Source organism: Streptomyces sp. NPDC028368 (genome assembly GCF_055565615.1).
The window spans coordinates 56,619-112,181 of the sequence record NZ_JBVHTY010000017.1; the positions used below are offsets into that span (position 1 = coordinate 56,619).

Here is a 55,563-nt window from a genome sequence, read left to right on the forward strand (position 1 = left end):
TGATGAACACAGCCGCCCTGATGAACACAGCCGCCCTGATCGCGCGGATCGATCGACATCGAACACCGGGTGGTGGGGGCGCCTCCCCGAGGCACTGAACGAGTGCTGTCGAATCTGGGTCGTTCGTTCATACCTGTCCGTTGGCCGTCTGCCGCTCCCCGCCACTCAGCTCAGCCCACGAGCGCCCGCACTACCTGATGTGCAGGCGCTCGTTCTTGTTCGCTGTCACTCAATGTGACATGCACCAGAACCGCTCACAGGGAAGTGACCTTGCTGGAGGCCGCCCGGAAAGGCCGCTTGCCCCTATCTGCGCGATCGCCGATGGCAACGTCATACCCGAGGACGGCGAACCCGAAGTCGTCTTCTGTCTGTCGGCGTTCGAAGGCACATGGCTCGACATCCGGCGCGGCGCGCTGCGCGGCTGTGGGATCACCACCGTCGTCGTCATCGGTGTCGCCCTCGAGATCGGTATCGAACCCACCGTTCGTCATGCGGTGGTGACCGCACTTCGCTTCGCGGGAGACGCCCTGCTGACCGCCGCGGAGGAATTCCGCTCCGTGCTCACCCCTGGCTGAGGCGGGCCCGCGACCCCGCCGTCATGGAGATGACGTCCGCCCGGCCGCGCGAAAATGGTCGACGTCCACGACGGCCTGTGCGAAGGCGCGGGGCGCTTCCTGCGGCACATTGTGACCGATACCCTTCAGGGTTCGGTGCGCATAGTGGCCGGTGAATTTATCGCGATAGGACGAGCCGTCGCCCGCAGGCGTGAAGGGATCGGCCTCGCCGTCAAGGGTGATCGTGGGCACGGTGATGACGGGACTTGCGGCGAGGCGTTTTTCGAGGCCGTCGTAACGGGGGTCGCCCTTGGCCAGGCTCAACCGCCAGCGATAATTGTGGATCACGATGCTGACGTAATCCGGATTGCGGAACGCTGCCGCGGTGCGGTCGAACGTGGCGTCATCAAAAGCCCATGTCGGGGAATTGAACTTCCAGATCTGCTTCGCCAGATCATGCCGGTTCTGTTCGAGGCCGAGCCGGCCTCTCTCCGTGGCGAAGTAGAACTGATACCACCACACCCACTCGAGCTTCGGCGGCAACGGCTTCTTGTTGGCTTCCAGGTTCGTGATCAGATAGCCGGTCACGGAGACCAAGCCCTTGACCCGCTCCGGCCAGAGCGCCGCGATGATGTCCGCCGTCCGCGATCCCCAGTCGTAACCTGCGAGGATCGCCTTGTCGATCCGCAGCGCATCCATCAAAGCGATGATGTCGAGAGCAAATACCGACTGCTGCGCGTTCCGGAACGTCCCGCCCGAAAGGAAGCGCGTCGTGCCATGGCCCCGCAGATACGGAACGATGACCCGGTATCCCTTACCCGCCAGCAAAGGCGCGACAGCGACGTAACTGTGAATGTCGTAAGGCCAGCCGTGCAGAAGAACGACTGCTGGGCCATGGACCGGGCCCAATTCGGCATATCCCACATTCAGGACGCCGGCCCTGACCTGCTTCAATGATCCGAAGGACGACGCCGTCCCTGGTTTTTCCTTTCCCTGCTCGGCGGTCGGCGGCACATGATTGTTTTCGCCGGACCTGGCAGTCGAGCATGCCAGGGAAAGGCCGGACGCCGAGGCCGCGGCCGCTCCCGTACCGACGACCTTTCCGAAGGTTCGCCTGCTGATCATCTCCATGCTTCCCGTGAAACCGCGGCCGCCCGGCAGTCGGGTTGCGTCGACGGTGAACGCACGAATTCCCCTACCCGGTCCCGCAGCCGTCACCTCGCCGGTCACGGGAACGTCAGGCCATCGGCCGAAGGCTGCGCGACTGCACAAGGGGCCGGCGGCGGTGGAGCCGGGTGCCGCGCCCTGTTGCCCCGGGCAGTCAGCGGGAGAGGAGCTGCTGGCCGCCGTCGATGTCGTATGTGCCGCCGGTGAGCGCGTCGTTGCACATGAGGTGGACGGCCAGAGCGGCGACGTCGGCCGGGCCGACGACCCGTCGGATGGGAAGCGTGGCGCGCAGCTCCTCACGCCGCGCATCGAGCCGATCGCCCAGGAGCGAGGCGGACAGCGGTGTGTCGACGAACCCGGCAGCGATGAGGTTCACCCGGATCGGCGCCAGTTCGAGCGCCAGGTTGGCGGTGAGGGCGGGCAGCGCGGCCGTGAGGGCGGACATGACGGTCATGCCGACACCGGGGCGACGGCCGCCGGTGCCTCCCATGAACAGCAGCGTGCCCCCGGTTCGGACCTTGTCGCGGCTGTAGAGGGCGACACCGAGCGTCAGCGCGAGCCGCTGGCCGAACTCATCGCGTGCGGCGGCGAGATCCATGCCGGACAGGGGACGGTAGGAAGGACTGCCGGCCGTCACCATCACGTGGTCGACCGGCCCAGGCAGGTCCTGGAAGAACTGCTGCAGACGGTCGGTGTCGGTCGCATCGAACGCCGCCGTGCCGAGCGGGTGCAGTTCGTCCGCAGCGTGTTGCAGCCGTTCGGGATTGCGGCCGACCAGGACCAGTTTGCCGCCATCGCCCCGTACCTGGCGGGCGGTTTCGAGTCCGATGCCTGCACTGGCGCCGATCACCACGACGGTCTGGTCGGCGAGATCGGGCCGACGAGGGCTGCCGGGATCGCTGGGTGCGGCAGTCATGGCGATGCGTCCCCGCTCGGGGCCGTGTCACGGTCAGGTTCCGGTTCGCTGCCCGTCATCCGTACCTCCGGATATCGGATCTGCTCCTATCGTCGCGCTTCAGGCCACTGATCACCTGTCGGCCGGTTCTCCGGTGTCGAGGCCGAGGAGGTGAGATGCAGGTCCAGGGCCGATCCACTCGGCGCCGACGGCTGCATGAACGGCGTCGCCCACGGCGAGTTCACCCACCGCCGCTGCGGCCTGATGGACCACCAGTCCCGGCAACGGGCCTTGGACGCCGAGGACTTCGGCCTTCACGGACGCACGGGGTGCGGCAGCGGCGAGCGGGCGATCCGGCCGGCTCCGTCCCGGCCGGGCGTGTGGGGCCTCGGCATCGACGCCGCCATGGGAAGCGGTTGGATGACCGCACCGTGCTCAACGGGTTCGTGGGGAAGCTTTCCGTACCGGCACGGCCTGGCGGGACGTCTCCGAGCGGTACTGCCCGTGGGCCGCCCGCTCGCCTTCTCCGTCACCGTCACCGTCACCGTCACCGTCACCGTCACCGTCACCGTCACCGGTGGGAACGGCAACGACTGCACTTAGTACACCGCGGGGATGGAGGCGATAGGGGCGCCCGCCGTGGCCGGCGCTCCGGAACCGGTGGCCCAGCGATGTGGCGGCAGCCACACGACGATCACCGTCACGCCGCCGCGTGGCGGGAGCGTCCCCAGCAGCTATCGGCAGGGAGCGGCACTCCTGATCTTGCACAGCAAGGCGAAGCATGAAAATTACCCATAAAATGGGCATTACTGGCGCACTGGCGTGCCAGGCAGGCACGTGAAGTCGGTGCGGAAGGGCGATCGACTCGGGGACGGGATGCCTATGGATCAGGCCGCCGGTCCGGCGCGGACCGTCATCCTGACTGTGGATGACGACCCGGGTGTGTCGCGCGCTGTCGCCCGTGATCTGCGGCGACGCTACGGCGAGTCGTACCGCATTGTGCGCGCGGAGTCCGGCGAGTCCGCGCTTGCCGCCCTGCGCGAGCTGAAGCTGCGCGGCGGCCCCGTCGCGGTGATCGTGGCCGACTACCGGATGCCGAAGATGAACGGCATCGAGTTCCTCGAGCAGGCTCTCGACATCTATCCCGGCGCCCGGCGGGTGCTGCTGACCGCGTACGCGGACACCGACGCGGCCATCGACGCGATCAACGTCGTCGACCTCGACCACTACCTCCTCAAGCCCTGGGAGCCGCCCGAGGAGAAGCTCTACCCGGTCCTCGACGACCTACTGCAGGCCTGGCGGGTCACCGACAACCGGCCGGTGGCCGTCACCAAGGTCGTCGGGCACCGCTGGTCGGCGCGTTCATCGGCCGTACGGGAGTTCTTGGCCCGCAACCAGGTGCCGTACCGCTGGTACTCGTCCGACGATCCGGAAGGCCGGCGGCTGCTGTGCGCCGCGGGCCACGAGGGCCTGCGGCTCCCGCTTGTGATCACTCCGGACGGCACGGCCCTCATCGAGCCCGAGGACCAAGAGCTCGCCGCGCGGGTCGGCCTCGCGACGACCCCGACAACCGACTTCTACGACCTCGTCGTCATCGGCGGCGGACCGGCCGGTTTGGGTGCGGCGGTGTACGGGGCCTCCGAGGGCCTTCGGACCGTCCTCGTGGAACGCTCCGCGACCGGAGGCCAGGCGGGCCAGAGCTCGCGTATCGAGAACTATCTCGGCTTTCCGGACGGAGTGTCCGGGGCGCAGCTCACCGACCGGGCCCGGCGTCAGGCGGCGAAGTTCGGTGCCGAGATACTGACCGCGCGCGAGGTCACCGGGCTGGAGATCAATGGCTCGTCGCGCGTCGTCCGGTTCTCGGACGGCTCCGCTGTCGCCGCGCACTCCGTGATTCTCGCGACCGGTGTGTCGTACCGGCAGCTGGATGCGCCCCACGTGACCGAGTTGACCGGCTGCGGAGTGTTCTACGGCTCGGCCCTGACCGAAGCGGCCGCGTGCGAAGGCCATGACGTGTACATCGTCGGCGGCGCGAACTCCGCCGGCCAGGCCGCGATATACCTGGCCCGGAGCGCCAAGTCGGTCACCGTACTGGTGCGTAAGCCGTCCTTGTCCACGTCGATGTCGCACTACCTCGTCCAGCAGGTCGAGGAGACGGCCACGATCTCCGTGCGCACCAACACGGTCGTCGACGCCGCCCACGGCTCGCGTCAACTGGAACAGATCACCCTGCGCGACACAGCGACCGGCCACACCGAACTCGTCGACGCCCAGTGGATGTTCGTCTTCATCGGCGCCGCCCCGCTGACCGACTGGCTGGAGGGCACGGTGCTCCGGGACTCCCGCGGGTTCATCCTGACCGGCCCCGATCTGACCACGGACGGGCGCCCGCCGGCCGACTGGGAGTTGGACCGGCCGCCCTACCACTTGGAAACAAACGTCCCGGGCGTGTTCGTGGCCGGAGACGCCCGCGCCGAGTCCGCCAAGCGTGTCGCTTCCGCGGTAGGAGAGGGAGCCATGGCGGTCATGCTCGTCCACCGATATCTGGAGCAGTCATGAACAGCCGTCCGATGCCGTGCAGTCAGGAGGAACTCGGCTCGCTGTTCCTGTTCGAGAAGCTGGCCCCCGACCAGATCGCCCTGCTCTGCCGCGAAGGCCGTGTGGAGGAGTTCGAACCCGGGCCCGTGTACGGGGAGGGCGACGCCGCCACATGCTTCTACGTGCTGCTCGAAGGAACCCTCGTTCTCTCGCGCCGGATCGGGGACTACGACGTGGAGATCAACCGGAGCTCCAGCCGCGGGGTGTACGCGGGAGCCTTCCAGGCCTACCTGGGTGACCGCCTCCAGCAGGTGTACAACAGCTCCCTGCGGGTCGTCGAACCCTCACGCTTTTTCGTGCTGCCCGCGGAGACCTTCGCCGCGATCATGCGCGAGTGGTTTCCCATGGCCGTGCACCTGCTGGAAGGCCTTTTCTTCGGCGCCAAGAGCACCCAGGAGGCCGTCGGCCAGCGGGAACGGCTCCTGGCTCTCGGGTCGCTGTCCGCAGGGCTGACCCATGAGCTGAACAACCCCGCCACCGCGGCCGTGCGCGCCACGTCCGCGCTCCGCGAGCGTGTTGCCGGGATGCGCCACAAGCTCGGCATCATCGCGGCAGGCCCGTACCGGCGCGACAGCCTGGAGACACTCGTCGACGTCCAAGAACGCACGGCCGAGCGCGTCGCCAAGGCCACCACCTTGAGCCCGCTGGAAGCCTCGGACCGGGAGGACACCATCTCCGACTGGCTGGACGACCATGGCATCGGGGACGGATGGCAGCTCGCGCCGACCTTCGTACAGGCGGGCCTGGACACCGACTGGCTGGACCAGATCGCCGCAACCGTGGACAGGGACACCCTCGCAGGTGCCGTGCGGTGGCTCAACTACACCGTCGAATCCGAACTGTTGATGAACGAGATCGAGGAGTCGACCAACCGCGTCTCGGCCCTCGTCACCGCGGCCAAGCAGTACTCGCAACTCGATCGAGCGCCCCACCAGGTCGCCGACGTGCATGAACTGCTGGACAGCACCCTGCTGATGGTGTCCGCGAAGATCGGCCCCCACATCACGGTCGTCAAGGACTACGACCGCAGCCTGCCGAAGATCCCGGCCTACCCCAGCGAGCTCAACCAGGTATGGACGAATCTGATCGACAACGCCGTCTCGGCGATGAACAGCACGGGCGCCGAGGGCACGTTGACCGTACGCACCGCGCGCGATGGAGACCATCTACTCGTCGAGTTCTGCGACACCGGTCCCGGAGTCCCCGAGGAGATCCGCGACCGCGTCTTCGACCCGTTCTTCACCACCAAACCGGTGGGTGAGGGCACAGGTCTCGGCCTGGACATCTCATGGCGCATCGTCGTCAACAAACACCAGGGGGACCTGCGGTTCCACTCCGTCCCAGGCGACACCCGCTTCCAGGTACGCCTCCCGCTGGCCTCCGCCGACCCCCCTCCCTCACAGGAACCGTCATGAGCTCCCGGAACGGAATCGACCCCTCGGTCCCCCACGCGGGCCACCGGGCACCCGGGGAGCGCGGCTACCTTCTTTTCGACAACGAGAGCATCGGAAAGAGATCCGGCTACGCCCCCGTGGCAGCGCCTGGACCCGTGCGGCCCAGATCACCGCGGGGCGCTTCACCGGCGGCACCTCGCGCGCCGACGACCTCATCGTCCGCTGGTCCGACGGCCACGTCAGCCTCTACCCCAACGTCGACGGCACCGGCCTGCACGCCGAAAAGAAGCTCCTCGCAGCAAACAAGACCTGACTTCGGTAGCGGCGGTGGCGCCAGAGGACGGGCGGACGATGTCGTGGTGCGGTGGCCCGGCGGGAAACTCGCCCTCAATTCCGACTCCACAGCCAAGGCCCTGGGGAAGTGCGCCGAGGGTGGCGCGTGGGCACCCACGCGCGATGCGCTCCGTATAGGGCATGGTCACCCGCCAGACCGTCGCCGGCGCATCCGGACCCTGAACCGGCTGTCGACAAAATCGACCTTCTGCTGTCAACCGGCCCACAATCATGGGCCACACGACGCAGATCAACTGGCCGCCGGCGGCGGGGTATCCCCGTTCACAGCAGCCGCGCGACCTGCGAATTCACCCGTTCGTGGGCGAATCAGTCCGGGCGTGACGGCGGTAACCGGTCATCTCTATCGGCCGAAAATTTCGGTGATAGGCGAAATAAAGGACATTCCGCCGGAAGGGTGCCGGGTACGCACGGCCCCGCGGCCGTCCCGCCCCGGCCGCCCCCTGCCGGTGACGGTCTTGATAACCCCTCCCGGTCCAACCGGCCACGGCACCTTGCCTCATAGCAGACGGCGAGGAGCCCGTAGGGCGTATGACCACTTTCCGTGCCGGTGGGGTGTGCTGCGCCCGCGTGCTCCCCATACCGTTCGCGCACCCGCTGCGGCGCCATGGCGGGCCGGACAAACCACAAGGTGGAGTGGATGCATCTGACCCCCCATGAGCAGGAGAAACTGCTCATCTACGTAGCCGCCGACATCGCGGAGAAACGTTGGCCGAAGGATCCCGAAAGGTTCCACCACCCCGAGCGCGTAAAGCTCAACTACCCCGAGGTGGTCGCGCTGATCAGCCGCTACATCATGGAAGGGGCGCGCCGGGGAAAGCCGGTGTTGGACCTGGCCGAGGATGCCGGCCGGTTGTTCGAGCCCGAGGAACTGATGGAGGGCGTCTTCGAGATGGTCCGCGACCTCCAGGTGGAGGCGACCTTCCCTGACGGGAGCAAGCTGTGCTCCGTACGCGAGTTGGTGCCTCGCAGCTTGGTGGACCTGCCCGGCCCTGAACCCGAGCCCACCTCGATGGCCGCGGGAGCGCAATCGTGATTCCTGGAGAAATCGAGTGCGACGGCCCCGATATCGTCATCAATGAGGGCAAGCCGGTGACGGTGCTGAAAGTGAAGAATGAAGGGGACCGGCCCGTCCAGGTCGGCTCCCACTACCACTTCGCCGAGGTCAATCACAGCCTGAAGTTCTTCTCGGGGGACGACGAGCTGCCGCGCAGCGCGGCGCGCGGGCTGCGACTGCATATCGCGGCGGGAACGGCGAAGCGCTTCGAGACCAACGCGGACTGCGACATCGAACTTGTGCCGCTCGTGGGCAAGAGGGTGGTGCCGGGGCTGCGTGGCGAGACCGCGGGACCGGTGGGCGGCTACGCGGAAGCGGTGGACGGCGGCACGGAATCGGTGGACGGCGGCACGGAATCGGGGGCGGAGCGATGACAGAGAATTCCCGGCACAGGCTGAAGCCGATGCCCCGGCGCGAGTACGCCGAGCTGTTCGGCCCGACGACCGGTGACCGCATCCGGCTTGCCGACACCAATCTGTGGATCCGCATCGAGAAGGACCTCTCCGGAGGACCGGGACTGGCGGGGGACGAAGCGGTCTTCGGCGGCGGCAAGGTGCTGCGCGAGTCCATGGGGCAGTCCCTGCTCAGCCGTAAGGACGGGGCGCCCGACGCCGTCATCACCGGCGTGGTGATCGTCGATCACTGGGGCATCGTCAAGGCCGATGTGGGCATCCGCGAGGGCCGGATCGTCGCGCTGGGTAAGGCCGGCAACCCCGACATCATGGACGGAATCCATCCGGACCTCGTCATCGGGCCCGAGACGGAGATCATCGCAGGCAACGGCAAGATCCTCACCGCGGGTGCCGTGGACACGCATGTGCACTTCGTCGACCCGCAGGTCATCCCCGAGGCGCTGGGCTCCGGCGTCACCACCCTCATCGGCGGCGGCGCCGGACCCGGCGAGGGCAGTAAGGCCACCACCGTTACTCCAGGGGCCTGGTACCTGGCCCGGATGTTCGAGGCGCTGGATGCCTACCCGGTCAATATCGGCCTGACGGGCAAAGGCAGTACGGTCAACAAGGAGTCGATGCGCGACCAACTGCGCGCCGGAGCCTTCGGGTTCAAGATCCACGAGGACTGGGGGGCAACCCCCGCCGCCATCGACGCCGCGCTACAGGTGTGCCAGGAGAGCGGAGCCCAACTCGCCCTGCACGCCGACACCTTGAACGAGGCCGGTTATGTAGGCAGCACCCTCGACGCGATCGATGGCCGGGGCATCCACGTGTACCACGCCGAGGGTGCGGGCGGTGGGCACGCCCCGGACATCATCACCATGGCCCGCTGCTCCAATGTGCTGCCCTCCTCCACCAATCCGAGCGTTCCGTACACGTACAACACCGCGGAAGAGCATTTGGACATGCTCATGGTGGCCCACCACCTCAACCCGAAGGTCGACGAAGACCTGGCCTTCGCCTGTTCGCGGATCCGGCCGACCACCATGCTCGCCGAAGACATCCTGCACGACCTCGGCGCGATGTCGATGACGTCCTCGGACGCCCAGGCGATGGGGCGCGCGGGCGAAACCATCTTGCGTACTTGGCAGCTCGCACACGTCATGAAGGAGCGCATCGGCGCCGCGGCCCGCGACACCAGCTCCTCCGACAACCACCGGGTACGCCGCTATGTCGCCAAGTACACCATCAACCCGGCGATCACCCACGGCGTCGACAACGTGATCGGATCGGTGGAAGCGGGCAAGCTCGCCGACCTGGTGCTGTGGGAGCCGAAGTTCTTCGGCGTCAGGCCACACCTGGTCATCAAGGGCGGGCAAATCGCCTACGCGCAGCTGGGCGACGCCAACGCCTCCATCCCCACCCCGCAGCCCGTGCTGCCTCGTCCCGCCTACGGCGCGGTCGGTCGGGCGCCGGCGTCGCTCTCGCTGAACTTCGTCACGCCTTTCGCGCTGAGGAATGGCGGCCTGGTGCAGGACCTCGGCGTGGCCAAGCCGTTCCACGTGATCGAGGACACCCGGAAGATCACCAAGGCCGACATGAAGGAGAACGACGCGAGGCCGGACATCGTCGTCAACGCCGACAACTTCAAGGTCACCATTGACGGCGTGGATGTGGAGCAGATGTGCCCGGAGGACGAACTGAAGGAACTTCCTCTCGCCCAGCGGTACTTCATCGTCTGATGGCTGCTGTGAACACCGCCCCTGGGACTGCGGCGAACCTGCCGACGAGTCACCACCGACACCACCACTGCCACCACCGTCACCACTGCCACCACCGCACTCACCGTAGGGAATCGCGATGAGCCGCGCGGCACTGCTGGTGCTCGCTGATGGCCGGTTCCCCGCCGGAGGGCATGCGCACTCCGGTGGCGCCGAACCGGCCGTCACCGCGGGCCGTATCAAGGACACCCCCACCCTGGAGGCGTTCTGCCGGGGCCGGCTGCACACCGCGGGGCTGGTCGGCGCGGGCCTGGCCGCCGCCGCGGCATCCGGCTGCGATCCGCTCCTGCTGGACGAGGCCGCCGACGCTCGAACCCCCTCCCCCGCCCTGCGGCTTGTGGCCCGCAGGCTGGGGCGGCAGATGATGCGGGCCGCCCGCGCGACCTGGCCGTCGGCCGAGCTGGACGCGCTGGCCGCGGCCCGCCCGCGCGGCGCCCATCAGCCCGTCGTGATGGGGCTTGCGGCCCGCTCGGCCGGGTTGGCGCCGCTGGATGCCGCGTACGCGGTGGCGTACGAGAACGTCAGCGGCCCGGCCACCGCCGTCGTACGCCTGCTGAGCCTGGACCCCTTCGAGGCCACCGCCGTCCTCGCGCGCCTGGCCGACGACCTCGACCGGGTCGCCGCGCAGGCCGCGCAGGCCGCCGAACGCGTACCGCTGGAAGGAGTTGACGCGCTGCCCGCCGCCTCGGCGCCGCTGCTGGACCTCACCGCCGAGCAGCACGCCGCCTGGCCGGTACGCCTCTTCGCCTCCTGACTCCGCCCGCACCGACCACGAGACACCGGAGCGCCCATGCACCTCGACCACTCGCAGACCTTCCCCGAGCGGCACACCTACAGCGCCGCCGACCCCACGCGCCCCGACGGGAACCGCCGGGCGCTGCGCATCGGCCTGGGCGGGCCGGTGGGCACCGGCAAGACCGCCACCGTTGCGGCGCTGTGCCGGGCGCTGCGCGAGGAGCTGTCCATCGCGGTGGTCACCAATGACATCTACACCCGTGAGGACGCCGAGTTCCTGCTGCGGGAGGCGGTGCTGCCCCCTGAGAGGATCAGCGCGGTGGAGACCGGCGCCTGCCCGCACACCGCCATCCGCGATGACATCTCCGCCAACCTGGAGGCGGTGGAGGACCTGGAGGACGCCGTCGGGCCGCTGGACCTGGTGTTGGTGGAGTCCGGCGGTGACAACCTGACCGCCACCTTCTCCAAGGGCCTGGTCGACTTCCAGATCTTCGTGATCGATGTGGCGGGCGGGGACGACATTCCGCGCAAGGGCGGCCCCGGCGTCACCACCGCCGACCTCCTCGTCATCAACAAGACCGACCTGGCCCCCTACGTCGGCGCGGACCTGGAGGGCATGGCACGCGACGCGAAGGCACAGCGCGGCGAACTCCCCGTCGCCTTCACCACGCTCACCACCCAGGCCGGTATCCAGCCCGTCTCCGACTGGGTGCGCGCACGCCTGGCCGACTGGACGACGGACGCCGCATGACCCTCGCACCCCCCGAGCCCCCACCTCACACGGTGGCACCTGCCGCACCTGCTCCAGGGGTCTCCTCCGCCGCGCGCATCGTCGCCGTCCCCGACCCGCGCGGCGGCACCGCCCTGCCCGTGCTGCACGGACGACGGGCCCTCATCCCCCGCCGGCTCAACGCCCCCGGCCCCTACGCCCGGGTCGCCCTCACCGGCGCCGTGAGCGCACCGCTCGGCGGCGACCGGCTCAGCCTCCACATCGAAGTACGCACCGGCGCACGCCTGCACCTCGACACGATCAGCGCCACCCTCGCCCTGCCGGGCCCCAACGGCGGCACCGCCACCAACGACGTGCTGCTCCGCGTGGACGACGACGCCGAACTGCACTACCGGCCGGATCCGCTGATCTCCGTCGTGGACAGCGACCTGGTGACGACCACCCGCGCAGAACTGGCCCCCAGGGCCCGACTGGTGCTGCGAGAAGAGCAGGTACTCGGCCGCACCAACGAACCCCCAGGACGGTTGCGCACCCGCCTGACCGTCCGACTGGCCGAACACCCCCTGCTCGACCAGGAGCTCTCTCTCGGCCCCGGGGCCCCCGGGTGGTCGGGCCCGGCAGTCCTCGCGGACTACCGCATGACCGGCCAGCTCCTCATCGTCACCCCCGAATTCACCCACCACAAACCACCACCCCGAATCCTCTCCACCGACTCCGACCAGGGTGAGGCCGTCCTCACACCCCTCGCCGGCCCCGCCGTCCTCATCTCCGTGACGGCAGCCGACAACCGCACTCTCCAACGCCTACTGGAACGGGGCCACCAAGCAACGGGAGTGCCCGCTCGGCCTGATCCTCGGCCGTAGTGGCCTGACTTTTTGCGCCTCTTGTGTCGGCCGGACCCGATACCTCGATCTGCCGCCGGCCCTACGCCCGGGCCCCCTCGGCTGCCTCGTAGCAGGCTTCGATCAGGGCACGCAGCGCAGCCCGGGGCGGACCGTTCCGCACCGCGAGGTAGGTCTGCATGACGGGCGCCGGGTCGCTCAGGGGGCGGAACACCACGCCGGGAACGGGCAGCTGTTCGGCGTGCGGTGCGTAGAAGACCGTCCAGGACGGTTTGCCGTAGCCGATGGCGGCGAGGGTGTCCTGGTCGTTGGTGAACTCCGGGCCCAGGACGGGCGTGTAGCCGGCGGCCCGGCAGGAGTGCATCACCAGGTCGTGGAGTGCGGGGTTACGGGAGCGAGGGGAGAGCCGCAGCGGTAGTTCCGCGAGCCGGGCCAGTGGGAGGGTCTCCCGCGCGGCAAGCTCGTGGCCCGCGGGCAGCGCCGCCATCAGCGCGTCCTGCCACAGCGGCAGGAACTCCAGCCCAGGGTCGGTCCGTTCACCACGCAGCAGGGCGGCGTCCAGGTCACCGGCCCGCACCTGCGCCAGGCGTTCCTCGGTGCTGCTGGTGACGAGTTCCAACTGGGCGTGGCCGGTATGTCGGGTGAAAGCGGTGAGTACGGCGTCCAGCCAGGCACCGAGCCCGGAGCTGGTGCCGAGGCGCACCGTCGCGGCATGTTCGGCGCGCAGTTCGTCGATGGCCTCCCGCGCGCGTGCCTGGAGGGCGAGCATCTCCCTGGCGTACGGGAGGAGCCGGTTGCCGGCCTCGGTGAGCCGGACGACGCGGGTGGAGCGGGCGAACAGCTCCGTACCCAGTTCGCGTTCGAGCCGGCGGAGCTGCTGGCTGACCGCGGACTGCACGATGTGCAACCGCTCGGCGGCACGGCCGAAGTGCAGTTCCTCCGCCACGGTGAGGAAGTAGCGCAGCTGACGCAGCTCCATGGCCCCCGGTCTCCCTGTCCGCTGTGACCAGCATTGATCACCGTTCGCGATCAGTGTAGGCGCGGATCGCTCATTGGCCGGCGGAGGTGATCGCGGTTGGCTGGGAACATCACGAACCGCGCGGCCCGCAAGGGCCCACGAGGCGAGGGGAAACCGCCATGCCGAACCTGGACGTCAACGACACCACCCTCTACTACGAGGACGAGGGGACGGGCCCGGCGCTGCTGTTCCTGCACGGCTGGGGCACCAGCGGCCGGACCTGGGGCGCGCAGCTGCCCGACTTCACCCGGGACCACCGGGTGGTCACGGTCGACTGGCGGGGCTGCGGGCGGTCGGCCCGTCCGGTCCGGGGCAACACCACCGCCGGGGTGGTCAGCGACCTGGTGGCGCTGATCGGCGCGCTGCGGCTGGACCGGCCGGTGGTCATCGGCTCGTCGATCGGCGGGGCCTTCGCCACTGAACTGGGCGTGCGGCGACCTGAGTTGATCGCCGGGGTGGTCCCGGTGGGCGCGCCGGGGTACTGGCCGTCGACAATGGCTCAGGCACAGGCGGAGCTCGTGGCCGGTCTGCGCCACGACCGGGCCGGTACGGTCGCCGGCTGGGTGCCGGGATGGTACGCACCGGGCACCGCGCCCGCGCTCATCGACTGGACGGTCCGCCAGATCCTGGACTCCGGCGTCTACATCGACGAGCACCAGGCCACCGCCGACGGCTACGACCCGCGCCCGACGCTGCCCGGACTGCAGGTGCCGATCCACTACCTCCACGGTGAGCTGGACGCCGCGATCCCCCTGGAGGTGGCCCGGACCTGCGCCGCCCTTACGCCCGGAGCCGAGGTAAGCGTGATCGCCGGCGCCGCCCACATGCCACACCAGGAGCTCCCCGACCGGTTCAACACCGCACTGCGCGCCGCGCTCGCGCGGATGGCCCAGGCCGCCCGCGCCACCGCGTAACCAGAGTCCGCAACGGCATGACCACCCGGTCCCTGAGGCGCGCGACGTGGACGCCCTGTTCCAGGAGACCGCGGGCCCAGGGCCCAGAGCCCAGAGCCCAGCCTCCGCGGCCCGACTGCCCCTCTGTCAGAATCGCCACATGGCTGATCACGACCCGGATCGCGGCTACCTGCTCGACAACCAGCAATCGGAGGCAGGGATCCGATTCGACGCCCTCAGCGAGTTGAGGAGATCGACCGCCACCTGGCGAACGTCGCCACCGGAAGCCTCGACCTGGCCACCGCCCCGATGATCTCCGCGTGGGGACGCCGCGCATAGCCCTCCCTGCCTTGCTGCGGCTCTTCGAGGTGGACCGTCCCGTTGGCGGGCGTCGAGGGGCGGTGCATTGTCGGCCGGGCTCAGCTGCTGGGAGTGGGGCCCGGGTCAGGGAGGGCGCCGGCCGGCCAGAGGGTGTCGGGGAAGGCGGCGTCGTCGGAGTCGGTGTCGGGCATGAGGGTGGTAAGCATCTGCTGGGCGGTCTTGGCGTTGTCGAGGGCGCGGGGCAGCATGACGCTTTCGTAGGCGTCCAGGGCCCCGTCGATGGTGGGGTGGCCGATGACGGCTTGGGCGAGTTCGGCACCGTCGAGCAGGGCGAGGTTGGCGCCGACGCCGACGGGCGGCATCAGGTGGGCGGCGTCGCCGAGCAGGGTGATGCCGGGAACGCGCTGCCACATGTGGGGAACGGGAAGGACGAACAGGGGCCGGTTGATGAAACCGCCCTCGTTGTCGCGCAGGATGGCCAGCAAACTCTCCTCCCAGCCCTGGTACTTGGCGAGGAGGCGGGCGCGTACGGCTTCGGTGTCGGCGAGGTCGAGGCCGGCGTGCCAGTCCTGGGGGCCGCGGAAGGTGATGTAGGCGCGGACGTGTCCGTTGCTGTTGCGTTGCAGCACCAGGCTGTGGCGACCTGCCTTGGCCGACATGGTGCCGTCACCGACCAGGTGGGCGATGCCGGGGTGACGGTGGTCGACGTCATCGAAGTGGGCTTCCACCATCGTGACACCGGCGTAGGAAGGTTGGGCGTCGGAGAGCGCGGGGCGTACCCGGGACCAGGCGCCGTCGGCGCCGATGACCAGGTCGAAGTCCTCGGCGGTGCGGTCGTGGTGGTGCAGGCGGGCGTTGCCGTGGGGCAGCGGGATGACGGCCTGTACGGAGTGGCTCCAGCGGACCGTGCCGGGGGCGAGGGAGTCCAGCAGGAGGGTGCGCAGCTGGCCGCGGTCGATCTCGGGCCTGCTCAGATCGTCCTCGTCGGCCTGGTCGTGGCGTATCAGGGTCGCGTGACGGTCGTACAGGCGCCACTCCTGGCTTTCGGGCCGGGACAGGGCGAGGAACTGGTCGAACAGTCCGGCTGCGCGCAGAGCGATCTGGCCGGTGTCTTCGTGGATGTCGAGGGTGCCGCCCTGCGAGCGGGAGTTGGGGGTGGCCTCATGCTCGAAGACCGTGACCGGCACGCCGTGCTGCTGCAGGACGCGGGCACAGACGAGGCCGCCTGGGCCGGCACCGACGATCGCGATGCGAGGGGTGGTGGACATAAGAGTCACGCTCCGTTCTACGGATCAAGAGAGTGCTGGTGTCTTGTGGTGCTGCCCTGGTGCATGGGGCGGGGCGGCCGGTGTGCAGCGCAGATCCTTCTTCGGCGCCTTCCGACGGACCGATTCCGGGCATGGCAGATCAGTCGTTCCGGTGTGGGAACGCGGCCCCGGGTTCCGGCACTTGGGTGCCTGTCAGGCTCACCATCAACAGAAACACAGCCGCTCTAAAAGTGCAACGACTCCGACTTTCTATCCGATCGCCTTTGCGATCGAATTGCCTCAAGCGGGTAAGGTGGGGGCATGGCCGAGACGACAACGACAGGGCGCCGCGAGCGCAAGAAGGCCCAGACCAGGCAGGCACTGGCGGATGCCGCGGTGCGGCTGTTCACCGAACGCGGCTTCGACAACGTCGGTGTACGCGAGGTGGCGGAGGCGGCCGATGTCTCGCTGAGCACACTCTTCAAGCACTTCCCCAGTAAGGAAGCCCTCGTCTTCGACCTGGACGCGGACGTCGAGAGTGCCCTGGTCGCCGCCGTTCGGGACCGAGCCCCCGGTCAGCCCGTGCTGCATGCCCTTCGCGACCACATGGTGCACACCCGAACCGTGGTGCGGACCGACGACCCCACTTTCGTCCTCGTCGAATCCACCCCCGCACTGCGGGATTACGCCCGGCGCATGTGGTCGCGCCACGAGAAGGCACTGGCCGCCACCCTCGCCGATGCCACCGGGCTCGCCCCGGACGCCCCCGCCGTCACCGGCCTGGCACGCTTCGCCCTGGAAGCCCCCAGCATCGCCCGCGCCGGCGAAGACCCGGCCCGGACCATGCGCGACCTGTTCGCCCTGGTGGAACACGGCTGGGCCACCACGCCCCTGGCGCGACAGGAAGACCGTCCCGGTCAGGACGGGTAACCGCGACCAGAAGTGCTCCTCCGGCAGCCGCTCTTCGGCCGGCGGCCGAAGTCTCATCCGCGCTCGCGGAGGTACGCCTCCAGCTCGGCGGCCCCGGCCAGCATCGCGCGCCCGCGGGCGGACAGCCGGCCGCGCCAGTCGTGCAGGGCGGCCTCCAGCGGCTCCAGCCCGCCGGCCGCCCGCACTTGAGCGATCAACGGGGCGATCTGTTCCAGCAGGTAGCCGCCCCGCCTGAGCTGGTGGGCCAGCCGGGCGTCCCGCACGTCGACCTCGTCGTACACGCGGTACCCGGTCAGCGGGTCACGGCGCGGGCGCACCAAGCCGGCGCGCTCCCATTTGCGCAGCGTCGCGGGCCGTATTCCGAGCTTCCCTGCCAGCGGCCCGATGAACGTGCCGCCGGGCCCGGACACCGCCGCGTCGGGTTCGGATGCCGTGGTGGGGTCCAGGTCGCGGAGGGCGCTCTCCACGGCTTGGAGGGTCCGCCGGTCGTCGAGGAGCTGGGCGTGGCTCTCGTCGATGAGGCGGAATGCCTCATCGACCGCGCCGTGGTTCACGGCCCGCATGATCGCCGTCGCCGTCTGGTGGCTGTGGCCGGGCACCAGGGCGAGGAACGCGCGCAGGGCCCGCGCGTGCAGCGGGGTATAGGTGCGGTAGCCGTGGGGTGTGCGCCCGGCGGCCGGAAGGATGCCGGCCTCCTCGTAGTTCCTGATCGCCTGCGTGGACAGACCGTGCCCGCGCGCCAGATCAACCGGCCTGAGCCGCTCCCCACTTTGAAGGTTTCGTCCCATGAGACCACCAATATCGCAGCAAAGTTTCAACCGAAGGTTCAACGATACCGTTGAAGGCATGGCTACTGACATCAAGGACACCGCCCATGCCGTCGAGGCCGCAGCCGTCATGAGGCTGCTTCCGGCCCGGCCGCGGCTGCTCGCCCTGGGCGAGCCCACCCACGGCGAGGACGCTCTGCTCGACCTGCGCAACGAGCTCTTCCGGCAGCTCGTCGAGCAGGAGGGCTACCGGACGATCGCGATCGAGAGCGACTGCATGATGGGCCTGGTCGTGGACGACTACGTCACCTCGGGCACGGGCACTCTCGACGAGGTCATGAAGCAGGGAATCAGCCACGGCTGGGGCACCTCCGCGGCCAACCGCGAGCTCGTGCGCTGGATACGGGCGTACAACGTCCGCGCCGACAACGACGGTCGGCCCCCGTCCGAGCGGCTCCGCTTCGCCGGTTTCGACGGCCCGCTGGAGATCACCCACGCCGCGAGCCCCCGGCAGGCCCTGACCGCACTCCACGGCTACCTCGCGGCCCGGGTGGACGCGGACCTGCTCCCCTGCACCGCGGACACACTCGACCGCCTGCTCGGCACCGACGACCGGTGGACCAATCCCGCCGCGATGATGGACCCGTCCCAGTCCACGGGGCAGTCGGCCGAGGCCGGCCAACTGCGGCTGCTCGCCGACGATCTGGTAGCACTGCTCGACGCCCAGATGCCGCACCTGCTCGCGGCGACCTCGCGGGACGACTGGGACCGGGCATGCCTGTACGGGCGCACCGCGACCGGCTTGCTGCGCTACCACTACTGGATGGCCGACACCTCACCGGCCCGCATGACGCGGCTGTGCGCGCTGCGGGACTTGATGATGGCCCACAACCTCCTTGCCGTCGCCGCTCGGGGCCCGGCACTCATCCACGCCCACAACTCCCATCTCCAGCGGGAGAAGAGCACGATGCAGATGTGGGAGGGGGCGGTGGAGTGGTGGAGCGCCGGTGCGCTCGTGAGCGCCCGGCTCGGTGAGGGGTACGCCTTCGTGTCCACGGCCCTCGGCACGATCCGGCACCAGGGAGTGGACACGCCGCCGCCGGACACCGTCGAAGGACTCCTGTACGCGCTCCCGGAGGACCGCTACGTCATCGACGCCCCGCGGCTGGCCACCGCCCTCGACGACACGCGGCCCGCGCCTCGCGTATCCCCCTGGTTCGGCTACGCCCCGTTTGACCCGGCCCACCTGGCGGACTGCGACGGCATCGTGTTCGTCAAGGACGTCCCGCAGAGCTAGTGCCACCATCAGCCGCGGCATAGCCCGCTGATCGCCCAGGTGCGGGCGCCGGCGGGCTGCAGCCGCTGGAGGCCGCCCTGCACGACCGGCGCGACCGGCTACCCGGCGCCTCCCGAACTCAGTCTGGCTCACTTTTCGTGAAGTGCGCTCGGTGGGTGACGGCTGGAACTCTGCCGGACCGTCGGGAAGTTGCCTGACGGTGCAAGCCGCCCCGCGCGCTACCCGACCCGGGCCCTTCGCCACTCCACTTCGTCGGCCGTCATCGGGGCATGGATGCGATACACGTCGCCGACTCGTAGATTGTCCGGTGTGCTGTACTCGCCGTAGATACCGATGACGGAGACAGCCACTTGGGAATCGGGCTGCCAAAACGTCCGGTAGTACGGTGCGTTCGCTGGGATTTCCGGGATCTCCAGCAGGGGGACGCCGCGCCGCTGCAGCAGGCGCCGCAGCTTCTCAAACCGAAGCCTGGGAGTGAACCGCCCGTAGCGGGCGCGGAGCGCCTCGTTGGCTAGCGTGCCGCCCAAGTAGGCGAGCCTGTGCACCTGCAAGGTGAAGTGGTGGCCCGACCAGAGGTGGTCGGCGCACGCGCGGTCCCAGGAGAACTCGGCCAGGCCGTAGTCACGGCACATGTTGCGGTCGCCGAAGTTGTTCTCACCGAAGTCCGACCCCAGGACCTCGTTACTGAGCTTGTGGGCGTGATGTCGTAGGGGGCTGACAGGAGTTGGCCGCCGCGGTAGGCCCAAACCATGAGGTATCCGCAAGGTGGCGGTCTGACCGCTGAGCGGCGGGCATTTCGTGAGCGCATCCGTCTGGAGGCGGCCGAGATGTTCGCCGCTGGGCAGGACAACGTGAAGGTGGCCAAGCAACTGCGGGTCAGTGTGCGCTCGGTGCAACGCTGGCGCCGGGCCTGGCAGGAGAGCGGGGACACTGCGCTGTGTTCCAAGGGCTCGGCGGCCCGGCCGAAGCTGAGTGAAAAGCTGTTCGCGGTCCTGGAAGAAGAGCTGGGCAAAGGGCCGGTCGCGCACGGTTGGAAAAACCAGACCTGGACCCTGGCCAGAATCAAGACGCTCATCGGACGCCGGTTCCACAAGACCATCACGCTCTCGACCATCGCGCAAATGCTGCGTCGCCACGGCTGGAGCCACCAAGTCCCGGCCCAGCGCGCCCTCGAGCACGACGAGGAAGCAATCGCCGGATGGGTGAAGGACACGTGGCCGCAGGCGGAAGCACCGCGGCGGCGCTCGGGGCCTACCTCGTCTTCGAAGACGAGGCCGGCTTCTCGATGACGCCGCCTACCTCCCGCACCTGGTCCAGGCGCGGACAGACCCCGATCGTCCGGGTCCGCGGACGGTCCCGGCGCAGAGTCTCCCTGGCCGCTCTGTGCTGCTACCGGCCCGGCGAACGCTCCCGTCTGATCTACCGGCCCATGCTCCACAAAGACCACAAGACCAATGAGCGCCGCAGCTTCGCCTGGACCGACTTCCGCGACCTCCTCATCACGGCTCACCAGCAGCTCGGCGCCCCGCTCGTCCTCGTCTGGGACAATCTCAACACCCACCGCGCCGCCGGGATGCGCGACTTCATCGCGGACCAGGGCTGGATCACCGCATTCCACCTACCGCCCTACGCGCCCGACCTCAACCCGGTCGAAGGCATCTGGTCCCTGCTACGGCGAAGCTCCCAGGCCAACACCGCCTTCACTGACCCTGATCAGTTCGTCCGTCACCTCCGCCACGGCCTCCGGGAGCTGCAATACCGCAGCGACCTGATCGACGGATGCCTCACCGCAACCGGACTGCCACAGACCCGATCACCTTGACGCCATCACGCCCACAAGCTCAGCAACGAGTACGCACGGCTGGACATGGCCGAGATCCAGGGCGACGGGAACGTGGTGGCCGCCGACGGCCCGCAGATCGAGACGTGGGAGAACAACCTGCGGCTCACCGCGGCACATGTGAGACGGCCATCTGGATGTCCGGCGCCCGTACCACGCCCCGACCCGCCGCCAGCGCGACGATCGTCTGACCGGCCGCAGCGAGGCACATCAGCGCAAGTGGCGCCCGCCAGCCCGAACTGACGGAGTGCAGCAGCCCGAAGACCACCGGTCCCACGGCCGCCAGCAGATAGCCGAGCGACTGCGCCATCGCGGACAGGCCGCCCGCCACGGTCGCGTCCTCGGCGCGCAGGCTGAGGAACGCCAGCGCGAGGACGAGGCAGGCTCCGCCGCCCAGCCCGAGGACGACACTCCACAGCAACGCCCATCCGGGTGCGGCGAACAGACCGAGGTAGCCGAGGAGCAGGACCGCCGAGCAGCCCGCCGCCAGCGCCCGCTGGTCACGTGCCCACCGCAACGCACCGGGTACCGCCAGGCTGGTCAGCACCGCAACCACCTGGTACAGGAACAGCATCCACCCCGCTCCGGCCGCACTGACGCCGTTGTCCTGGAACACCTGGGGCAACCACGTCACGACGACGTAGAAACCCAGCGACTGGAGTCCCATGAACGCCGTGACCGCCCACGCCAGTCCGGACCCCCATGGCAACCGGAGCCCGTGGACCGCCTGCGTGGCGGGCCGCGAAACCCGCGTCTGGGGAAGCCAGACAAGGACGGCCACCAGCGCGAACACGACCCAACAACCCAACGCCGTACGCCAGCCGCCGGGAGCGGCGTCGCCGATCGGCACCGCCACCCCGGACGCCACGGCGGCGACACCGCCCATCACCGTCGCGTAAGCGCTGGTCAGCAGCCCCACTCTGGTGGGGAAGTCACGTTTGATGAGGCTTGGAAGGAGCACGTTGCCCACCGCGACGCCCGCCCCGATCAGCACGGTCCCCGCGAACAGGCAGGCCGCCGACGGCAGCCACCGGACCGTGATCCCCAGCGCCAGCGCCACCAGCGCACCCCCGAGGAGCCGCTCGGCCCCCCACCGCGCGGCCAGCCGGGGAACCAGCGGCGACAGGGCCGCGAACGCCAGCAGGGGCAAGGTGTTCAGCAGGCCCGCCACGGCTGGGGACAGTCCCAGATCGTCCTGTAGGCGGTCCAGCAACGGCCCGACCCCGGTCAGCCCCGCCCGCAGGTTGGCCGCCACCACCAGCAGTCCCCACACCAGCAGCACCCGACCGGAACGCGGTGTCGAATTGTTCTTCATGCCGGCCATCATCAAGTCACGCCGCGGCGGACAACGAGGCCGTGTTCAGGCTGGCCCCGGCAGGGCCACGCTCAGCACCGCACAAACGAAAGAGACCTTCGTACCCTGTCCGCATGGGGACACCGTTGGGGAATTTCATCCGGGCCAAGCGGGACAGGCTCCAGCCTGAAACGCTCGGACTGCCGGGCCGTGACCGCCGGCGGTCACCCGGGCTGCGCCGGCTGGATCTCGCCACGTCGGCGGGCATCAGCGTCGAATACCTGACCCGTATCGAACAGGGCCGTGACCGCAATCCGTCCCCGGCGGTGGTCAACGTACTCGCCGACGCGCTCTGCCTCGATCCCGCGGAACGCAACCACCTGCGCTACCTCGCCAAAATCACCGGCGACGCATGCTCCGTCCGCATCCGGCCCGTGCCGCCGTCCCGGCACGTGCGACCGTCCGTCCTTCAGACGCTCCGCCTTCTCGAACCCGGCGTCGCCATCGTGACCAACCGGCTGGGTGATGTCCTCGCCCACTCCGGCGGCTTCGAGTTGATCACCAACGGCACCGGCCTGCTCGACGCCGCCCAGCCGAACCTCAACCGCTATTTGTTCACCGACCCCCGTGCGCGGGCGTTCTTCGTCGACTGGGATGACGTCGCGGACGAGCAGACCTTCGACCTGTGGCAGGCGCCGTCCCTGGAGAACCTCGAATGGCTCACCGCTGAACTCGCCCCCGTGGCCGGGCCCGACTTCACCCGCCGGCTGAACCGCCACGTCATGCCACGCCGCGGCGTGCTCCGGCTCAGCCACCCGGCCGGACACCAGCTCCGGCTGCTCCGGGAAACCCTCGAACTCACCGCGGACGCACAGCAGATCGTCGTCTTCCTCCCGGCCGGCGATCAGACGGCCGAAGCCCTGGACCAACTCCAGCGGCAGGCGCACGGGCGACTCCGGTCCCTTTCGTGAACCGGTTTCATGACGTCCAGAGGCCGGCCAGATGGGTATGGAGGATGTCGTGCGCTTCATCGGGGGTCAGGTGACCGATGAGAACGTGCGCGGTGAGGCCGTCCGCCAGTGCGAGCAGGGTACGGGCGCCAAGCCGTGGATCGAGGTCGGCGTCCGCGCCGGCTTCCGCCAGAAGCCTGGTGAACATCTTCTCCAACTCTGCGTAGTTCGCCTTAAGCGTCGTGGCCAGCGCCTTGTTGACCGCCGCCTGCGCGACGAAGGCGAGCCAGACCCTGGCCTCGGCCCGGAGTTCCTCCCCCAGCAGTAAAAGTTCGTCGGCCGCGTGACCGAGGGCGGAGCCGGCCGACTGGGCCGGGCTTCTGACCAGACGGGCCTGTACGCGTTCACTGATCCGGCCGCCGATGTGCCCGAGGGTGAACACGAGCATTTCCTCCTTGGTGTGGAAGCACCGCTGGACGGCGCCCATCGACACCTGCGCGCGGACGGCGACGTCCCGCAGAGTCACGCCCTCCAGCCCGTGCTCGTCGGCGAGGTGGCAGACGGCTTCGGCGATGAGACGGCGTCGGCCCGGGTGGTCCACCTGTCGGGGCATAGTCGGCTGCCTTCCTGTCGCTGATCTCTGCCGGCGAATTAATCGATGCGCTCGTATCGGTTTCAGGATACCTTTCCGATGCAACAGCATCGGTACGTGTTCGGAAGACGGGAAAGCCATGGAAGCCCTCTGGAAGATGACAGCCGCCGGGCAGGCGCGGGCCGTACGCACTGCGGAAGTCTCCGCCGTCGAACTGATCGACAGTCACCTCGATCGCATCGCCGCAGTTAACCCGCAGGTGAACGCCGTGACACAGCTCCTGGCGGAGCGCGCCCGGGAGGCCGCGGCGGACACGGACCGCCGCCGGACCGCCGGGGAGACGCTGGGACCGCTCGCGGGCGTGCCCTTCACGGTCAAGGAGAGCACCGCCGTCGAAGGCGTGCCGACCACGTTCGGCGTGAAGCGCTTCCGCAACCTCGTCGCAGCCGCCGACGCGCCGCCTGTGGCCCGGCTGCGCGCGGCCGGGGCCATCCCCATCGGGCACAGCAACATCCCCACCCTGATCCTGGCGGGGATGCACACCCGCAGCGAGCTGTTCGGCGACACGGTCAACCCGTGGGACAGCACCCGAACCCCTGGCGGCAGCAGCGGAGGTGACGCGGTGGCCGTCGCCACGGGCATGGCAGCCCTCGGGCTCGGCAACGACTCGGGCGGGTCGGTGCGCATCCCGGCCCAGTTCTGCGGTGTGGCCGGGCTGAAGCCGACCACCGGACGCTTCCCCGCCGACCACCGCATCCTCGGCCCGGAGGACCCCGGGCTGGCGTCGCAGCTGCTGGTCACCGACGGTCCGCTGGCCCGAAGCGTGGGCGACCTCAGGATCGCGTACGAAATCCTGGCCGGAACCGATCCCCGGGACCCGCGAGCCGTGCCGGTCCCCGTGTACGGCAAACCGCTCGCCGGGCCGCTGCGGATCGCGGTCGTCGCTGACCCCGGCGGACACGGCGTCCACCCCACGGTCCGCGTGGCCGTCGAGACTGCGGCCGACGCCTTGCGCGACGCCGGGTACGACGTACGCGAAGTGCCGGACGTACCCCGGCTGGACGAGGCCCTGGACACGTACAACCGGATCACCATGACCGAGTTCGCCCCGAACTGGCCCGCGGTGCGCACGCTCCTCGGCCAGGGCGGGGACCGCTACATCGCGATGATGATGGAGCAGACCCCGCCGGTGAGTGCGGACGAGCTCATGAAGTTGATGGGAACCTGGCTGAACATCCGCCGCTCCTGGGCCGAATTCCTCGACGAACACCCGTTGCTGCTCGCCCCGGTCTTCACCGAGCCGCCGGTCGAACCGGGGCTGGAGTCCCGTGACCGAGCGGGCAGGGAGCGGGTCACCTCGGGGATGCGTCTGTGCTCCGTGACCAGCCTTGTGGGCGTGCCCGGTGTCGCCGTACCGACCAGGGTGGTCGACGGGCTCCCCGCCGGAGTCCAGATCGTCGGGCGCTCGTTCCGGGAAGATCTCTGCCTGGATGCGGCCCAGGCGATCGAGGACCGGCTCGGCGTTTTCACCCCGGTCGATCCGTGCGCAGAGCGCGTCGGCCGCGGGTAAGGGCAGGCCGCCTCAACCGATCGGCCGGCCCCGCACCGTCCGGACCGCCGACGGGCTCCGGCCAGTCTCGGCCGCGGGATGGAGAGGCCGCCTCTCAGGGCCACCGACGCCGGGGCCTGCGCAAGGCGGCGAGGAACATTGGTGGACGCTGTCGATCAGCCTGATCCACGAATGCCGTACCGCGTCCCGCGACGAGGTGGCGACCATGTTCTGCAAGCGCCTGGCCGCGGTCCACAAGGAGGGCCGCGCCCAGGTAGAGGAACTGCGTGTTCCGGAGTGCAGGGCACAGTAGGTCATTCCAGGAGGTGAGACCGGTTCGGAACCCCTGGAAATCGGTAAATAAGCAGGTCAGATGGGGTTTCTGTTAGCTCACTCGGCACTCAGTGTAGGTTTCGCTCGTATTCCGGTCGTCCCCCCGTGCATCCGGCAGCCCAACGTGCGACCGCCGCTCAGCGGTCAGACCGCCACCTTGCGGATACCTCATGGTTTGGGCCTACCGCGGCGGCCAACTCCTGTCAGCCCCCTACGACATCACGCCCACAAGCTCAGTAACGCGGTCGGGAGAGTCTGTGGGACGCACCCCGAGCACGGTGCCGGTGGTGACGACGTCCATGTAGAACGCCAGGGAGTACGGGGTCAACTGCTGTTCCTCGATGCGGTGTGGTCGAATGCGGTGTGCGGGGGCGCCCCCACCGGGAGTGCGCACCACCTGGGAATCGCTGGGGCTTGCTGTGAGCCCGGGAAATCCCGGGGGCCCGGGTACCGGGCGGCCCACCGCGAACCCTACTCCGCCCCGGCCGCCTCACCACTCCCAGCACTTCCAAGATCCGCCCCCGTACCTCGCCAGCTTGTTCTCGCCCATACAGCGCACCGCATCCAGCGAGACGCGGCCGCTTCAGTGCGGTCCTGCGGCCTGCTGCAGGCATGCCCGGTCGGCAGCGCTGACCGGTCCGTCCGGCAGCGTGTCGTCGTCCCACAGCATGCGCAGCAGCTCTGCGTGTTCGGAGAACACGGCCCTGCACCGCTCGCGTTCCGGATGATGACTGTCGCTGCCGAGGAGCAGCACCGCACGCTCGTTATCCGCATCAACCGGTTGGGAGAACTCTGCGGCGACGAGCACGACCTCGAGCAAGTCAGACCGAACCGGGACCTCAGGCTGGGATCCCGCCGGGGCATCCAGGGATCTCGGACCAGGCGACCGTACGCCCACGGGGTCGCGGAGCAAGTCGTGTCCGGCGGTCTCGGCTTCGCCTCCGCTGGGCGGCAACAGCGTGGTGAGCATGCGCAGGGTCGTGGTCTTACCCGCTCCGTTGGGTCCGAGGAACTCGCAGACCTCTCGCAGCTGGTCGTCGTCTATGAGAGGCCTTCATCGGGGCTGTGGCGAGCTTCCGGGGCCTCGCACCTGTGCCGCAAGGGCGTAACAGGCGTGCCCCGGAGGCCCGTTCACACGTCGCGGTGTCTCACGACGACCACTGCGAGGGTGACTGCGATCAGCGGCCAGAGCGCGTACACGATCCATGAGCCGGGGACCGTGGCGGTGAACATGTGGGAGTCGGGCGACGGCCCCCAGTTCTGGACCAGGCGCTTCCAGGCGGCGACTACCATCGAGTGGTTGATGTCGGCGGACCAGCGGTCGCTCTGCGAGAAGAGTGTGGGCAGCATCAGCAGTGTGAAGACGCTGGTGACCATGGTCGCGGCGCTGTGCCGGATCCAGACGCCGAGGCCCAGGCCGACCAGTGCGCAGACCGGGGCCAGCAGCGCGGAAGCCACCAGCGCCCGGAGCACCCCGGGGTGGGTGAGGGGGACGCCGGCGTGCTGCCCGCTCAGGATGGCCTGGGAGACCAGGAAGGAACCGAGGGAGATGGCCGTGCCGACCGCGGTCCACAGCGCGGCGGTCACGACCGCCTTGGCCAGCACCACCGCACCGCGGGCAGGGACGGCCACTGTGGTGGTGCGGATCAGGCCGCTGCTGTACTCGCTCACGACGGTGATGGCGCCGATGCTGCAGGCGACGAGCATCAGCGTCATGTAGCCGGCCGGCGGATAGGCGTCGAAGGGCAGAAAGTCGTGGGGCCGCCGCGGGGCCGGGCCGGCTTCGGCCATGTTCTTGTAGTCCGCAAGCGCCGCCACGGCGGAGGTCCCGATGACGAACAGGGTGGTGAGTGCGATCGTCCACGGCGTGGAGCGCAGGGACCGCACCTTGATCCACTCGGCGGCGAGCAGGTCGCGGAAGCGGACCGGCGGCTCGGCGACGGGCGCGGCTGAGGCGGTCGGGGCAATGGAGGTGAGTGTGGTCATCGGGGCTGTCCTGCCAGGTATTCGACGCTGTCGGCGGTGAGTTCCATGAAGGCCTCCTCCAGTGAGGCGGCTCGGGTGGTCAGTTCGTGCAGCGTGATGCGGTTCTCGGAGGCGAGCGCTCCGATCCGGTCCGCGGGCAGCCCGGTCACGGCGAGCTTCTCGCCGCCCGCCGAGCCCTCCACCTCGACCGACGCGCCGGCGGCGGTCAGCACCGCTGCCAGCTCGGCGGCCTGCGGTGTGCCCACCACGACGCTGAGGCGGGTGCTCCGGGCCGCGAAGTCCGGTACCGACTCGGCGGCGATGAGCCGGCCCCGGCCGATGACGACGAGCTGATCGGCGGTGCTCTCCATCTCCGACATCAGATGGCTGGAGAGGAAGACCGTGCGGCCTTCGGCGGCCAGGCGCCGGAAGAGGCGGCGCACCCAGAGCACGCCTTCCGGGTCCATGCCGTTGACCGGCTCGTCGAACATGAGCACGGGCGGGTCGCCGAGCAGGGCCGTAGCGATCCCGAGCCGCTGCTTCATGCCGAGCGAGAACCCGCCGATGCGACGGGTCGCCGCCTCGGCCAGCCCCACCTCCCGCAGCACCTCGTCCACCCGGCGCAGCGGGACGCCGTTGCTGCGGGCCAGGGCGGACAGGTGGGCCGCGGCGCTGCGTCCCCCGTGGACCTGGTTGGCGTCCAAGAGGGCGCCGACGTGCCGCAGTCCGCGCGGGTGGCTGCGGAAGGGGACGCCGCTGACGGTGGCGGCGCCGCCGGTGGGCGCGTCCAGGCCGAGGATCATCCGCAGGGTGGTGGTCTTGCCGGCGCCGTTGGGGCCGAGGAATCCGGTGACCTGGCCGGGCCGCACGGTGAAGGACAGATGGTCGACGGCGGTCTTGCTGCCGTAGCGCTTGGTGAGTTCGTTGACTTCGATCACAGGGGTAACGCTGCCGGGAGGGTGCCCGTCCGGTCATGGGGCCGTGGGCGGCAATCGCGTGGCGGGGTTAGCCCGCGGGCGTACGTCCCCGGGCCGATGCCGCGCGGGCGGCGGCTGGTTAGTCTCGCGGCATGGACGCCACACCAACCACCCTGTTGCCTGCGCGCGCTGCGCATCGCCACTGCCCTCTCGAAAGGGCACACCGCCGATGACGGGAACGAAGGTCATCGCCTGGGCGGGAGGTGTCCTGTACCTCTTCATGCTGGCTCTGCTGGTGGGGGGCGCGACGCGGGCTTCGGGCACGGTCCACGCCGTCGGGTCGCTGCTGGCTGTGAGCCTGCTCGTCGGGGTGCTGCGACGGATGCCGCTGCTGGTTCTGGCCATGACGCTCTTCGGGTCCACTGCCGTGGTGGTGGGCACTCCCGGCTCCGTCCATGCGGACCTGGCGGTGTCGTATCAGGGCCAGTTTCTGTCGTATCTGGCGGTGGATCTCGTCCTGGGCTTCGTTGTCGCCACCTGCACGCGGCGCGCTTCGGCCGTCGCCGTAGCCGTATCTTTCGCCGTTCAGCTCTTGGTTATCGGCGGCTTCGCGCACGGGGACAACCTGACCGTCAACGGCGTGATCACCCTCTTGGCGATGGCCGCATCCTGCATGGTCGGTCTGCTGAGTCGCGAGCGCCGCGAGCACGCGGTGGCGCTGCGTTCGCAGGAGGTGGCCGAGGCCGTGACCGCCGAACGGCTGCGGATCGCACGGGAGTTGCACGACATGGTCGCGCACAGTATCGGCATCATTGCCATCCAGGCCGGGGTGGGCAGCCGGGTCATCCAGACGCAGCCTGCGGAGGCCCGCGAGGCACTGCGAGCCATCGAGGCCACCAGCAGGGAGACCCTGTCGGGCCTTCGGCGCACGCTGGTGGCGCTTCGTCAGGCCGACCTGGGCGCGGCGGCCTCGGGGCAGGCACCTCTCGCGCCCTCGCCGGGTCTGGCGGACATCGAACGGCTGGCGGCGGCGACTGCGGACGCGGGGGTACGGGTCGACGTGCGCCGCAGTGGGGAGCAGCGCTCGCTGCCGGCCGACATCGACCTGTCTGCCTACCGTATCGTGCAGGAGGCGCTGACCAACGTGGTCCGCCACGCGGGCACCGGGCGTTGCCGGGTGGCCATCGACTACGGGGACGAGGAACTGTCCGTGGAGGTCATCGACAACGGGCGTGGCGCCACGGAGAACGGCTCGGCCCACGGCTTCGGCATCGTGGGCATGCGGGAGCGGGTCGGCCTGCTGCACGGCCACCTCAGCGCCGGGCCGCGTCCCGAGGGCGGCTTCCGAGTGGCGGCGCGGCTGCCGCTGCCCGAACCCGTCGGAGTTCCGGTGGAGTCCCGATGACCGACAGTCCCGTACGTGTTCTGCTCGCCGACGACCAGCCGTTGGTGCGGTCCGGTCTGCGCGTGATCATGGCCGATCACCCCGACCTGGTGGTCGTCGGTGAGGCCGCCACCGGCGCCGAGGCGGTCCAACTGGTCAGGGATGTCAGCCCCGACGTCGTGGTGATGGATATCCGGATGCCCGGTATGGACGGGATCGAGGCCACTCGCCTGATCACGGCCGGTCCGGCGACCGCGCGCGTCCTCGTCCTGACCACCTTCGACGAGGACGACCACGTCTACGGCGCGCTCCATGCCGGCGCGAGCGGCTTCGTGGTCAAGGACATGGCGCTGGACGACATCCTCGCGGCGATCCGCGTGGTCGCCGCCGGCGACGCACTGATCGCGCCGGGTGTGACACGCCGTCTGATCGCGGACTTCGCCAGGCGCCCCGCGGCCGCCCCGGAGCGCTCCCCACGGCCGGTCGAGGGCATCACCGAGCGGGAACGGGAAGTCCTGACCCTGGTCGGACGCGGCCGGTCGAACACCGAGATCGCGGCGGATCTCTTCATCACGGTGGCCACCGCCAAGTCGCACGTGTCACGGCTGCTCACCAAACTCGGCGCCCGGGATCGGGTTCAGCTCGTGATCACCGCCTATGAGACGGGGCTGGTCACGCTGCCTCGCTGAGCGCGTTCCTGGGCCCATGGCGAAGTCGGAGATATCGCGTCTCCCCGTCTCGTGTACAAACCGCTGGAGAGGCTCCGGTACGAGCCGCTGGAGAGCAGCCGGTACCACGTTCACTCACTACGACTGTAGGCATGACTGGCTCGCCGCCCATGCCGTCCCCGCAGGCTTCACCGTCCCGCCGTGGGCAAGGCCGGCACACCCAGCGCGGTGCGGACGTCTGCAGCTCGAGGCCGTCCTGGGCCCTGTCAGGGTGCCCCGGCCGGGACCGGGCAGACCCCGCACCAGACCGAGACCAAGCACGTAACCGAGTGGCTCTTTGCAGTTCGGGACAGGCCTTAAACCAGCCACTTGCCCTCGCGCATAAGGGTCCGTCCGCTCATCTCGGGAACCGTTCCCCACGCCTGCAGAACCTCCGGGATGACCTGGAAGAAGACGTAAGAGGGGTGATCCTTCCGAGGATCCCAGCCGTCCTTGGCTGCGAAGGCATCGCCCACCTCGGCCGGAAGCTCCTCGCGGGTCAGCATGCGCGCGGTGCCGTGGACCAGGACCACGTCCCGGGTGTGGCCGAAGCAAAGGCGGATCTGTCCCGTGGCAGACAGGTTGCGCCCAGTCGGGTTGGTGACACGGGTGGACAGCCAGACAGCCTCGCCGTCCCACCAGAAGGCAAGCGGAACGAGGCACGGCTCACCGGTGGCGTCGGCCGTAGCGGCCCATACATCGTTGTCCCGCGTGAGCCGTTCCAGCGCCTCGCGCTTGCGCTGCTCCGGGCTGCGGGGTCCGCTGAGACGAGAATCAACTGACGTCATGGAGCGAGGTTATGGTTTGGGGCACTACACCACATCCGTCAGCGGAACTAGGTCGCAGGGCCGAGGCCGCGCTCAACGTTGGCGACCATCGTGCGCAGCACCCTGAGCGCGGCTACGTACTCCTCGTCACCGATGCCCTCGTGGACCACAGCGCGCAGCTCGGTGACCAGGTTGCGTAGCCGTAGTCTGGCTGCGTCCCCCGCAGCCGTGAGGTGGAGCCGTTGCCCGGCGTCGGCTTGAAGCCAGTCGCGGTGAAGCAGTTGATCGACGACCCGCGCGATGTCGTGCGGCCCGTCTGCGATGGGCGTCAGTTGGGCGGCCACCTCCTCACGACTCGGCGCCGCGGGCCAGTCGTTCACGCAGTTGAGCACCCAGTACTGCGGCTGCGTGACGTCGGTCTTGGCCATCGCGTCGCGCAGGTGCCGGGTGACGGCCGCGTGGACCAGACCGCTCCAGTAACCGATGGGCTGGCCGGCCAGCATGTCGTCGGTGGCATCCGGATTGGCCGGGGCCTGGTCAGTGATGCCGCTGTCCAACGGTTTCATGATCGTGACGCTACATTCTCGCAGCGCGCGTGAACACCGTCACCGTTACCCACAAGCTCAACCACCGTCCGCGCAAGACCCACGGCTACCGGACTCCGGAAGACGTCTACGCGGGCCTCCTGAACAGCGGGAATGCGCTGGCCGCTTGAGCTCGCCATCGTTTGCCGACACTTAAGGGCGTGCGAGATCCAGGTGGGGAGTGTCCCATTGTCCCATCGGAGGTCAGGCGCACAGCACCGGCGGCGGACCGTCAGCGGACGGCGAGGAGACCATCCACCAGGGTTCGAAGCCCGTCCTGGTAGGTGTCCTCGACGGTCAGCGACGCCCACCGGTCCGCGACCTGCGCCAACCGCGGCAGTTCACCTGGGTCGACGTCACCGAAGACTCGCTCGCGGTAGGTCGCACGGTCATCTTCTGCGCGCCGCCGGGCCGCTGTCGTACGGACCACGATCTCGCCGACGGTGTAGTACCAGATCGCGCGGTATCCGTGCACGGCCCGCTCGACGGAGAGTCCGCATGCGACCAAGCCGTCGACGATCTGCTCGACGAACCACAGCGCGGACGTGGACATCAGGTCATCAGCGGTAAGCACCTCCACGATCCAGGGGCATGCGGCGAGCGAGTCGTGGATCGTGGCGGCGGCGACGACGATCCGGTCGCGGGGCTGGGCGGGTAGTTCGGTTCGGCGCAGTGTCCGTGAGGCGTAGTCGTCAAGGAGCAGGACGAGCAGTTCTTCCTTGTTGCGGACGTGGTGGTAGAGCGCCATCGGCGTACTGCCGATTTCCGTGGCCAGCCGACGCATGGTCAGCCGGTCCACGCCCTCCTCGGTCACGATCCGACGGGCCGTCCCGATGACCTCCTCGCGGGAGATACGGGGAGGCCGGCCGGGGGATTTGCGTGGTGCGGACGGTCGCGACATGCCCCCATCATCCCCGAGGTATCGACAACGGCGGTCCCGTTCAGTTAATTTTCTTACATGTATAGAAACTTACGGGGGCACCCTGGAGTGGTGCTGGCGGCGGCTTCCGTCGCCCAGTTCGTCTTCGCCCTGGACATGTCGGTGGTCAACGTCGCACTGCCCGCGATCCGCACCGCGCTGGGCTTCGCGCCGGTCGACCTGTCATGGGTCGTGCACGTCTACGCGCTCACCTTCGGCGGACTGCTGCTGCTGGGCGGCCGTGCCTGCGACCTGTACGGCCGGCGTCGCCTGTTCCTGGTCGGTCTGGCCGTCTTCGGACTGTGCTCGCTGGCAGGCGGGTTGGCCCAGGCACCCTGGCAACTGATCGCCGCCCGCGCCGGTCAGGGCCTGGGTGCCGCCGCGGCCGCACCGGCAGCGCTGGCGTTGCTCACCACCACCTTCCCCGAAGGCCCCCGGCGTGTCCGTGCGCTCGGGGTGTGGAGCGCGGTGAACGCCGCAGGGGGAGCGCTGGGCGTGCTGGCAGGCGGGCTGCTCACCGAGTACGCGGGCTGGCGCTGGGTGATGCTGGTCAACCTGCCCATCGTGGCGTCGGCTCTCGCGCTGGTTCTGGCAGGCGTGCCCGCCGGGGCGCAGCCCGACCGGCGCGAGAGGCTGGACGTGCCCGGCGCTGTCCTGGCGACCAGCGGAGTCGGGCTGTTGGTGTTCGGCGTCGTCCGCAGCGACGCCCGGGGATGGGGGTCCCCGGCCACGTTGGTGACCCTCGCCGCCGCGGCCGTGCTCCTGGCCGCTTTCGTCTTCGCCGAGTCCAGGGCTTCCGCGCCCCTGCTGCGCCTCGGTCTGCTGCGCAGCCGCTGGGTCGCCGGCGCCAATGTGCTGGTGTTCCTGGCCGCGGCCGGGCAGTTCTCGGCGTTCTACTTCGTGTCCCTGTACCTGCAGCAGGTCCTCGGAATGGGCGCCGCGGCGACCGGCACCGCGTTCTTGCCCTTCTTCGTGGGCCTGGTCGCGAGCACTTTCGTCGCGACCCGCGTCCTCATGACGCGTACCCCCCGCGCGTCCCTGGTACCCGGCGCCCTGCTGGCCGCCGCGGGACTGGCCTGGTTCGCCTTCATCAGCCCGCACGGCGGCTTCCTCGCCGACGTACTCGGCCCGTCCCTCGTCACCAGCATCGGCATCGGAATGGTGATGGCCCCGGTCGCCGCCGCCGCGACCACCGGCATCGCCCCTCGCGAGGCCGGCATGGCCTCCGGATTTCTCAACAGCTCCCGCCAACTCGGGGGCTGCGTCGGCCTGGCGGCCCTGGCCACCATCGCCGCACACCGCACCGGCAGGGCCACCGACCCCGCCGCACTCAACGACGGCTATGCCCTGGGCCTCGCCGTCACCGCCGCCCTCTTCGTGGTCGCGGCAGTCGTTGCGATCGGCGTGCTGCCCCGCCACCGGGCCGCCACCCTCACCCCACGACCCACCACCACCGAGAACCGACTGGAAGGAATGCCGTCATGACGACCACTCCCCTCTCATCCATCGACCTGTTCGCCTCCGCGCTGCACATCCGCCCCGACGGCGACGTCCGAGCCACCGAACGGCAGATGACGAGCAGCGACTCCGGCGCCTGGCAGATAGCGACCTTCCACGTGGAGACCGATGCCGACGTCCACGCCGACCACTGGGAGATGCACCCGGAGGCCGAAGAGGCGGTGTGCTGCCTGACCGGCGGCGTCCGCCTCCACTTCCGCGCCGGCACGCCCGGCGGTGCCGAGGACATGGTGCAGTTGCAAGCAGGCACCGCCGTGATCGTCCCCCGCGGCCGCTGGCACCGCCTGGAGCTGGACGCCCCCAGCGACCTGATGTCGATCACCCTTCGCCACGGCACCCGCCTCGAAAAGCGCACCGACGCCAGCTGACCTTTCAGGTGGCCCGCCAGATTCGCTATTGGCCGGGGTACGCACAGGGCCCCGCGCGGGCTGACGGCGCGGGGCCCTGGTTCCGCCCGTACCCAGCGGCTGTCCGTGTCCCGGCCGCAGAGTCGTCCGCCGCGGAACCGCCGGATGGATCTTCTGCGTCCCTGGTGGTGCTTGGGGAGCGGCAAAGGGCTGCGAGCTATGTCGGGGAGCGGCGTGAACTTCGATCGTGGCCGGCGGGCGAGGCGAGGTCCTTGGGTGCCGGGCATGGTGAATCTCGCCCTCGGCGTCCCCGCGATGATCCCCCTCAGCCTTGCATGGTGGTTGCTGACGGAGTACCTGCCGATGGACTGCCGCAGCGTGGACGACATGGCTCGCCGTGGCCTCTCCAACTGCAACTACACCACCCTCGATCACGCGGGTCCCGTGACGTTCCTGCTGGCGGTAACAGGGCTGTTCATGCTGGTGCTGGTCCTCGCCGTGGACGTGCTCCTGCCGCTGCGGCGCGGAGACCGGCTCGGCACGTGGCTCGGCACGGCCGTACTGATCACGGTCCCGTTCACGCTGTTCACGGCACTGGTCTGAGCTTCTTCACGTCGGTCGTCGAGCGCTCCCGGTCGCCGCCCACTGCCAACGGAACGGTTCGCCCGGGAGATGTGGGCGTGACATTTGACGACAACTCCGGCCAGGAACGCAACGTCATGAGGTTCCGCCGTGGCGCGAGGCCGAGTTGGATTGAGCCCCGGCCATTCTTGCTGGTCAGCGGCGCTCATTGGTCTTTCTGCTGAGGGAATTCAGCGTCCATGGTTGGGAAAGCACATTGCGTATAGGGGTGTTGGCAGTTTGGATTGCCATGGCCAAGGCGGCGAAGTCGCTCCCCGGCGTTGAGAAGGGGGCGATAGGGGGTCGATAGGGGGTCGCATTGCGACATTGACCTGGATGAACACCGGCTGCCCCACCCCCGTCACGGCGAGACACGACCCGCACGGCTTCCGGTTCGGAAACTGGTACAGAAGGAAGCGAATGGCATCCATGCTCGACGGCTGCACGCCCTGGCCCGAGGAGTTCGTCGACCGCTACTGGGCGGCCGGGCACTGGCGTGGCAATACGCTGGACAATCTGCTGCGCGGCTGGGCCCTGCAGTACGGACCGCGGACCGCGCTCGTGCAGGGCGGCACCCGCATCACGTACGCGAACCTGAACCGGCGCGTGAATCGCATGGCCGCCGGATTCCGGCTGCGCGGCCTCCGGCCCGGGCAACGGGTCGTCGTCCAGCTACCGAACGTTCCCGAGTTCGTCATCACCGTGTTCGCCCTGATGCGCCTCGGCGCGGTCCCCGTGTTCTGCCCGGTCTCACACCGCGCGTCCGAGGTGTCCCACCTCGTGCACTTCACCCAGGCCGTCGGCTACGTCGGCCCCTCGACGTACCAGGGCTTCGACCATACGGCGATGGCAGCGGATATCGCGGCCCAAGGGCCCTTCCTACGGCGGGTGTTCACCCTTGAGGCGCCGGGCACCTCGTCCCCGTACGGCGGCCTTTCGACCGACCGGGCGGGCTGCCACTACTTCCCGCTGGGCTCCATCGACGCCCCGCCCGCGCCGGCGCTTGCGCAGAGCGCCGACCAGGTGGCGTTCTTCCTGCTCTCCGGCGGTACCACCGCGGCGCCCAAGCTCATTCCGCGCACCCACAACGACTACGCCTACCAGGCGCAAGCCGCCGCCGAGCTGGTGTCGCTCACCGAGAACGACGTCTATCTCGCCGCGCTGCCCGCCGAGTTCAACTTCACCTTCGGCTGCCCCGGCATCGTCGGCACCCTCTCCGTCGGCGGCACCGTCGTCCTGGCCGAGAACCCGGGACCCGCCGCATGCTTTCCGGTCATCGAACGAGAGCGGGTCACCATCACGTCGGTGGCGCCCGCCGTCGCCCAGCTCTGGCTCGACGCACTTCCCACGGTCCAGGCCGACTTGAGCAGTCTGCGTCTCGTGCAGATCGGCGGCGCGCCCCTGCACCGGGCGACCGCCGAACGGATAGGCCCCGAATTGGGCTGTCGCCTGCAGCAGGTCTTCGGCATGGCTGAGGGGCTGCTCACTCTCACCCGGCCCGCCGATCCGGACGAGACCGTGCTCACCACGCAGGGCCGCCCGCTCTCCCCCGACGATGAGATCCGCATTGTCGACGTCGACGGCAAGGACGTGCCCGACGGGGAGCCCGGCGAACTCCTCGCCCGCGGTCCGTATACCCTGCGAGGCTACTACCGGGCACCCGACCACAACGCACGCTCCTTCACCACCGACGGCTACTTCCGCACCGGCAACCTCGCGCGGCGCACCCCGGACGGCAACCTGGTGGTGACCGGCCCCCTCAAGGACATCCCGCGGCGGGCTGACCACGAAGATCCATCTGACCTGTGACGGGCCGGGCCGGGCCGGCCTCAAGTTGACCCGGGAGACCGGCGCATACGAAAGCTGACGCGATGCCCTGATGCCTTGGTGCCCCGGTGCCCCGGTGGCCCACCGGGGACGACATGTGACTCAGAAGAAGGTTTTGTCCCAGCTGTCCGTTCCGATGGCGCGGATGGCGTTCTCGAAGCCATTGGCGATCCGCTGGATCCCGGCGTCGCCGGAGATGAAGATGTCATCATTGTCGGCCAGCAGCACAACGTCTTCGGTATCCCAGGCCGTACCGATCAGCACGAGGGGCCGGCCGATGCGCTTCGCGTCGATGCGAACGTTCCGAGGGAGGGCATGCGTGGCATCCAGGGTCCTCTCTACCGAGGTCGTGAGCTCTACCTCGTGCTGCCGCCACATCCAGGTCACGGTGAGTTCCCCGTAGTTGGCCAGGAAGTCCCGGAGGCGAGAGGTGACTTCGTAACCGTCTTCGGCGTATCGGCGGCAGACGTCCTCAACGTCCAACGGACCGGCTTCAAGGCGCGTCTCTCCCGCAACGGCAGCTCGCAGCCGCTGTACCGCTGGACGGTCAGGGGTGTTGTTCATCCTGTCAGGACCTCTCCTCCGAAGCCGGGCACCCATGTCTTGCAGTTGTCACACATGGGGAATTTCTTTCCCTTTGTGTTGATGGTCACCAGGTCAATGTTCTTCGGGTCCGCGCCGTCCTTGATCGCGTTGGTGAACATCCGTGGTTCACCGCAGACGTTCGCCGGGCGGCCCGCTTTGTGGTGCGATTCCTCGGGCATCGCGTCAATCACTGCCTGCTCGTGGCCGGTGCCCGGACCGCTCTCCCCGTAGTAGACCTTACCGGTGGTCCGGTCCTTGCCCGCAGCGTAGGCACCCGGGGGCTTCTCGTCCTCGGCGAGGCCGTCCATGACCTTTTGCTTCCGCTGATTCGCCAGGTCCATCAGCTCCTTTTTGAGCGGGTTCACCTGGTTTTGCGCCATGAGGCCGAGGGGGTCGCACCAGGTGTGGGGGTTGTGGACGTAGGCGTCGGGGTTGGGCGCGGGGCTGAGGCCGAGCGGGTCGGGGCTGGTGTACCGGGCGGTTTGGGGGTCGTAGTAACGGTTGAGGTTGTAGTGGAGGCCCGTCTCGGGGTCGAAGTACTGGCCGGGGAAGCGCAGCGGCGTCTGGGTGGTGTTGCCGGTGGCCCAGGTGGTGTCGCCCCAGAGGGTCGTCGTGGCCCGCCAGGCGATGGTGTCGGTGGCCGTGTCGACGAGTTCGGTCGGGGTGCCGACGAGGTCGGTGACGATCGCGAAGAAGCGGCGGTCGATCTGGTCCTGCGGGGTGTCGGCCGTCGCGGGGGTCGTGATGGTCTCGGTCTGGGCGAGCGGGTGCAGCCCTCGGTGATCCCAGCTCATGGTGTACGGCCCGGGAAGGTACGGGGCGTGGGTGGTCTGCTCGGCGAGCCTTGAGCCGTCCCAGGTGAAGTCGGTCCGCTCCTCGACGGTGACGCCGTCCGCGGCCAGGCGGTGTTTGGCGATCCGGCGGCCGAAGGGGTCGTAGAGGTAGCGCCAGCGCGTGCCGTCGGGCGTGGTGACGTGGGTGAGGCGGTCTTCGGCGTCCCAGGTGTAGTGCCAGGTAGCGGGCTTTTTCGAGAGGCGGGTGACCTGGCGCAGGGTGGTGCGGCCCGCGGTGTCGTTCTCGTAGCGCACGCGGCCGGCGGTGCTGAGCTGGGTGCCGCTGTACGTGCGGGTGCCGACCGCCGCCTGCGTGGCGCCGGTGGTGGGCCAGTCCGCGGCGGTGAGGTTGCCGGCCGGGTCGTAGGCGTAGTTCTCGGTCCAGGTGGCGGCATGGACGGCGGTGACGCGTCCGGCGGCGTCGAGGTCGAAGGTACGGGCACCGCTGAGCTGGTCCTCCACCCCGGTGAGGGCACCGTCGGCCCGGTAGGTGTAGTCGCGGCGTTGCAGTACCGACTGCTCGGACCGGAGGATCTGGCCGGTGAGGCGGTGTTCGGCGTCCCAGGCACTGGCCAGGGTGAGACGTTCGCCGATGGTGCGCTCGTTTTCGCGCCCGGCCGCGTCGTAGGCGAAGTCGAGCCTGCCGCCGGGGGTGGCGAGGGAGGTGCGGCGACCGGCCCGGTCGTAGGTCCAGGCGCTGGTGTGACCGCTGGGGGTGGTGCGCCCGGTGCTCCGGCCGAGGACGTCGAGGGTGTGGGTGAGGGTGAGGCCGTTGACGGCCTCGCTGATCAGGTTGCCGAGGGCGTCGACCGTGCGGAGCACATCCGCGTCCGGGCTGGTGGCCCGGATCAGGTGCCCGGCGCTGTCGTAGGCGTAGCTCGTGATCGCCCCGTCCGCGTTCTTCGCCACGAGCTGACCGAGTACGTCATAGGAGTACTGGATCCGCTGTCCCAGCGGATTGGTACGCGAGACGATCTGGCCGGCGGCGTCCAGTTGGTAGCCGACGGTCCGGCCGTTGAAGTCGGATTCCGATATGAGCTGGCCGGCGGGGTCGTACGTGTAATTCCAGGTCTGTCCCAGGGCGTTGGTGACCGCCACGAGCTGCATATGAGCGTCGTGGCTGAAGGTGAGACGGGTGCCGTCCGGGTCGGTACGGGCAGCGAGGGTCGCGAAGGGTGCGTACTCGAAGGTGCTGGTCTGGCCGAGACGGTCGGTGTGGGTGAGCGGATTGCCCTCGGCGTCGTACGTCCAGGTCTCGACGGTTCCGTCGGGCGCCGCGTACGACGTCAGCTTGCCCTCGTTGCTCCAGGTCAGCCGGGTGATGTCGCCCAGCTGGTCGGTGATGGCGACAACCCGGCCAAAGGCGTCGCGCTCGTACCTGCTGGTGGCTCCGGCCCGGTCGGTGACCTCGATGGGTAGGCCGGCGGCGTTGCACCGGATACGCGTGGAGTGGCCGAGGGCGTCGGTCACGAAGGCCAGATGCCCGGACTCGTCGTAGCCGTAGCGAGTGGTGGCCCCGGTGGGGTCGGTGAGCGAGGTGCGGCGGCCCGCCTCGTCGTAGGTCTGCTGCCAGGTCAGCCCGCCGGGCCTGGTGATCAGCGTGGGCCGGCTCGAATCACCGAAGTAGGCAGCCGTGGCCTGCTCGCCGTCCGGACGCGTGACGGAGATGAGGCTGCCGGTGTCGTCGTAGGCGAACCGGGTGGTGCGGCCGAGCGGGTCGGTCTGGGAGAGCAGGGTGTCGTACTCGTCCCGTTCGAAATATGTGGTGTTCCCGAGCGGGTCGGTCTGAGCGACGACCTGGGAGTGCTCGTTGACGTGGTGCCGGGTGGTGTGGCCGAGCGCGTTGGTCTCGGAGTGGACCTTGATGCCGGTGTCCGGGTCCGGGGCGCCGTACTCGAAGTGGAACCTGAGCGTACCGTCGGCGCACCCTTCCTCCACGACCCGGTTGAACTCGTCGTAGGTATAGAGGTACCGGGTGCCGTTCCGGTCCGTCCAGGACAGGATCCGGCCTTGAGCGTCGTTGGCGAAGAGCAGCGGGCGCCCGGAGGAGTTGTAGACGGCGGTCAGGTGCCCGTCGGTGTAGCCGTACCGGGTGAGCAGCAGATCGCGGCCGTCCTCATCCGCTCCGGCCAGGTGCAGCGCGCTGATGCGGCCGGCGTCCACGCTGACCAGGATGCGGTAGCCACCGGAGTGCGTCATGCTCAGCGGTGCGCCGTCGGCAGCGTAGGCGAACTCGACGCGGTGGCCTGCCCGGTCGCGTATTCCGGTCAGCAGGGCCGTCTCGCCATCGGGCCGGCGGGTGAATTCCCGGACCAGGCCAGTGGTGACGTCGGTCAGGGTGTAGTCGCCCGTGAGGCCGTCGCTCTCGAGGTCCAGGCGGGCGCCGGCCGTCGCCTGGGCAGGCTCGTCGGGCGTCGGGTGCGGGTATGCCTGCGCGGTCCGCTCCGCGCTGAGGTAGACGACACCCTCGTCGTCGATTTCCAATCGCTCGTCGAAGGTGCAGACCCAGCGCGGGCCCATCCAGCGCCCAGCCTGGTAGCCGGACTCGAACGACCGCCTGAACAGCGGCGGCAGCGCGCCGGGCAGCGACACATCCGTCTGGTCGATGAACATCCGCCCGGTCGCCATGTCGACCGGCTCACCACCGGGACAGACGGACTCCTGCGGCCGACCGGCCTCGCGTGGGTTCTCCACCTGTTCGCGGCCCCGGCCTCCGGAGGATGCACCGCTGCCGGGCCGGCCGCCGCCCTTGCCCGTGGCGTGGGGCGCGTGCGGCATGTCCTCCTTGCCGCCCTTGAGGATCTTGTCGAGTTCCCGGGCGTGCTTGGCGTCGTTCTCTGCGTGGTTCCTGGCGACCTTTTTCAGCCGGTCACCCGCCCCGTGGTACAGGTCCTGGACGGCCTTGCCCGCGTCCTTTCCCAGCGTCTTGGCCAGCTTCTCCGCGCCGTGCTCCAACGCCTTGACGATCGGATTGCTCATTCGAAGCTCACTCCCGCAGCCTTCGTCTCGAATTCCGCGGCATGCGAGGCCACGGTCTTCGCGTGTCCGCGCAGCAGTTCGGCGCGCGCGTGCATCTCCTCCGGATGGATGGAGAAGCTCGACCCCGCACCACCCCCACCACCGGCGGAGACACCGAGGGCGGACTCTGCGGCCTGGAAGACCATGCCGCTCACCGCCTTGCCGACCACCTCCACCAACGGGTTGATGGCCGCCTCGATGACCTGGCCGATGATGTGCTGCTCCAACTGCTGCACAAGGAAGTCCATGAGCTTCTCGGCCGCCGCGATGACCAGCGCCTCGGCCGCCTCCGCGATCCCGAGAGTGACGACCGCGGCCGCCTGGTCGGCCACGAACGTGATGGCCAGCACGGTCAGTTCGGCGATCGCCTCCACCTTCATCGCCACGATCGTGTCCGCCGCGATGTCCAGAGCGGACGCCACCGTGTGACAGGCGGTCACCAGCTCCGTCATGTGACCGTCGGACAGCTGCCCCCACTTGGCCAGCAGAGCGTCATACGACGCGCCCTGATACACGTCCGCCAGCTGCTTGACCGTGACGGTGGAGTCCTTGTGGGTGTCATCCACCTTCTGCGCGAAGTCCCGCACGTGAGACGCGAACTCGCGGACCTTGTCCTCATTGACGTTCGGCCAGTTCACTCCGATGAACTGAAGGAACGACACCACCTGCTCAGGCAGCTCGATTGCCATACTGCTCCCCCCCTGGTCATAGCCATGACAGCTCATCAGAGGCAATTCAAGAAAGAGCAATGAAGGTGCAAAAATAGAGCCCAGGAACGGCCATAAATGCACCTAACAGGAGGGGTCTTTCGCTCCGCCTGGGACCATCCGCCCGTCGACGTTGCCACCGCCTTCCCACATGTCCTCGGCCACCCCATTTCGGCCTCGGAAGTCTTGTTGCACCGCAACCGATGTCTCTGGAGCGCCCAAGCCTCCTCGAGGATCCTGCGAGCGACCTCGCGCTCCTACTCACGGCTTTGCCACGCCGGGTGCCATGCCCTGTACCGGTCCACCCACTCGTCCTGCGGCACCTCGCACACCCGCAGAAGCCCCCCTCCGCGGGCAACGAGGACATGCCACGCCGATCGCACCGCCCAGACCCACTACAAGTTGGCACCCCTCCTCGGGGATGCCTTGTCGCCGCCGAGGTGGTCCGGTCGGGTGCCGGGGCGTGCTCCTTTCCCTGGCACCCGTCGCGGTCTCCGGCATGCTCCGGCGGCGAGCCGGTGAGCGCGGCAGGACCCTCCGATCCGTGCGGTCCTGGCGTCTTCCTGTGCCTTGCGGGCGTGGCGGTGTCGCCGCCCGTATCGTGCGCTCATGACTGCCACGCCAACTATCGCCCTCCCCCGCTCCGTACACGGAGTAAAGGTGCACTCCCGGCAGACGACTGGCGCGTGCGTCCCGACGTTCGGCAGGGTGGAGCTGGACTTCGAGCCGGTACCCGCAGGGGTTGTTTCCTCCATCGAGTTCGCCTGCACCGCGCAGCCCGAACCGGCTCCGGAGTTCGAAGAATTCCTCGCCGAAGGCGTCATGCGAGAGCTGGCCGGCGCGGAGAGCGACGACCCCGACGCCCGCCGAGGCGCGCCCGTAAGCGCCCGGGTCATCGTGCGGGCCCTGTCCTGGCACTGGGTCGACACCTGCGAGCTGGTCTTCCTCCGCCTGGGCGCCCTTGCGGTACGGGAGGCGCTGTCCTGCGTGGCAGAGGACCGTGAGCCGCATCTGCTCGAGACAAGGGTCAGGTTGGTCTTCTGACCTTTCCTCGGCCGGCGACGACGCACTTCAGTCCGTCGAGAGAGGCACATCACGGATTGCGCAATCGCGGAACCTCCAGCCCAACTGCCGTGCTGCGCAGCCCGGTTGAGCTTGAGCCAGTAGGTCGCGCCCGCATTCCATCACGGGGTGCGACACAGGCGCTTGAGCCGTTCCGGCTCGTTCCAGGGCGTGTTTCGACAGCGGATCAGTAATACCTGGTTGCCACCTTCGCCCCCATACTGCAGGGATGCAGTCGACGATGATCAGACGTGCCGCCGAGCAGGATGCGGAGCTACTTGGCGATGAGCATCGGCCGCCTCCTGGTGGAGCACATGATCGGTCAGGCCGGGGAGGCCGGGCTGAGTGACGTGCGTGTCGCTTCCCATCCCCCGGCCGAGAGGTTCTACCGCCGTCTGGATGCCGAACGGATGGGAACGGTTGCCCCGTTGCCGCCGAAGGTGGCCTGGGAGCGGCCAGAACTGCGGTTCACCATCGCCCGGTGAGTTGCGGCCGGGGCCGTGAAGTCGTCATCGCCACTCTTGTCTTCCGGGGTTAGCGCAGTGCGGCCGTGACCAGCCCCCGGATCTCCTCCTCGGGCACACTCCCGCCGCCCAACAGCCGGTCGAAGACCAGTCCGTCCACGCAGGCCAGCAGGGTAAGGCTGCGGCCTTCGGCGTCCGCTACGCGGTGCGCGGCCAGGAACTCGCGCACGGTGTTCCGGGCGGCGTTCTCTCGCGGTACGAGGATCTCCCGCAGTTCCGGGTGGCGCACGCTTTCGACGGCGCATGCGTAGCGCGCGAGGGACCGCCTCCGCCCTTCTCCCGTGAGCCGCCGTTCGACGAACGCGGCGATCACGGCCGTCAGTTCATCTGCGTGCCGCGGCACCGGCGTCCGCTCCCCCGCCGTCTGCAGCTCCGCCTGATCGCGTTCGACGAGACGCCGGACCAATGCGGTGAGCAGTGCCTGGCGGGTGCGGTAGTACGCGGATGTGGTGCCCGGCGGCATCTCTGCCGCCCGGTCCACGGCGCGGTGGGTCAGTCCTCGCATTCCGGCCTCGGCGAGCACGTCGATGGCGGCGTCGGCGAGAACGGTACGTCGATCTGTGGTCACCACCCCTTTCTACACCTGTAGAGGTAGAGATTTTCTCCACCTGCAGAGACGCGGAAGGTAGGCTCCTTCTACACCTGTAGAAGATCGTGGCAGGGACGTCGAAAGGAAGGGGACTGGCATGGGCAGCAGTGCGGTGGTGGTCGGCGGAGGCATCGGAGGCCTGGCCGCGGCGATCGGCCTGCGCCTGATCGGCTGGGAGGTGATGGTCGTCGAACGCACTCCGGTTCTCGACGACGCGGGCGCCGGCATCTCCCTGCACGCCAACGGCATCCGCGCCCTGGAGGCCCTCGGCGTCGGCGAAGCGGTACGTGCCGCCGCACGGCCGCAGTACACCGGCGGCACCCGTACCGCGGGCGGAGGCCTGCTGGCCCGGATGGACGGAGCGGCCCTGGAGCGCGAGTTGGGCACCCCGATCGTCGGCATCCCCCGCGCCGCGCTCCACCGGCTGCTCCGCGAGGCTTTGCCGCCCGAGTCCCTGGTGGTCGGGGCCGCGGTGACATCCGTCGACCGCTCCGACCCCGCCCGGGTGCGTATCCCCCTGGGGGACACCGTTCTCGACGCCGATCTGGTGGTGGCCGCCGACGGCGTCAACAGCGGACTGCGCACTCAGCTCTTCCCCCGGCACCCCGGCCCCGCCTACAGCGGGTCGACCGTATTGCGCGCCATCACCGAGCACCCGGTCGATCTGCAAACCGACTTCGAGCTGACCTGGGGGCGGGGCGCCGAGTTCGGTCACATCGCTTTCACCGACGGCCGCGCCGAGTGGCACGCCGTCCTCAACTCACCCGTCAACGTGCGCTATCCGGATCCCCTTGCCGAAATACGCCGCCGGTTCGGCCACTGGCACGACCCGATACCCGCGCTGCTGGACGCGACCCGGCCCGAGGCCGTCCTGCACCACGACATCAACGAGCTGGCCACCCCCCTGTCCACCTATGCCGTGGGCCGCATCGCCCTCCTCGGCGACGCGGCCCACGCCATGACCCCGAACCTCGGCCAAGGCGCCTGCCAGGCCCTGGAGGACGCGGCCACACTCGCCGCCGTACTCACCACCGAGCCCACCGTCGAGGCGGCGCTGGACCGCTACGACACCGAGCGCCGCCCCCGCAGCCAGTCCGTCGCCCGCGCCGCCCGCCAGGCCGGCCGAATGGGCCAGCAGCTCACCCACCCACTGGCCACAACGCTGCGCAACACGGCACTCCGGCTGGCCCCGTCCCGCGCAACCGTCCGTACCCTCCTGCGCCATGCCGACTGGACACCCCCGCAACGGAGCTGACCGGACACGTGTGGCCTCGGCGCCGTGGCCTCACCGGCAGGGCGCAGCGCCGGCACCTCGGCCGTGAGATCGCCGCTTTGCGAGATCCGACGGCCGCCACGGAAGGAACCTCTGATCAGCTTGGCCATCAGTCAGAGGGCTGTGACCATCGCGCCGGCGGCAGGTGGATCAGCGAGCGGCGCAGGCATGCCGGTCAACGTCACGTCTCGGTTGGCCTGTCCCGTTAGCCTCGATCTTTCACGACGGGCCGGGTTGCGGGAACCTTGAAAGCAGACCACCTCACGGCCACCGGAGCGTTGATGCGGCTATCCCGCGGGCCCGCAGCAGACGCGACACTCGAGGCGCGGGTAAGCCGGTCACAGTCAGTGTGCCGGGGGAAGGCTGATCCCGGCGCGCTTCAGGGTGCGGATCACCGGTGCGGTCTCCAGGGACCGGACGGCGTCGAATGCGGCCACGCGCTCGGTGAGGTACCGGCACAGGTCATCGGAGTTGCGGCAGTTGACGGCGGCAACGAGATTGCTGGGGCCCGTCGTCATGGCGGCGAAGGAGATCTCGGGGTGTGCGGCCATCTCTCGTGCCACGTTGGCGAGTTCGGAGGGCTGCACGGACATCCAAAGGCGCGCCTGGGTGGGGAAGCCCAGCGAGGCCGGAGAAATGTCGACGGCGTAGGTGAGGATCCCGGCCTGGCGCAGGGTGTCCATGCGGCGTTTGGCGGTGGAGTCCGCCCCGCCCACGGCGGCGGCAAGTTCGGTGTAACTGGCCCGTCCGTCACGAGCGAGGATCTCCAGCATCGTCCGGTCCTGGTCGTCGAGAACCACCGGCTCGGCGTTCGGGGACGGCGGGGTGGGCCGCAGGTGCTCGGCCTGCTCCTCGGAGAGCCAGGCGGCTCCCGCCCAGTCACCGGGCAGAGCCGTGGCGCGCAGCAGCAAGTGTGCGGAGACCGCGGTGACGCGGCTGGTTCTGGGGAGCTTGTGCAGCAGCAGGGCATCGCGGTCGGCGGCGGACGGCGTCTGGACGTTGCAGGCGATCTCCGTTCCTCCGGAGAGGAGGTACACGAAGGACGTGTCCGGCCGGGCGGCCAGGGCGTCGGCGATGGCGCCGGCCGCATCGGGGGTGCACTGAAGCCGGAGCATCCAGGAGGTGTGGCCGAGCAGTACGCCGTTGACGACGCCGACGACCCGCAGCACACCGGATGACCGCAGTTGGCGGTAGCGACGGGCGACCGTGTTTTCCGAAACGCCAAGAACCTCGGCCATGGTGCGAAACGGTGCGCGCCCATCGATCTGGAGGGCATGCACCAGACCACGGTCAACCGCATCCAGGGCGACGGAATTCATCACCACACGCTACCCATTGACGGTTCCCTGCGCGATTCCGGCGTTGAGTGGATCGCACTGCCCGCCATGGCGATCGTGGACGAGTGTCCGATGCGACGAAGAGTTCGGCGCCGGCCGGACTCGACAGACAGGGAGGCCGTCGATGTACGCCAACAGGTCGATGCGCGCCGGCAGAAAGATCCTCGTCACGGGAGCGACCGGGAATGTAGGCCGACAGGTGGTGTCCCAGCTCCTGGCGGCCCGAGCGGGTGAGGTGAGGGCACTGACCCGCACCCCCGATCAGGCCCGGCTGCCGCAGAACGTCGAGGTACGCCAAGGTGACTTGGCCGACTCCGGAGCGCTGGAGTCGGCACTGCACGGAGTGGACGCCGTCTTCCTGATGTGGCCCTTCCACAGCGCCGAACCGGCCGCCGCGGTCGTGGACGCCATCAAGCGGCACACCCGCCGGGTGGTCTTCCTGTCCTCCGGGGCCGTACAGGACGAAGTCGCCCCCGAGCGGCAGCCGCATCCCGTGGGCCGGTCCCATGCGGCCGTCGAGCAGTGCATCGAGCAGTCAGGGCTTCGGTGGACGCGCTTGCGCCCGAGCACCTTTGCCGCCAACACGCTGTGGTGGGCCGATCAGATCCGCGCCGGCGACGTCGTGGAGAGCGCCTACGGCGCGGTTCCCATGGCCCTCCTGCATGAGGCGGACATCGCGGCCGTGGCGGTGCGGGCACTGATCGAGGACGGCCACGACAGGAAGACGTACACGCTGACCGGCCCCGAGGTCCTGACGCAAGTGGAACAGGTCCACACCATCGGCGAAGTACTGGGCCGCCCGATCCGTTGGGAGGAACTCTCCCGGGAAGCGGCGAGAGCACGCCTCCTGGCCGATGACAGCTTCCCCGACTCGTTCGCGGACGCGCTCCTCGACGGCTACGCCGACATGCTGGCAGCCCCACGCCCCGCCATCACCTCCACGATCGAGGCGGTCACGGGCACACAGGCGCGAACCTACCGCGACTGGGTCGCCGACCACGCCACCGACCTCCGCCCAACGCCCTGACGCAGGCCAGCCGGCCAGCTCCAACTCCGGCTCCGGCTCCGGCTCCGCTCGACAACCCCGCTGGCCCAGCACCGCAAACTCGCGCCTGCTGATCACCCGGAGAAAGCGGCCGTCGAACTCGGCCCGGCCGGCAAGCTCTGCACCACCCGGGCCCCCGGGCCACCCGGAACCTCACCGCAACTCAAACCCGCTCGACCTGACTACCTCTTCCAAGAGACCCTATGGGCATGGAGTTCTTCTGCTACCACCGCGACCGGCCCGGCTCCGTACCGCTGCGCGACGAGCTACTGGAAGAGCATTGGTCCTATATGGACCGGTACGCGAAGGAGATGATCGCCCGGGGCCCGACCCTCACCGGCGACGGCGACACACCCACCGGCAGCGTGCACATCGTCGACCTGCCAGACCCCGCCGCCGCCCGCGCGTTCGCCTTCGACGAGCCCAACTACCAGGCCGGCGTGTACCGGGACGTGCTGCTGCGCCGGTGGCGCAACACATTGGGGCGCACCATGTGGGACTACCCCGGCGGCCGGACCGGTGGCAACCGATACCTGGTGATCGGCCTCGGCACGGGGCATGCCGCCGACCTCGCGGTGCCGCCCGACCGGGACGAGCTGATCGCCTACGGGCCGTTGCTGTCCGACGATGGCGTCAGTTGGCTGGGCACGGCGGCGTTGGTCCGGGCGCCGGACCCGGACACGGCACGCGCCATCCTGACCCCGGACCGGTACGCCGACATCGAGGTGCACAACTGGCAGTTCGGCGGGCGGCCTTCATAACAACCCGAAGACGTCCAGGCCGACGTCACCGCCGAAGCCCTTCGGATCGCTCAGCATCCTCGTGTCCCCCTCTCTGTTCCCAGCGGTCGCGGGGACGAGGACGCCGTTTGCCTGGAGGGGTCGTAGACGCCCTTGAGCGGGCCGGTCAGGAGCTCCACCTCTATGTCGTGGTGCCGCAGGTCCTCGGCGACGATGACTGGGCCCATCTCCCACGGGTGGCCGGGGCCACGGTCAGCGGGGGTGCGGACTTCGAGCTCGGCGCGGAGCGCGGGGACGAGCGTGAAGCGCGGGGTGTGGTGCTTCGGGGCGACTTTGCCGCCGCGGGTGCGGCAGGTGCTTCCGGCGGGGAGCGGAACAGGTGGGGAATTCGGCAGGGATCTGTCAGGCAGCCGGTGATCGGCCCGCGGCCTCCGCTCGATACCGCCCCGGTGTCGTACCGAACTCCCTGTCGAAGGCGTGTGAGAGTGCGTACGGGCTGCCGTAGCCGACTTGGCGGGCGATGGTGGCCAGGGTGTCTGGGGTGTCGCGGAGCAGGGTGGCGGCCAGGGTCAGGCGCCACCAGGTGAGGTACGCCATCGGAGAGCGGCCGACCAGACTGGTGAACCGGCGCGCCAGGGTGGGACGGGAGACGCCCGCCTCTGCGGCCAGGCGGTCGTTGGTCCACGGGGCGGCCGGGTTTGAGTGCAGGGCCCGCAGGGCGGCGGCAGTCACCGGGTCGCCCAGTACGCCGGGCCAGGCTCCGCTGGTGGCCTCGGTCATCCAGGAGCGGATCATGTAGACGAGCAGCAGGTCGAGCAGGCTCGGAAGCGCGATGCAGGACCCGGGCCGCCTCGCGTCCAGCTCACCGGCGAGCAGGTCGATGGCGGCGCGGAGTTCGGGGTGGCTGCCTACTCGGCTGGGAAGGTGGACAACCTTGGGAAGCTCCGCCATGAGCGGGTGTACGCGGCTGCGGTCGAGCCGGTACTTGCCACACAGCATCTCCACCCCACCACGATCAGACCGGGTTCGCGGGCCTGTCCCCGCAAGCCATTGCCCGAACGGCACCGCCCTCTCCACGGCCGGCGCATCGACTGGGGAGTCGGCGATCACATGGCCTGTGCCATGGGGCAGCAGCACCGCGTCACCCACGCCGAGGGAGACCGGGTCACCGCCGTCGGGCAGCAGCCAGCAGCTGCCCTCCAGGACGACGTGGAAGCCCGCGCCGTCGTACGGGTCCAGCCTCGCGCACCAACTCCCGCCCACCCGTACCCGGTTGGACGAGGGGTGCCCGAGGCGCACAGCAGAGATCGCGTCGCTCACCACATCCATCAACGCAGGGTATCGCCCGCCTGAGGTGTGAGACGGATGAGCATTTCCCTGAGCAGAATACGCATTGAGCCGCTCGGCCGGCCGTTCTTAAGGTCGAGCACATGACGAACGAGAATGTGCAGAGCATCGTGCTGGGGGATGTCGAGGTCATCCGGGTCGTTGAGTGGCAGGGCCCGTTCACGCCTGCCCGCGGCCTGGTTCCGGAGTCTGCCGCCGATGTGTGGAAGGACAACGAGGACTGGCTGGCGCCGGACCACTGGGAGCCGGACAGCGACCAGGCGGTGGTTGCGCTGCAGACCTGGGTGCTGCGCAGCGGTGGGCGGACCGTCCTGGTCGATACAGGGGTCGGCAACGGGCGTGAGCGACCCGGTTCGCCGCAGTTTCATCACTGGCAGGGTGATTTTCTCGGGCTCCTGGCAGCGGCCGAGGTCCGCCCGCAGGATGTCGACGTCGTCGTCAACACCCACCTCCACGGCGACCATGTCGGCTGGAACACCGTCGACGCAGACGGGGAGTGGGTACCGACGTTCCCCAACGCCACCTACCTCATTCCGGCCGCCGACGACTTCCATTTCGGTCCGGACAATGCGTACGGGAACGGGCTGCGGGAGGACGACCGCCTGGTCTACGAAGACAGCATCGCGCCCGTCCACCAGGCCGGACAGGCCGTGCTGTGGGATGGCCTCCACCGCATCGACGAACACCTCACCCTGGAGTCCGCGCCAGGCCACACTCCCGGCTCGTCCGTGCTGCGACTCGCATCGGGGAGCGACCGGGCGGTCTTCGTCGGAGATCTGCTGCACAGCCCGGTGCAGATCCTCCAGCCCTCCTGCAACAGCTGCTTCTGCCTGACCCCGGAACGAGCGGTGGCCAGCCGCCGTCGGATTCTCCAACGGGCAGCTGATGAACGGGAGTTGGTCGTCCCTGCGCACTTCGGTGGTGCGGGTGCCGTGGAAGTCCGACGGGAGAGCGGTGGGTTCGCCCTCGGTCCATGGGCAGCCGCCGGCACGAAATAGAGAGCGTCAGTCTCTGACGGCGACACGCACCTCATCCTCAGCGAACAGGTCGCGCTTGTCGTCCAGGGCGCTCACGATGCCGAGCCCGCCGCGCACGTCGCACAACAAGCGGAACGACGTGCGCAGACTCGGCCTACCGGACGGCTTCTTCAACGCTTGTTCAGGACGTGGCTATCGAAGCGGCCCTTCCTCGTCGACAAGCACGGTGGGCGTGGCACGGAACACGTCGGCGTTCGCCGGGTCGTAGGCGATGGTGAAGGGGCCGCACACTCCTCCGACCTGCGGCGCGCCCGTCACTCAACGTTCGGCGAGAACGCTCAGGCTTCGCTGCGAGAGGTCACCTTGGCGGCGGGGCCCGGGGTGCTGTGTCGAGTGAACGCCCACAGCATGAGCCCGAGGCAGCTGAACGCGGCGCCCAGCGCGCATACGGCGCCCCAGCCGGCCACCGTATAGAGGGAGGTCGCGGCGATGGCGCCGGTGGCGCTGCCGATCGAGTAGAAGACCATGTATCCGCCGATCAGCCGGCTGCCGGCGTCCGGGTGCAGCGCGTAGATCAGGGTCTGGTTGGTGACATGGACCGCCTGCACGGCGAGGTCGAGAAGAATCACCCCGACGACCAGGGCCCAGAGCGAGTTGCGGGTGAAGGCCAAGGGCAGCCATGAGGCGGCGAGCAGTGCCAGGGCGATGCCGGTGGTCCGCCCGGAAAGTCCGCGGTCGTTCAGGCGGCCCGCCACGGTCGCGGCCAGGGCACCGGCGACACCGATCAGCCCCAGCGCCCCGATCGCGCTGTGGGGCAGGAAGTACGGGGCCTCGCTGAGCGGCAACGCGACGCTGCTCCACAGGGTGCTGAAGGCGGCGAAGATCAGCAGACCGAACAGGGCCCGGAGCCGCAGCAGTCGTTCCCGTGCGAACAGGGTGATCGTGGAGCGCAGGAGCTGTCCGTAGCGCAGGTTTGTCGGCGGAGCGTCACTGTGGCGCGGCAGGACTCGGTACAGGACCAGGGCGAGCAGAGCGGTGAGCGAGGCCGAGGCGAGGTAGATGGAGCGCCAGCCCGCGAGATCGGCCATGAGGCCGGATGCGGTGCGGGCGAGCAGGATTCCGATGACCACGCCGCTGGTGACCAGACCGACGACCCGTCCGCGCCCGGCGGGAGGGGCCAGTGATGCCGCGAAGGCCACCAGCGTCTGCGTGACGACCGCGAGAAGTCCCGTCGCAGCCATGCCCGCGAGCAGGATCGCTGCCGTGTGGGCGGCGGCCACCACGGCCAGCGCCACCACCAGGAGCAGCAATTGGGCCACGATGAGCCGTCTGCGGTCGGTCACGTCTCCCAGCGGCACGAGGAAGAAGAGTCCCAGCCCGTATCCGACATGCGTGAGGGCGACCACGCTGCCGACAAGCGCCGGGCTCATGGCGAGGTCGTGGCCCATGGTCACCAGGAGCGGCTGGGAGAAGTAGACGTTGGCCACCGCGGCCCCGCAGGCGACGGCGAACAGGATGACGACGCCACGGGACAGGACGAACGCGGAACCTTCCCCACTTCGGGCCCCACTTCGGGCCCCGCTTCGGACCCCACTTCGGACCCCGCTTCGGGACTCGGTCCGTCGTGTCACAGCTTCACCGTTGCCGGGCATCAGCACACTCCTCCGCAAATTCAGTTGCATCTTGCTACCAATGGTGACGGCGACGGTAGCCTTCTTTGGTAGCATGTTGCAACCATCGTGAGAGTGAGTGAGGGAAGCCATGGTGACCAGGACGCGCTTCGACGACAGCGAATGTCCCGTTGCCCGGTCGGTGGACGCGATCGGCGACTGGTGGTCCCTGCTGATCGTGCGAGACGCCTTCGACGGAAGCCGGCGCTTCGGGGAGTTCCAGCGCAGCCTCGGCGTGGCGAAGAACATCCTCACCGCGCGTCTGCGCACCCTGGTCGCCGGCGGTGTCCTCGAATCCGTCCCCGCCTCGGACGGCAGCGCCTACCGCGAGTACGTACTGACTCCGAAGGGCAAGGCGCTCTTCCCCGTCATCGTGGCACTGCGGCAGTGGGGCGAACAGAACTTCTTCGCCCCCGGCGAACCACACTCACAGTTGGTCGACCGCCGACAGGGACATCGCCTCCGCGCACTGGAAGTGCTGTCTGCGGACGGGCGACGGCTGAACCCCGACGACACCACCGTCCACAAGATCTCCACCCAGTGACCTGAGCCGGAGCCCCGGTGCCGGCACGCCGCTCTGTCGATGATTCCGAGACCGGGTGAGGGGCCTGGGCAGCCTGTCGCTCCGGCTCGTCCAGGACGTCTTGGAGCATCAGGGTGTTCACGTAGGCCAGGGCCGACTGCGAGATTCTGAGGCAGAGTACGAACATCTCCCGCTCGTCGCGCATCTCCCGCTCGTCGCGCCGGTTCGAGGCGATCTCCCCGCCCTTGCCGTAGGCGATCACGGTGCAGTTGATCGGCTGCGAGTGGATGGCCAGGGACTTCTTCTCCCCGTGCCAGTAGATGAGCACGCCGCGGCCCGGCATTCGCGTACCGGGCCACCAGCGCCAGGGCCTCGATCACGGGCCGGTGGGCATGGTTGGAGGAGCGGAACTCCAGCACTTCCAGCTGCCTCGCCACCAACTATCAGGCAGCACTCCACATCGCCGGAATCTTCCTCTGGCTCAAGCCGTGATCCTTCAGACACGCCCTAGTTCGACTGGCCGATCGGCCGGACCACCAGCGTGTTCACGTCCACGCCGCGTGGCTGGGAGATCGCCCACACGACGGTGTCCACCAGGTGCTCGGCGGAGATCATCGGGCCCGCCGCGTCGGCGCCGCCGGGGCGGTCGTCCCAGAACGGCGTCCGCACCCGGCCCGGCGCGATCAGCGTCGTGCCGACCCCGTACCCGGTCGTCAGCATGCGAACGTTCTCCGCCAGCCCGGTCACCGCGAACTTCGTCATCGAGTACAGGTTGCCGGGCGTGTTCTTGAACCCCGCCACACTCCCGATCAGCACGATCCGGCCCTGCGACGCCTTCAGCGCCGGGAGCGCGGCCCGCACCAGCAGTGCGGGACCCAGGACGTTGGTGAGCACCATGCCCCGCCACTCCTCGGGGTCGCCGGTCTCGACGTTGCCGTTGGTCGAGTACCCGGCGTTGGCGATCGCGTAGTCCAGCCGCCCGAACGCGCGCACGGTCTCCTCGACCGCCGACGACACCTGCCCCCAGTCCGCCGCATCCCCCTCGAACGTCAGCAGCCGGTCGCCCGCGCCCGCCTCCGCCGCGGCCTCGGCCAGCACGGCCAGCTTCTTCGTGCTCCGCCCGGTCGCCGCGACCCGGTGGCCGAGGCTCAGCAGGCGGCGCACGGTCTCCGCCCCGATCCCGCTCGATCCGCCGGTGAGGAAAGTGACGGGCGCTTCGGTGCTCTCGATGGACACGTTCCCGTTGGACATGGTCTCCCCCTGTACCGGTGCGATGCGCGCGGAGTGCGGCGCCGTCGCTGCCCCGACGCTAGATCGTCCCGAGCCCGCGCGTCCACGTCATTGCCGATCACGGACACTGGAGGCGTCTCCCAGCGCTTCACCCAACAGGAAGTTGAACGCCTGGAGCGAACGGTGGGTACGGCCGACGACGCGCGACGGCAGCCAGAACGCGCCGGAGCGACACCGCCGGGCGCCACACCGAACGCGCCGTGGCCGGGCCTGCGTTGTGGGTCTTTTCGGATCAGGTCGCGTCACGCCGGGTCCTGACGGCCGTCCTTCTGCGTGTCATCCTGCGTGTCATCGCAGGGGGCAGCCCCGCAGCTCGTGCTCGGTGTACGCGCAAGGGGCTGCGACGCCGCGCTTGCGAGGGCCGCCAAGACCAGCAGCGACGGCGGCCGACGGCGGCCATCGGCGTTCAGATGGAGCGTGGCGGCCGAAGCCGCCGCGCGAACGGCCCAGACCCTCGCGTCGTGGACCACCTCCACCAGGCGGGCAAGCAGGCTCAGCCACGCCGACCGTCTTCCACGGGCCGAACCGCTTCGGCAGGTCCCGCCCCTGCGCTCCGGTCCCCACCCGGTGCAGGATCCCATTGATCATCTGCCGATGATCCCGCCAGCGACCACAACGCCCATTGCTCACCGGCAGGATCGGCCGCGACCACCAGGGCACGCTCTGGCTCACTCCGGACGAACTCACCGGGCTCATCGGGGAACTGGTCGCGGTCCTGCAGTCCGCCTCAGCAACGAGCCGGCGCCGGGCCGCGCGCCGTACCTCCTCAGCCCCTCCTCTTCCTTGCCGAGCCGCCGAGCCGCCGGCACCCTGACCGAGCAGGATGCCTCGGGGACCGCGCTGCCACCGCGATCGCCAGGACAGTGGCCAGGCGATGGCTGAGAAACGCCACCGCGGTGGTAATGAGCCGGTTCGCGTGGACATGCCGGTGGGACTCACCGGGGCAGCCGGTTGCCCCGG

Annotated in this window: 50 protein-coding genes and 4 pseudogenes; 30 read left to right on the top strand and 24 right to left on the bottom strand. The window is 69.2% G+C overall.

The genetic code is table 11. The features are described from left to right. Window positions 1-239: 239 nt before the first annotated feature. The gene (locus ACZ4S3_RS31940; protein WP_467940539.1) at window positions 240-575 is read left to right on the top strand and encodes a hypothetical protein; all 336 of its coding nucleotides are present in this window, start codon (window positions 240-242) and stop codon (window positions 573-575) included. Window positions 576-596: 21 nt separating this feature from the next. Here the strand turns inward: ACZ4S3_RS31940 and ACZ4S3_RS31945 are convergent, their stop codons facing one another. Both ACZ4S3_RS31945 and ACZ4S3_RS31950 read right to left on the bottom strand, forming a co-directional pair. Next, window positions 597-1,679 (bottom strand): alpha/beta fold hydrolase, encoded by a 1,083-nt coding sequence (locus ACZ4S3_RS31945; protein ID WP_467940779.1) that lies wholly within the window; start codon window positions 1,677-1,679, stop codon window positions 597-599. 196 nt (window positions 1,680-1,875) lie between these two features. Then, a complete protein-coding gene (locus ACZ4S3_RS31950; RefSeq protein ID WP_467940541.1) occupies window positions 1,876-2,637 on the bottom strand; it encodes an SDR family oxidoreductase in 762 nt (253 codons plus the stop codon). A gap of 150 nt (window positions 2,638-2,787) precedes the next feature. Between ACZ4S3_RS31950 and ACZ4S3_RS31955 the strand changes: the two genes are divergently transcribed. The 9 genes and pseudogenes from ACZ4S3_RS31955 (at window position 2,788) to ACZ4S3_RS31995 (ending at window position 12,517) form a co-directional block, all read left to right on the top strand. Continuing rightward, complete coding sequence (locus ACZ4S3_RS31955) at window positions 2,788-3,219, top strand: hypothetical protein (protein ID WP_467940543.1); 432 nt, start codon at window positions 2,788-2,790, stop codon at window positions 3,217-3,219. Window positions 3,220-3,498: 279 nt separating this feature from the next. Then, a complete protein-coding gene (locus ACZ4S3_RS31960) occupies window positions 3,499-5,175 on the top strand; it encodes an NAD(P)/FAD-dependent oxidoreductase (protein WP_467940782.1) in 1,677 nt (558 codons plus the stop codon). Beyond that, window positions 5,172-6,629 carry an ATP-binding protein gene (locus ACZ4S3_RS31965; protein ID WP_467940545.1) on the top strand — a complete coding sequence of 486 codons (1,458 nt, stop codon included), beginning with the start codon at window positions 5,172-5,174 and terminating at the stop codon, window positions 6,627-6,629. Before ACZ4S3_RS31960 ends, ACZ4S3_RS31965 begins: the two co-directional genes overlap by 4 nt. 970 nt (window positions 6,630-7,599) lie before the next feature. Then, a pseudogene (ureA, locus tag ACZ4S3_RS31970) lies at window positions 7,600-7,917 on the top strand (urease subunit gamma); the annotation flags it as partial. Window positions 7,918-7,991: 74 nt separating this feature from the next. Further along, on the top strand, window positions 7,992-8,390 hold the full coding sequence (gene ureB, locus ACZ4S3_RS31975; protein ID WP_467940547.1) for an urease subunit beta: 399 nt from the start codon (window positions 7,992-7,994) through the stop codon (window positions 8,388-8,390). 20 nt (window positions 8,391-8,410) lie between these two features. Continuing rightward, window positions 8,411-10,150, top strand: coding sequence for an urease subunit alpha (locus ACZ4S3_RS31980; RefSeq protein ID WP_467940784.1), 1,740 nt, complete (start codon window positions 8,411-8,413; stop codon window positions 10,148-10,150). A 118-nt stretch (window positions 10,151-10,268) separates the two neighbouring features. Beyond that, the gene (locus ACZ4S3_RS31985) at window positions 10,269-10,943 is read left to right on the top strand and encodes an urease accessory protein UreF (RefSeq protein WP_467940549.1); all 675 of its coding nucleotides are present in this window, start codon (window positions 10,269-10,271) and stop codon (window positions 10,941-10,943) included. Window positions 10,944-10,979: 36 nt separating this feature from the next. Next, window positions 10,980-11,675, top strand: a complete 696-nt coding sequence (ureG, locus tag ACZ4S3_RS31990; RefSeq protein ID WP_467940551.1) for an urease accessory protein UreG — start codon at window positions 10,980-10,982, stop codon at window positions 11,673-11,675. Further along, entirely contained in the window at window positions 11,672-12,517 is an 846-nt protein-coding gene (locus ACZ4S3_RS31995; protein ID WP_467940553.1) for an urease accessory protein UreD, read from the top strand. The genes ureG and ACZ4S3_RS31995 overlap by 4 nt, the downstream gene beginning before the upstream one ends. Before the next feature lie 61 nt (window positions 12,518-12,578). Here ACZ4S3_RS31995 and ACZ4S3_RS32000 read toward each other — a convergent pair whose 3' ends face one another. Then, entirely contained in the window at window positions 12,579-13,475 is an 897-nt protein-coding gene (locus ACZ4S3_RS32000) for a LysR family transcriptional regulator (RefSeq protein ID WP_467940555.1), read from the bottom strand. A gap of 158 nt (window positions 13,476-13,633) precedes the next feature. Between ACZ4S3_RS32000 and ACZ4S3_RS32005 the strand changes: the two genes are divergently transcribed. Then, a complete protein-coding gene (locus tag ACZ4S3_RS32005) occupies window positions 13,634-14,428 on the top strand; it encodes an alpha/beta fold hydrolase (protein ID WP_467940557.1) in 795 nt (264 codons plus the stop codon). 225 nt (window positions 14,429-14,653) lie between these two features. Next, window positions 14,654-14,746: pseudogene (locus ACZ4S3_RS32010) on the top strand (SAM-dependent methyltransferase); the annotation flags it as partial. An 80-nt stretch (window positions 14,747-14,826) separates the two neighbouring features. Here the strand turns inward: ACZ4S3_RS32010 and ACZ4S3_RS32015 are convergent. Further along, a complete protein-coding gene (locus ACZ4S3_RS32015) occupies window positions 14,827-15,996 on the bottom strand; it encodes an FAD-dependent oxidoreductase (RefSeq protein ID WP_467940559.1) in 1,170 nt (389 codons plus the stop codon). Between the two features lie 300 nt (window positions 15,997-16,296). On the opposite strand from ACZ4S3_RS32015, the gene ACZ4S3_RS32020 reads away from it, so the two are divergent. After that, complete coding sequence (locus ACZ4S3_RS32020) at window positions 16,297-16,905, top strand: TetR/AcrR family transcriptional regulator (RefSeq protein WP_467940560.1); 609 nt, start codon at window positions 16,297-16,299, stop codon at window positions 16,903-16,905. A 53-nt stretch (window positions 16,906-16,958) separates the two neighbouring features. On the opposite strand, the gene ACZ4S3_RS32025 is transcribed toward ACZ4S3_RS32020, so the two are convergent. Next, complete coding sequence (locus ACZ4S3_RS32025; protein WP_467940561.1) at window positions 16,959-17,693, bottom strand: TioE family transcriptional regulator; 735 nt, start codon at window positions 17,691-17,693, stop codon at window positions 16,959-16,961. 58 nt (window positions 17,694-17,751) lie between these two features. Between ACZ4S3_RS32025 and ACZ4S3_RS32030 the strand changes: the two genes are divergently transcribed. Then, the gene (locus ACZ4S3_RS32030) at window positions 17,752-18,969 is read left to right on the top strand and encodes an erythromycin esterase family protein (RefSeq protein WP_467940563.1); all 1,218 of its coding nucleotides are present in this window, start codon (window positions 17,752-17,754) and stop codon (window positions 18,967-18,969) included. A gap of 218 nt (window positions 18,970-19,187) precedes the next feature. Here ACZ4S3_RS32030 and ACZ4S3_RS32035 read toward each other — a convergent pair whose 3' ends face one another. Beyond that, window positions 19,188-19,601 carry a hypothetical protein gene (locus tag ACZ4S3_RS32035; RefSeq protein WP_467940565.1) on the bottom strand — a complete coding sequence of 138 codons (414 nt, stop codon included), beginning with the start codon at window positions 19,599-19,601 and terminating at the stop codon, window positions 19,188-19,190. 117 nt (window positions 19,602-19,718) lie between these two features. On the opposite strand from ACZ4S3_RS32035, the gene ACZ4S3_RS32040 reads away from it, so the two are divergent. Further along, a protein-coding gene (locus tag ACZ4S3_RS32040; RefSeq protein ID WP_467940567.1) for an IS630 family transposase occupies window positions 19,719-20,791 on the top strand; the annotation gives its coding sequence in 2 pieces (ribosomal slippage) (window positions 19,719-20,180 and window positions 20,183-20,791; 1,071 coding nt in all). A 124-nt stretch (window positions 20,792-20,915) separates the two neighbouring features. Here ACZ4S3_RS32040 and ACZ4S3_RS32045 read toward each other — a convergent pair. Then, window positions 20,916-22,124 (bottom strand): CynX/NimT family MFS transporter, encoded by a 1,209-nt coding sequence (locus tag ACZ4S3_RS32045; protein WP_467940569.1) that lies wholly within the window; start codon window positions 22,122-22,124, stop codon window positions 20,916-20,918. A 113-nt stretch (window positions 22,125-22,237) separates the two neighbouring features. On the opposite strand from ACZ4S3_RS32045, the gene ACZ4S3_RS32050 reads away from it, so the two are divergent. Further along, a complete protein-coding gene (locus ACZ4S3_RS32050) occupies window positions 22,238-23,074 on the top strand; it encodes a helix-turn-helix transcriptional regulator (RefSeq protein ID WP_467940571.1) in 837 nt (278 codons plus the stop codon). 7 nt (window positions 23,075-23,081) lie between these two features. Here ACZ4S3_RS32050 and ACZ4S3_RS32055 read toward each other — a convergent pair whose 3' ends face one another. Further along, complete coding sequence (locus tag ACZ4S3_RS32055; RefSeq protein WP_467940573.1) at window positions 23,082-23,666, bottom strand: TetR/AcrR family transcriptional regulator; 585 nt, start codon at window positions 23,664-23,666, stop codon at window positions 23,082-23,084. Window positions 23,667-23,784: 118 nt separating this feature from the next. Between ACZ4S3_RS32055 and ACZ4S3_RS32060 the strand changes: the two genes are divergently transcribed. Then, on the top strand, window positions 23,785-25,215 hold the full coding sequence (locus ACZ4S3_RS32060; RefSeq protein WP_467940575.1) for an amidase: 1,431 nt from the start codon (window positions 23,785-23,787) through the stop codon (window positions 25,213-25,215). 895 nt (window positions 25,216-26,110) lie between these two features. On the opposite strand, the gene ACZ4S3_RS32065 is transcribed toward ACZ4S3_RS32060, so the two are convergent. The 4 genes and pseudogenes from ACZ4S3_RS32065 to ACZ4S3_RS32080 form a co-directional block, all read right to left on the bottom strand. Beyond that, window positions 26,111-26,347: a hypothetical protein gene (locus tag ACZ4S3_RS32065; RefSeq protein WP_467940577.1), complete on the bottom strand. Its 237-nt coding sequence runs from the start codon at window positions 26,345-26,347 to the stop codon at window positions 26,111-26,113. 63 nt (window positions 26,348-26,410) lie between these two features. Further along, window positions 26,411-26,551 (bottom strand): annotated as a pseudogene (locus ACZ4S3_RS32070) (ATP-binding cassette domain-containing protein); the annotation flags it as partial. 107 nt (window positions 26,552-26,658) lie between these two features. Further along, window positions 26,659-27,513 carry an ABC transporter permease gene (locus ACZ4S3_RS32075; protein WP_467940579.1) on the bottom strand — a complete coding sequence of 285 codons (855 nt, stop codon included), beginning with the start codon at window positions 27,511-27,513 and terminating at the stop codon, window positions 26,659-26,661. Continuing rightward, window positions 27,510-28,430, bottom strand: a complete 921-nt coding sequence (locus tag ACZ4S3_RS32080; protein ID WP_467940581.1) for an ATP-binding cassette domain-containing protein — start codon at window positions 28,428-28,430, stop codon at window positions 27,510-27,512. Before ACZ4S3_RS32080 ends, ACZ4S3_RS32075 begins: the two co-directional genes overlap by 4 nt. A 208-nt stretch (window positions 28,431-28,638) precedes the next feature. Here ACZ4S3_RS32080 and ACZ4S3_RS32085 point away from each other — a divergent pair, with 208 nt between their 5' ends. Next, window positions 28,639-29,814, top strand: a complete 1,176-nt coding sequence (locus ACZ4S3_RS32085) for an ATP-binding protein (RefSeq protein ID WP_467940583.1) — start codon at window positions 28,639-28,641, stop codon at window positions 29,812-29,814. Beyond that, entirely contained in the window at window positions 29,811-30,482 is a 672-nt protein-coding gene (locus ACZ4S3_RS32090; RefSeq protein ID WP_467940585.1) for a response regulator, read from the top strand. The genes ACZ4S3_RS32085 and ACZ4S3_RS32090 overlap by 4 nt, the downstream gene beginning before the upstream one ends. 335 nt (window positions 30,483-30,817) lie before the next feature. Here ACZ4S3_RS32090 and ACZ4S3_RS32095 read toward each other — a convergent pair whose 3' ends face one another. The 3 genes from ACZ4S3_RS32095 to ACZ4S3_RS32105 all read right to left on the bottom strand — a co-directional run bounded on the left by ACZ4S3_RS32095 (window position 30,818) and on the right by ACZ4S3_RS32105 (window position 32,752). Beyond that, window positions 30,818-31,288 (bottom strand): pyridoxamine 5'-phosphate oxidase family protein, encoded by a 471-nt coding sequence (locus ACZ4S3_RS32095; RefSeq protein ID WP_467940587.1) that lies wholly within the window; start codon window positions 31,286-31,288, stop codon window positions 30,818-30,820. Between the two features lie 47 nt (window positions 31,289-31,335). Next, window positions 31,336-31,833: a MarR family winged helix-turn-helix transcriptional regulator gene (locus ACZ4S3_RS32100; protein ID WP_467940589.1), complete on the bottom strand. Its 498-nt coding sequence runs from the start codon at window positions 31,831-31,833 to the stop codon at window positions 31,336-31,338. A gap of 250 nt (window positions 31,834-32,083) precedes the next feature. Further along, on the bottom strand, window positions 32,084-32,752 hold the full coding sequence (locus ACZ4S3_RS32105) for a TetR/AcrR family transcriptional regulator (RefSeq protein ID WP_467940591.1): 669 nt from the start codon (window positions 32,750-32,752) through the stop codon (window positions 32,084-32,086). A 57-nt stretch (window positions 32,753-32,809) separates the two neighbouring features. Here ACZ4S3_RS32105 and ACZ4S3_RS32110 point away from each other — a divergent pair, with 57 nt between their 5' ends. The 4 genes from ACZ4S3_RS32110 (at window position 32,810) to ACZ4S3_RS32125 (ending at window position 37,065) form a co-directional block, all read left to right on the top strand. Beyond that, complete coding sequence (locus tag ACZ4S3_RS32110; RefSeq protein ID WP_467940593.1) at window positions 32,810-34,255, top strand: MFS transporter; 1,446 nt, start codon at window positions 32,810-32,812, stop codon at window positions 34,253-34,255. After that, a complete protein-coding gene (locus ACZ4S3_RS32115) occupies window positions 34,252-34,656 on the top strand; it encodes a cupin domain-containing protein (RefSeq protein WP_467940595.1) in 405 nt (134 codons plus the stop codon). Before ACZ4S3_RS32110 ends, ACZ4S3_RS32115 begins: the two co-directional genes overlap by 4 nt. Before the next feature lie 264 nt (window positions 34,657-34,920). Beyond that, entirely contained in the window at window positions 34,921-35,238 is a 318-nt protein-coding gene (locus tag ACZ4S3_RS32120) for a hypothetical protein (RefSeq protein WP_467940597.1), read from the top strand. Window positions 35,239-35,676: 438 nt separating this feature from the next. Continuing rightward, window positions 35,677-37,065: a (2,3-dihydroxybenzoyl)adenylate synthase gene (locus ACZ4S3_RS32125; RefSeq protein ID WP_467940599.1), complete on the top strand. Its 1,389-nt coding sequence runs from the start codon at window positions 35,677-35,679 to the stop codon at window positions 37,063-37,065. 120 nt (window positions 37,066-37,185) lie between these two features. On the opposite strand, the gene ACZ4S3_RS32130 is transcribed toward ACZ4S3_RS32125, so the two are convergent. From ACZ4S3_RS32130 to ACZ4S3_RS32140, 3 genes are read right to left on the bottom strand one after another with little or no spacing between them, the layout of a single operon-like run. Next, window positions 37,186-37,647 carry an SUKH-3 domain-containing protein gene (locus tag ACZ4S3_RS32130; RefSeq protein WP_467940601.1) on the bottom strand — a complete coding sequence of 154 codons (462 nt, stop codon included), beginning with the start codon at window positions 37,645-37,647 and terminating at the stop codon, window positions 37,186-37,188. Then, on the bottom strand, window positions 37,644-41,480 hold the full coding sequence (locus ACZ4S3_RS32135) for an RHS repeat-associated core domain-containing protein (RefSeq protein WP_467940603.1): 3,837 nt from the start codon (window positions 41,478-41,480) through the stop codon (window positions 37,644-37,646). Before ACZ4S3_RS32135 ends, ACZ4S3_RS32130 begins: the two co-directional genes overlap by 4 nt. After that, complete coding sequence (locus tag ACZ4S3_RS32140; RefSeq protein WP_467940605.1) at window positions 41,477-42,208, bottom strand: WXG100-like domain-containing protein; 732 nt, start codon at window positions 42,206-42,208, stop codon at window positions 41,477-41,479. Before ACZ4S3_RS32140 ends, ACZ4S3_RS32135 begins: the two co-directional genes overlap by 4 nt. A 627-nt stretch (window positions 42,209-42,835) precedes the next feature. Here ACZ4S3_RS32140 and ACZ4S3_RS32145 point away from each other — a divergent pair. Both ACZ4S3_RS32145 and ACZ4S3_RS32150 read left to right on the top strand, forming a co-directional pair. After that, a complete protein-coding gene (locus ACZ4S3_RS32145) occupies window positions 42,836-43,270 on the top strand; it encodes a hypothetical protein (RefSeq protein ID WP_467940607.1) in 435 nt (144 codons plus the stop codon). Window positions 43,271-43,572: 302 nt separating this feature from the next. Further along, window positions 43,573-43,773: a GNAT family N-acetyltransferase gene (locus tag ACZ4S3_RS32150; RefSeq protein ID WP_467940609.1), complete on the top strand. Its 201-nt coding sequence runs from the start codon at window positions 43,573-43,575 to the stop codon at window positions 43,771-43,773. A 49-nt stretch (window positions 43,774-43,822) separates the two neighbouring features. Here ACZ4S3_RS32150 and ACZ4S3_RS32155 read toward each other — a convergent pair whose 3' ends face one another. After that, window positions 43,823-44,380 (bottom strand): TetR/AcrR family transcriptional regulator, encoded by a 558-nt coding sequence (locus tag ACZ4S3_RS32155; RefSeq protein WP_467940611.1) that lies wholly within the window; start codon window positions 44,378-44,380, stop codon window positions 43,823-43,825. Between the two features lie 118 nt (window positions 44,381-44,498). Between ACZ4S3_RS32155 and ACZ4S3_RS32160 the strand changes: the two genes are divergently transcribed. Continuing rightward, complete coding sequence (locus ACZ4S3_RS32160; RefSeq protein ID WP_467940613.1) at window positions 44,499-45,656, top strand: FAD-dependent monooxygenase; 1,158 nt, start codon at window positions 44,499-44,501, stop codon at window positions 45,654-45,656. A gap of 362 nt (window positions 45,657-46,018) precedes the next feature. Here the strand turns inward: ACZ4S3_RS32160 and ACZ4S3_RS32165 are convergent, their stop codons facing one another. Further along, window positions 46,019-46,993, bottom strand: a complete 975-nt coding sequence (locus tag ACZ4S3_RS32165; RefSeq protein ID WP_467940615.1) for an Lrp/AsnC family transcriptional regulator — start codon at window positions 46,991-46,993, stop codon at window positions 46,019-46,021. Between the two features lie 142 nt (window positions 46,994-47,135). Between ACZ4S3_RS32165 and ACZ4S3_RS32170 the strand changes: the two genes are divergently transcribed. Next, on the top strand, window positions 47,136-48,038 hold the full coding sequence (locus ACZ4S3_RS32170; protein ID WP_467940617.1) for an NAD(P)H-binding protein: 903 nt from the start codon (window positions 47,136-47,138) through the stop codon (window positions 48,036-48,038). Window positions 48,039-48,265: 227 nt separating this feature from the next. After that, window positions 48,266-48,817, top strand: a complete 552-nt coding sequence (locus ACZ4S3_RS32175; protein WP_467940619.1) for a YciI family protein — start codon at window positions 48,266-48,268, stop codon at window positions 48,815-48,817. A 381-nt stretch (window positions 48,818-49,198) separates the two neighbouring features. Here ACZ4S3_RS32175 and ACZ4S3_RS32180 read toward each other — a convergent pair whose 3' ends face one another. Further along, entirely contained in the window at window positions 49,199-50,125 is a 927-nt protein-coding gene (locus ACZ4S3_RS32180; RefSeq protein ID WP_467940621.1) for an AraC family transcriptional regulator, read from the bottom strand. A gap of 101 nt (window positions 50,126-50,226) precedes the next feature. Here ACZ4S3_RS32180 and ACZ4S3_RS32185 point away from each other — a divergent pair, with 101 nt between their 5' ends. Next, window positions 50,227-51,141: an MBL fold metallo-hydrolase gene (locus tag ACZ4S3_RS32185; protein ID WP_467940623.1), complete on the top strand. Its 915-nt coding sequence runs from the start codon at window positions 50,227-50,229 to the stop codon at window positions 51,139-51,141. A 317-nt stretch (window positions 51,142-51,458) separates the two neighbouring features. Here the strand turns inward: ACZ4S3_RS32185 and ACZ4S3_RS32190 are convergent, their stop codons facing one another. Continuing rightward, window positions 51,459-52,772, bottom strand: a complete 1,314-nt coding sequence (locus tag ACZ4S3_RS32190) for an MFS transporter (protein WP_467940625.1) — start codon at window positions 52,770-52,772, stop codon at window positions 51,459-51,461. A gap of 109 nt (window positions 52,773-52,881) precedes the next feature. Between ACZ4S3_RS32190 and ACZ4S3_RS32195 the strand changes: the two genes are divergently transcribed. Beyond that, window positions 52,882-53,334, top strand: a complete 453-nt coding sequence (locus tag ACZ4S3_RS32195) for a winged helix-turn-helix transcriptional regulator (RefSeq protein WP_467940627.1) — start codon at window positions 52,882-52,884, stop codon at window positions 53,332-53,334. A 486-nt stretch (window positions 53,335-53,820) separates the two neighbouring features. On the opposite strand, the gene ACZ4S3_RS32200 is transcribed toward ACZ4S3_RS32195, so the two are convergent. Continuing rightward, window positions 53,821-54,564: an SDR family oxidoreductase gene (locus ACZ4S3_RS32200; RefSeq protein WP_467940629.1), complete on the bottom strand. Its 744-nt coding sequence runs from the start codon at window positions 54,562-54,564 to the stop codon at window positions 53,821-53,823. Window positions 54,565-55,107: 543 nt separating this feature from the next. Beyond that, window positions 55,108-55,299 (bottom strand): annotated as a pseudogene (locus ACZ4S3_RS32205) (transposase); the annotation flags it as partial. Between the last annotated feature and the right edge of the window lie 264 nt (window positions 55,300-55,563).

Coding starts and splice junctions, on each gene's coding strand:
- ACZ4S3_RS31940 (WP_467940539.1), top strand. CDS start 240: ATGCACCAGAACCGCTCACAGGGAAGTGACCTTGCTGGAGGCCGCCCG.
- ACZ4S3_RS31945 (WP_467940779.1), bottom strand. CDS start 1,679: ATGATCAGCAGGCGAACCTTCGGAAAGGTCGTCGGTACGGGAGCGGCC.
- ACZ4S3_RS31950 (WP_467940541.1), bottom strand. CDS start 2,637: ATGACTGCCGCACCCAGCGATCCCGGCAGCCCTCGTCGGCCCGATCTC.
- ACZ4S3_RS31960 (WP_467940782.1), top strand. CDS start 3,499: ATGGATCAGGCCGCCGGTCCGGCGCGGACCGTCATCCTGACTGTGGAT.
- ACZ4S3_RS31965 (WP_467940545.1), top strand. CDS start 5,172: ATGAACAGCCGTCCGATGCCGTGCAGTCAGGAGGAACTCGGCTCGCTG.
- ACZ4S3_RS31985 (WP_467940549.1), top strand. CDS start 10,269: ATGAGCCGCGCGGCACTGCTGGTGCTCGCTGATGGCCGGTTCCCCGCC.
- ureG (WP_467940551.1), top strand. CDS start 10,980: ATGCACCTCGACCACTCGCAGACCTTCCCCGAGCGGCACACCTACAGC.
- ACZ4S3_RS31995 (WP_467940553.1), top strand. CDS start 11,672: ATGACCCTCGCACCCCCCGAGCCCCCACCTCACACGGTGGCACCTGCC.
- ACZ4S3_RS32000 (WP_467940555.1), bottom strand. CDS start 13,475: ATGGAGCTGCGTCAGCTGCGCTACTTCCTCACCGTGGCGGAGGAACTG.
- ACZ4S3_RS32005 (WP_467940557.1), top strand. CDS start 13,634: ATGCCGAACCTGGACGTCAACGACACCACCCTCTACTACGAGGACGAG.
- ACZ4S3_RS32015 (WP_467940559.1), bottom strand. CDS start 15,996: ATGTCCACCACCCCTCGCATCGCGATCGTCGGTGCCGGCCCAGGCGGC.
- ACZ4S3_RS32020 (WP_467940560.1), top strand. CDS start 16,297: ATGGCCGAGACGACAACGACAGGGCGCCGCGAGCGCAAGAAGGCCCAG.
- ACZ4S3_RS32025 (WP_467940561.1), bottom strand. CDS start 17,693: ATGGGACGAAACCTTCAAAGTGGGGAGCGGCTCAGGCCGGTTGATCTG.
- ACZ4S3_RS32030 (WP_467940563.1), top strand. CDS start 17,752: ATGGCTACTGACATCAAGGACACCGCCCATGCCGTCGAGGCCGCAGCC.
- ACZ4S3_RS32035 (WP_467940565.1), bottom strand. CDS start 19,601: ATGTGCCGTGACTACGGCCTGGCCGAGTTCTCCTGGGACCGCGCGTGC.
- ACZ4S3_RS32045 (WP_467940569.1), bottom strand. CDS start 22,124: ATGAAGAACAATTCGACACCGCGTTCCGGTCGGGTGCTGCTGGTGTGG.
- ACZ4S3_RS32050 (WP_467940571.1), top strand. CDS start 22,238: ATGGGGACACCGTTGGGGAATTTCATCCGGGCCAAGCGGGACAGGCTC.
- ACZ4S3_RS32055 (WP_467940573.1), bottom strand. CDS start 23,666: ATGCCCCGACAGGTGGACCACCCGGGCCGACGCCGTCTCATCGCCGAA.
- ACZ4S3_RS32060 (WP_467940575.1), top strand. CDS start 23,785: ATGGAAGCCCTCTGGAAGATGACAGCCGCCGGGCAGGCGCGGGCCGTA.
- ACZ4S3_RS32075 (WP_467940579.1), bottom strand. CDS start 27,513: ATGACCACACTCACCTCCATTGCCCCGACCGCCTCAGCCGCGCCCGTC.
- ACZ4S3_RS32085 (WP_467940583.1), top strand. CDS start 28,639: ATGACGGGAACGAAGGTCATCGCCTGGGCGGGAGGTGTCCTGTACCTC.
- ACZ4S3_RS32090 (WP_467940585.1), top strand. CDS start 29,811: ATGACCGACAGTCCCGTACGTGTTCTGCTCGCCGACGACCAGCCGTTG.
- ACZ4S3_RS32095 (WP_467940587.1), bottom strand. CDS start 31,288: ATGACGTCAGTTGATTCTCGTCTCAGCGGACCCCGCAGCCCGGAGCAG.
- ACZ4S3_RS32100 (WP_467940589.1), bottom strand. CDS start 31,833: ATGAAACCGTTGGACAGCGGCATCACTGACCAGGCCCCGGCCAATCCG.
- ACZ4S3_RS32105 (WP_467940591.1), bottom strand. CDS start 32,752: ATGTCGCGACCGTCCGCACCACGCAAATCCCCCGGCCGGCCTCCCCGT.
- ACZ4S3_RS32110 (WP_467940593.1), top strand. CDS start 32,810: ATGTATAGAAACTTACGGGGGCACCCTGGAGTGGTGCTGGCGGCGGCT.
- ACZ4S3_RS32115 (WP_467940595.1), top strand. CDS start 34,252: ATGACGACCACTCCCCTCTCATCCATCGACCTGTTCGCCTCCGCGCTG.
- ACZ4S3_RS32120 (WP_467940597.1), top strand. CDS start 34,921: ATGGTGAATCTCGCCCTCGGCGTCCCCGCGATGATCCCCCTCAGCCTT.
- ACZ4S3_RS32125 (WP_467940599.1), top strand. CDS start 35,677: ATGGCATCCATGCTCGACGGCTGCACGCCCTGGCCCGAGGAGTTCGTC.
- ACZ4S3_RS32130 (WP_467940601.1), bottom strand. CDS start 37,647: ATGAACAACACCCCTGACCGTCCAGCGGTACAGCGGCTGCGAGCTGCC.
- ACZ4S3_RS32135 (WP_467940603.1), bottom strand. CDS start 41,480: ATGAGCAATCCGATCGTCAAGGCGTTGGAGCACGGCGCGGAGAAGCTG.
- ACZ4S3_RS32140 (WP_467940605.1), bottom strand. CDS start 42,208: ATGGCAATCGAGCTGCCTGAGCAGGTGGTGTCGTTCCTTCAGTTCATC.
- ACZ4S3_RS32145 (WP_467940607.1), top strand. CDS start 42,836: ATGACTGCCACGCCAACTATCGCCCTCCCCCGCTCCGTACACGGAGTA.
- ACZ4S3_RS32150 (WP_467940609.1), top strand. CDS start 43,573: ATGAGCATCGGCCGCCTCCTGGTGGAGCACATGATCGGTCAGGCCGGG.
- ACZ4S3_RS32160 (WP_467940613.1), top strand. CDS start 44,499: ATGGGCAGCAGTGCGGTGGTGGTCGGCGGAGGCATCGGAGGCCTGGCC.
- ACZ4S3_RS32165 (WP_467940615.1), bottom strand. CDS start 46,993: ATGAATTCCGTCGCCCTGGATGCGGTTGACCGTGGTCTGGTGCATGCC.
- ACZ4S3_RS32170 (WP_467940617.1), top strand. CDS start 47,136: ATGTACGCCAACAGGTCGATGCGCGCCGGCAGAAAGATCCTCGTCACG.
- ACZ4S3_RS32175 (WP_467940619.1), top strand. CDS start 48,266: ATGGAGTTCTTCTGCTACCACCGCGACCGGCCCGGCTCCGTACCGCTG.
- ACZ4S3_RS32180 (WP_467940621.1), bottom strand. CDS start 50,125: ATGGATGTGGTGAGCGACGCGATCTCTGCTGTGCGCCTCGGGCACCCC.
- ACZ4S3_RS32185 (WP_467940623.1), top strand. CDS start 50,227: ATGACGAACGAGAATGTGCAGAGCATCGTGCTGGGGGATGTCGAGGTC.
- ACZ4S3_RS32190 (WP_467940625.1), bottom strand. CDS start 52,772: ATGCCCGGCAACGGTGAAGCTGTGACACGACGGACCGAGTCCCGAAGC.
- ACZ4S3_RS32195 (WP_467940627.1), top strand. CDS start 52,882: ATGGTGACCAGGACGCGCTTCGACGACAGCGAATGTCCCGTTGCCCGG.
- ACZ4S3_RS32200 (WP_467940629.1), bottom strand. CDS start 54,564: ATGTCCAACGGGAACGTGTCCATCGAGAGCACCGAAGCGCCCGTCACT.